This window comes from Zhongshania marina (genome assembly GCF_002915595.1).
Classification (GTDB): Bacteria; Pseudomonadota; Gammaproteobacteria; order Pseudomonadales; family Spongiibacteraceae; genus Spongiibacter; species Spongiibacter marinus_B.
In genome coordinates, this window is record NZ_PQGG01000030.1 from 1 (window position 1) to 57,671 (window position 57,671).

The following is a 57,671-nucleotide window of genomic DNA, read 5'->3' on the forward strand; positions in this document are numbered from 1 at the left end:
ATCAGATGCCTGATTTTAGCAAAAAACACTGGTTTTTAAGAGAAAATCTACAGCCTCAACGCTCAAAGCAGCGACGCGGTTACACATCCGACTGCCTTTGCTTGTATGTCTAATGTCGAGACCTCCCTAAGTCATTTAGCAGAACAGCGCTCTTGCTCTACAAATACCCAACGAATCGCCCTCAATGCCTTGGTTTAATTATATAAGCGGTTCATGGGGCTAGATATTAGTGATCTTGTGTTTAAACCCGCGCTGGGTGCACCCCTGTGATCTATAGCGGTGAAAAAATCTCAGCGATTCTCTCCAATCTTCGATGTGCTCACCGTTTACAAGTTGAGCTGATATATGGCGTTAGCTAAAGAAGGCTCAGGCTTATAAGTTATCGCAGTAGCCATCCACATCAATAGAGTGCCGCACCGCAAACGGCGAACACCACAATAATAGCCATAATCGGCACACGTTTGCTGCGCAGCGCAATTAATCCCACCACCGCCAATAGAAGAGCAAACCAATCGTGGGGGGCACTACTCGCCACGGGGTTTATCCACGCCGCCGCCAACATACCAACGGCAACGGCATTAACACCGGCAATGGCCGCAACGATACGGGGCCGCGTTGATAATTGCTGCCAAATTCCCCGGAATCCTGAAAGAAGTAAAAAGCCCGGTGCGAATACCGCAGCCGTTGCGATTAAGGCATACGACAAAGCCGCGTTTGGATTTATGGCGGCACCAAGGTAGGCGCTGAGGGAAAACATGGGGCCAGGCACGGCCTGCGCGGCGGCGTAGCCTAATAGAAACTGATCTTTGCTCAAAGCCTCACCAACTAAAGGCTCTAACAGCGGCAAGACCACGTGGCCGCCACCAAATACCAAGCTGCCCGCTTGATAAAATATTGCGAAGATACCAGTAGGAAAGAAAAGGCACACGGCAAATAGCAGCACGAAAGCCGTAAGACAAGTCAGTAAGGTACGGTCTGTTTTAATACCAACAAGATTCTGCGCTGGTTCGGCTCGCCACGCCATAACAGCTGCTGCTAGCGCCATTAATGAGAACTGCCATAGCGGTGTCATTGCCCACGTGAGTACGGCGGTACTTAACACGGCCAATATAATCGTAAGCGCTTGCCGACAAAATTGATTCGCCATGCCCCAAACTGCATCTGCCACCACCGCTACTGCTAGCAATTTTAAACCGCTAACAATACCAAATTGGAGAGTGCCTTCAGCAATGTTTAATTGCCAAACCGCGAGGCCATACATAAGAAGAAATGAAGGTAAGGTAAATCCGAGGAATGCCGCGATGCCTGCAGGAATACCGCCGCGCCGACAGGCAATAGCGTAGCCTAGCTGACTAGAGGATGGACCAGGAAGAAATTGACATAGGGCTAAATCAGCGGCAAATTCTTGTTCATTTAGCCAAGATTTTTGCTCTACAAATACTTTTCGGAAATAGCCAATATGTGCTGCTGGGCCGCCAAAACTGACACAGCCCAAATACAGGAATTGCAGAAAAACACGCCAGACCACGTTTACACTCTCAGCTCAAATAAGCATGAAGAGTGTAAACGAAGCGTATTACGGATTATAGCTTGCCGCGTTTTTCTCGTGGTGCAGATGGCTTAGCCGATTTGGCTTTTACCTTGGTAACAGGCTTGCGGCCGCCTTTGTCGCCCGCCTTACTTATACGAGGTTTGCGCGGACGCTCACGCTCAATAGGCATATCCCCGCCTTCATGCACAGAGATATTCAAAGCCTGCCCAGCAACGCGGGTGGTTTTCAAACACTCGAATGCACCTTCTGGTAAATCCGCCGGCAAATCGACTGTGCTGAAATCTGGGTAGATTGAAATACGGCCAATGTTCGCGCTATCAATATTAGCTTCGTTGGCGATTGCGCCAACAATATTGCCCGCGCTCACACCGTGCTGACGCCCAACTTCTAAACGGTAGCGCTGCAAACTTGATTCTGGCACACGCTTGCCGCCGCTCACTTTGTCGCGGGCACGGGCTTCCGTCATCAGCTTGGGCGCGTCTTTTACCAATAAGGGTTTGTCACCCTGCAACTGGCTGGCCAAGGCCGCCGCCACATCGATTTCAGATACGTCGTGCTTAGTAACGTATTCCTGAAGCATTTTGCGGAAGAAACTCAAATCCGTACCGGCAAGTGTGTCGGTGATTTTTTGCATAAAACGATCGACGCGCAAAGCGTTGATATTTTCTGCCGTCGGCAAGCCCATTTCTTCAATTGACTGGCGAGTGGCGCGTTCGATCGCCTGCAACATACGCTTTTCACGCGGCGCCACAAACAGGATCGCGTCACCGGTGCGGCCAGCACGACCAGTACGGCCAATACGGTGAACATAGGCTTCTGTGTCGTGGGGAATATCGTAGTTAATTACGTGGCTAATACGCTCTACGTCTAAACCACGGGCGGCAACGTCCGTAGCAATAACGATATCAAGACGGCCATTTTTCAGTTGATCGACTGTGCGCTCGCGCTGGGCTTGGGCAATATCGCCATTGAGTGCCGCTGCGGCATAACCACGGGCCTGCAGTTTTTCGGCAAGCTCGGTGGTAACCAATTTGGTCCGCACGAAAATAATCATGCCGTCAAACGGTTCAGCCTCAAGAATGCGGGTGAGCGCATCCAGCTTATTCAAGCCACGCGCCATCCAATAACGCTGACGAATCGTCACCGCTGTTGAGGTTTTTGTTTGAATGGTGACTTGTTCAGGGTTATTTAAATACGTTGTCGCAATACGGCGAATCGCCGAAGGCATCGTCGCCGAGAAAAGCGCAATTTGACGTTTTTCTGGCATCTGCGACATGATCCACTCAACGTCGTCGATGAATCCCATACGCAGCATTTCGTCTGCTTCGTCTAAAACCAAATGGCTTAGATCATCTAACTTCAGGGTGCCGCGACGCATATGGTCCATCACTCGGCCAGGCGTACCAACAACAACCTGCACACCGCGTTTAAGTGCCGCTAACTGACCACGGTAATCTTGACCACCATAGATAGGCAACACATTAAAGCCTGGCATTTGCGCCGCATAGCTCTGCAGCGCCTCTGCAACCTGAATCGCTAATTCACGGGTTGGCGCCAAAATTAAGGCTTGGGTACGACGGCTATTTACGTCGAGACGTGACAATAGAGGCAAAGCAAATGCTGCGGTTTTACCCGTACCCGTTTGAGCCTGACCAACAAGGTCTCTGCCCGCTAGAATAAAAGGAATTGTCGCTGCTTGAATTGGTGAAGGTGTTTCGTAACCAACCGCTTTCACAGCGGCAAGAACCATGGGCGATAAGCCCAAATCATCAAAAGTCATAGTTTCCGCTGCCGCGGCCGTATCAGAGGGCATAATCGCTACCGTAAAAAATGCATGAGTCGCCGCAACATTAGACCTCACACTCGGCCGAACGCAGATATGGCGTTGAGGCCGCATTATACCGGCATGACGCAACAAATACCCTGAAACCTTTGGCCTTTTTTGGCATTCACCGCGCAAGAACGGCTTATAGGTCTTGATTAACTCAGTTTTTCTAAGCCAACACGCTGCTCAGCGGTAATTTCCAATTTACACTGCACCGCAAAATCAAAATAAATCATCACCGCCGTGCCTTTGGCCACTAGCTCACCTCGCTGCCAAGCCTCGTGATCACAAATAAATGAAGTGCTGCCAACGTGGGCAATACGCGTTGTAATATCTACCGAATGGCCGTGGTATATCTGAGCAATAAAATCAACATCCATTTTTCGCAGAATCACATTCCACTTCGTCAAATCCTGCCCAGGATTGAATATTTCGAATATCGGCCCCCTAGCGGTCTCAAACCACATGGGAACAACCGTATTGTTTATATGACCCAAAGCATCTGTTTCACAGAAGCGTGGTTCCATCGTACACCGCAACATATTATTTCTCTGACTCTGAAGGAAGTCTTTACTGTGTAAGCCAGCGCAGAGCCATACACAGCCACAGCACATAACTCATAATGGCTGCCGGAAACGCTTTGTGCCCCAAATCGCTTCCACGCATTTTTTCCTTGGCGGCATACACCATGGCTGCGCTCACCAAAGCATGAAAAATCATCAGTGATGGCGCCTGCACCCAGCCATAACTAAGCCCCTTAATTACCACGGGCGAGACCGCTGCAATAGCAAGAAACAGGCAATTTACCAGCCCAAAGCCCATTGCTACACGAGATATAATCAAGAATCTACGCCTCCGCTCGCCGGCATTTTTCAGGCGACATAGTAATAAATTGTAAAGAAATGGCAGACACTGCCCGCCAACACGAACAGATGCCAAATACCGTGAAAGTGGGGAATTTTCTTATCAAACACATAAAAAATAATCCCCGCCGTATAGGCAAGGCCGCCGGCCAGCAACAAGCTAAAGCCGCCCTCTGGCAACGCCGCGCTCAGGGGTTTTATTAAAAATATTGCCAACCAACCCATCAACAAATACACCGCGATAGCCCATGCCCGCCGCCCAGCTTTAGGCACCATCTCTAGCACCATGCCAATAGCGGCCAAAGACCAAATGGTCGCAAACATCCACCAGCCGCCATTTTCGCGCAAAGTCACCACCAAAAAAGGGGTATAGGTGCCCGCAATAAGCAGGTAAATCGCCAGATGATCTAGCTGCCGATACAGCGCTTTATGTGGCCCCTTGGTGCTGTGATACAGGGTAGAAAACACATACAAGGCTAACAGAGAGACGCAATACACCGAAAAACCGAGTAGCTTCCAACCCTCACCACTTTGTAGCACCGGCCAAACCAGCGCGACACTCCCCACTACAGCCGCTAAAACACCGGCTAAGTGAGAAAAACTGTTAAAACGCTCGCCTTTATACACCTTGCGACTACCGCCCTAAGACTATTGATACAAAAAGGAAAACACCCACCAAAACAGCAATTTTGAGGGTATATTTGCTAATTTGGCGCCAATTTAACAGAAATTAAGCTGTAGGGCCTGCTCGCAGCCCGCAAAAATTTTACTCAGGTTTTATTTAAGAAGGAGCAAGAGAAACACACGTGACTAAACGAAAGAAGTGAAAAAGAGGCCCAAAATAAGATTGCTGACGCCGCCATTACAGCAGAAAAACGAGAGAAGCCTTACTCGCCGTAATACAGCGCCATTATTGACCTAGAAACAAAGCAAAAAACTAATTAGGCTGCGCCCGCTTCGACATCCAAACGACCAAGGCCTTCAAACAGCAGCTCAACATGCAAAGAACCGTTGGTATTGACCACTTTGCGGATGCGAATCTCACCCAAGCGCCCGTCGCGCAAGCGGATACGATAATCGGTTCCGTGTAGACGTTCGCTAATCTGCTTATTCAAATGCAGGCAACCGCCCCACTTCACATAATCGCTGCTTGCAGAAATATACATGGGAACATCAGACAATAATTCCCGATCCCCTAGCAGCACACTGCCATGCGTCAAATCCATTGACCTACTCCGCGCTATATTCAAAATCAAATACGTACTTCAACCTATAGCATCCTTGCCAATGTTGCAGTTATAACACAATAACGTAGGGGATTCCCGCCTGCCGGCTAGATCAAAAAATATCAAAAATCAGTGATTTTCATAACCAAAAAGCATTAAAAGCCCCACTTTATGGCGTAATTCCCAGCAGGCTGGCCGCATTGCCACGCATCATTTGAAAAATTTCTCGCTCCGAAAAGCCACTCATTTCCTCTGTCATTTCGCAAGGCCACAGCAAGCCCTCTGGATGGGGGTAATCCGAACCATTGACGATTGCCTCGACACCGACGCTTTTAGCGATGTGACCAAAGTCATCTTCATGAAAGGGCACAATCTTAAAATGCCGTTTAAATACTTCGCTAGGTAGCTCCGGCTTACCATAGGCCCAGCGACTTTTGTGGTCGCCTAGGCGATAAATTTTGTCCATTGTTTTCAATAAATGCGGCAGCCACGCCGCACCAAATTCAACAATTAAAAACTGCAGGCGAGGAAACCGACCAAACAGGTTTTGAAAAATAGTCGCCGCAATTTGATCAACCACCGTGCGCTCTCCCATCCCCACATAGGTATTAAATGCGGTAAAACGATGGGATGGTGGATTGGCAGGCTCGCCCCAGGGCGCGGCATATAATTCGGTAAAGGGGCCGCTGCCGATATGGTATGCAACAATCAGCCCCGCCTCCTGCACCCGCGCCCAAAAGGGATCAAAATGCGGATCTGCCGGCGAACGCCCCTCGATAGGACCGGTATTAATATGCACCAAGCGGCAACCTTCCCTAATGATTCGCTCCAGCTCCACCAAGGCTTGCTCTACACCGACGAGACTCATCATAGCGGTGGCGTAAATCCGGCCATCGCCGCCCCACCCCCAATCCTCAGCTACCCAGCGATTAAAGGCGCGGATACTTGGATAGGCAATATCGCGATGCTTTGGCTTACGGAGCTGGTATTCAACACCACATCCCAGAGTAGGAATCATCACGCAGGCCTCTACACCCTGCTCATCCATCCGCGCTAAGCGCGCCGTTTTATTGATAAATTCAGGGCAATCAATGGCGCGAATGGCATTGGCATTTACCGCACCGCCGGTCTCGACATCGCCTTTAAAAAAAGCCTTCATCGCGCCAGGGGGGCCAACATAGTCGCCCACACCGACGCTAAAGAAATTAAGGCGTTCATCCCCTAACTTCATAATACCGAAGCCGTCGTCACGTTCGCGCTCAACCCACACGGTACGATCCCGAAAGCGAGACTCTATATGCCGACTAAAGCAATCGTCTGGCTCGTAGTAGTGGTTGTCGCAATCGATTAAGGAGTAAGGAAGTGAGTTCATAGCAGGTGGCCTTATTACTGATATGGCACCTACTCTACGCCGGCTTTTAGAGGAACACAGTAGCCACAACTATCACCCAGCGGTGACAAAAAAGCTCACCGCCAGTTGATTAATTTACGAGGGAAAGTAACGACTAATGGTATCGGCAACGCAGGCGGGTCTATCGTTGCCTTCAATTTCAACGGTAACCCTGACTATCGACTGCACGCCGCCTTTAATTTCTTCAATAGACAGCAATTCACCGACACCCCGCACCCGCGAGCCAACCGGCACCGGCGCGGGGAAACGAATACGATCACAGCCGACATTTACCCCCATAGCGATTCCCTGCACTTCGACAATCTGAGGCAAAAACAAATTAACCAACGACAAAGTCAAATAGCCGTGGGCGATACACGTGCCAAAGGGGCCATCTTTTGCGCGCTCTGGATCAACATGTATCCACTGATGATCGCCAGTTGCGTCAGCAAATAAATTAATACGCTGCTGATCTATCTCTAACCAGTCGCTGGCACCGAGTACGGTGCCAACGGCGGCGATAAGATCCTGTGGTTGTTTAAAGACCGTGGTCATAGCTACTCCGGTGTCTGGCCGACATCTTGTCTGCCCCTGTTTTTATAGGGCTTAATTATGGATGAGATGGGCACAAACTTTAGCATTCAGGCAGATTTGCCTGAAATAGTCTATCAGGACGACAAGGTTCTCATTCGGCTAGAAACTAGCGGCGAACTTATCCGCTACAATGGAGCTTACAACTTATCAGCTAAGATGTGTTCTAAGTTGCCACACAAGGAACACGCAACAATAAGATAAGGACTCGTATAAGGCATGGGCAACTACTCATCACCGGAACTATTGAATTGGTTAACGGACAACCTCGCCGGCATTGGAGCCTTATTAACCGCAATTTTCCTTGTGCTTGGCATAGTCTCAGCATTAGAGGCCATACTAAAAACCCGAACCGCCCAAGGCGCGGTAGCTTGGGCAATTGTGCTAATTGGCTTTCCCCCAGTATTTGTGCCTTTGTATTGGATATTCGGCCGTCGCAAATTTCGCGGCTATGCCTTAGCCAAACGCACCAACCATCTACAGATCGACGAAGTCGCCCAAGACCTTCTTAAACACTTTCCCGCCTTTGGGGCAGAACAAAGTAGTAGTGATCCGCGCCTAATCGCCTTAGAGCAGCTATCGACACTCCCCTTTTGCAGTGGAAATCAATGCGAATTACTGATCAACGGCAAGCGCGCTTATAGCGAAATTTTCAGCCGCATAGAGGCGGCGAAAAGCTATATTTTGCTAGAGTTTTACATCATCCGCGACGACCAAATCGGGCGCCAACTAGCCGAGCTACTCATTCAAAAAGCCCAGCAGGGTCTTAGCGTTTACTGTGTTTATGACGAAATCGGCTGCTTAAAACTATCTAATAATTATCTGCAAAAACTGCGCAGCAACGGCGTTAACATTCGCCCCTTTAACAGCACCAAGGGCTTGGGGAATCGCCTGCAGCTCAATTTTCGCAACCACCGCAAAATAGTAGTGTGCGACGGCGACTACGCCTTTATTGGCGGCATGAATATCGGCGATGAATATCGCGACATGCACCCCGTACTCACCCCTTGGCGCGACACCGGCATAGCCATACAAGGCCCCGCCGTGCAGGCAGTGCAATTAGCCTTTGCCGAAGACTGGTTTTGGGCAAACGAGTCCCTGCCAAAACTCAATTGGCAAACCAGCACCGCCGACGGGCCGCTCAACACCTTGGTTTTGGCGACCGGGCCCGCCGACAATACCGATAGCTGCGCGCTGTATTTTTTAAATATGATTCACCAAGCTCGTGAACGCTTATGGATCGTCAGCCCCTATTTTGTACCAGACGCACCGGTTATCTGCGCTTTGCAATTAGCAGCAATGCGCGGTGTAGACGTGCGAATCATGCTGCCCGCCAAACCTGACAAATTATTAATTCAACTTTCGTCCTATACCGCCATCAAAGAAACCCTCGCCAGAGGCGTACAGTTTTATTACTACCAAGACGGTTTCTTGCATCAGAAAGTGATGTTAGTGGATGATGATATTAGCGTGGTGGGAACGGCCAATATGGATAACCGCTCCTTCCGACTTAATTTTGAACTCTGCGTGATTAATCACAGCAAAGAATTTGCCCAGACAATGGAAAATATGCTCAAGAGCGATTTTCAAAAATGCACCCAACTGCTACCGCGGGAAGTGGCGAAATGGTCGTTTAGGCGCCGCCTGCTCAGCCGCTGCGCCTATCTTTTCGCCCCGCTGCAATAAGTGAGCTCATGGCAGAACCCAGTCATATCCCACATGAATTTACAGCCTGCCCAGATTGCGACTTGCTACTGCAAACCGCGCAGTCTGATCACACGCTAGAAGGCCGCTGCCCGCGCTGCAAGGCGGTGCTGTGGCACGCCGCCAAACACACCGACACCGTCAGCTTTGCCGCCGCCATTAGCGGCCTGATACTGTTTTATCCGGCAATGACATTGCCCATTCTCAAACTGAAAATGGTCGGCCAACACGGCAGCAACTCCCTGCTCGGTGGCATTTATCGCATGTGGGTGGAGCAGGAACAAATTCTCGCGGTATTAATTATGCTGTGCTCTTTGCTGGCGCCGCTTCTGCATTTATTACTCACCGCGGTCGTGTGTTTCAGCGTTAGATTCAATCATTATCCAAGCCACTTTCCGCTATGGATAAAATACAAATGCTGGATGCAAAGCTGGAATATGCTCGAAGTCTACGCCATGGGTATTATCGTCGCTTATGTAAAAATGATGCACGACGGTGAAGTCACCGTGTCCGCTGGCACCTACTGCCTGAGTGGGCTGCTACTTTGCGTCATATTGTGTAGCCAATATTTTCACGAAGAACAGGCATGGCAACACTGGGAGAAAAATAAACCCGCATGAGTATCAGCGCCCAACAACGCGGTATTGCTCGCTGCACCGAATGCGGCAAACTCAGTCACTTACCGGACCTCGGCCACAAGACCACAGCCGCTTGCCCACGCTGTAATACCGAGCTGAGTTTCCGCAAGCCGCAAAGTTTACAACGCAGCTGGGCCTACACCATTGCCGCTACTGCGCTGATGATTCCGGCCAATATTTTGCCCATTCTTACCGTCATCAGCTTTGGCCAAGGTGACCCAGACACCATCATGTCTGGGGTTGTGAAATTATGGGTAGCCGATTTGCAAGCCATTGCTGTCATCGTGTTCATCGCCAGCATTGCGGTGCCGGTTTTAAAACTGCTTATCTTGGTTATTTTAATGCTGGTCGTACAATGGCAACTGCCTTTAAGCCGGCAACAATGCACCATACTTTATCGCTTTATTCACTTTATCGGCCGCTGGTCGATGCTCGACTTATTCATGATTTCTATCTTGGTGACGCTGGTGCACCTCGGCAATATCGCCACCGTTGAAAGTGGCCCCGCGGCAACCGCCTTCGCTGCCGTGGTCGTGCTTACACTCTTTGCCGCAAATAGTTTTGACCCGCGCTTAATATGGGACTTAGACAATGACTGACCGCAATATTTCGTCCGCTGTACTCACACCCAAGCGCGGCCTTTCCGCCATCTGGTTGCTGCCTATTATCGCCCTCGGTATTGCGGTTTGGCTGATGTATAAAAGCCTTAGCGACACAGGGCTCAGCGTTACCGTTGCCTTCGACAATGGCAGCGGCATAAATATTGGAAAAACCCCCGTCATCTATCAGGGCATCAATGTCGGCCATGTGCAAAGTTTGCAACTCGACGATGATTTAGAGGGAGTCACCGCCACCCTTGAGCTCTCTCGTCAGATCGAGCCGCTGATCAAGAAAAACACCGAATTTTGGCTGGTAAAACCGCAAATCTCCCTGTCAGGCGTGTCTGGCTTAGACACATTGGTAGCGGGCAATTACATCAGTTTCAATCCTGGCGATGGCGAAGCCGCCCAACACTTCACGGCATTAAATACGCCGCCGCCACAAACCAATAATCTGCCGGGACTGCGTTTGGTATTAAATGCCGAGGAGCTTGGGTCACTCACCGTGGGCGCGCCGGTGCTCTATCAACAAATAGATGTTGGTGACATTGAGGGCTACCAACTCAAAGACGACAATATCGACGTCAATATTCGCATCGATCCCCAGTACAGCCATCTGGTCAATAGCAGTTCACGTTTTTGGGTACATAGCGGCGTAAAAATTAATGCCGGCCTGCAAGGTATCGACATCGAAACAGGCTCAATGGCAAGTATTTTGGCGGGGGGCGTTACCTTCGACACCCCAGCGAAAGGTGATCCTGAGGTTGAAAATAATGCGCATTTTAAATTATTTCAAAATCAGGATCGCGCCAAGGGCAGCAAAATTATCAGCGTGTATTTCCGCAATCCCGACGGTTTAAATGTCGGCAGCAATGTGCGCCTAATGGGCATGGACATTGGCAAGGTTGAGTCACTCAAATTTATTGACGACAACCCCAACCTCGGCGCCAATGTACGCGTTGCCATTCATTCACCTCACCACCGTTACTTAAACGAAAAAACCCAGTTTTGGCTGGTTAAGCCCGAGGTTTCCAGCAGCGGTGTGAGCGGCTTAGACGCTTTAATTGGTGGGCCATATATTAATCTACGCGTAGAGGGCAAAGGCAGCACCATCCCTGAACAATACACCGCCCTGCTAAGAGCGCCGGAAAGTCGCGTTCAACAACCGGGGCTGCGGCTTACGCTACGCAGCGACGAACTCAGCTCGGTCAGTATCGGCAGTAAAATTTACTACCGCAAAATTGCTGTCGGACAGGTTGAATCCGTTGAGCTTGATAAAAACGGCGTCAATATCGGCATTTTTATTCATGAGCAATACGCGAATTTAGTGCATCGTGAATCGCAATTTTGGAATGCCAGCGGCCTTAGCATTAGCGGTGGCTTAAGCGGACTAGACATTCACGCCGACTCGCTGGCAACCATAGTCGCCGGTGGTATTGCATTTCACACCCCCGAAGTCAGCAAGCCGCAGTTAGCCTGGGAAGGTTTGCGTTACACCCTATACCCAGACTTTCAAAGCACCTACGCAGAGAAAGGCCGCGATATTAGCCTGTACTTTGCAACCGGCAGCAACATTAACAAGGGCACCGAAATTAAATACCAAGGCATAAAAGTCGGGGAAGTGGTCGCCGTAGAATTAGACAGTAATATGGAGCGAGTAAAGGTAAGCGCACGGCTCGCCCCCTCTGCCAAAGCCCTAGCGCGCACCGGAAGCCAGTTCTGGGTAGTGCGCCCTCAGCTAGGCCTCATCGGCACACGCAACTTAGAAACGCTGGTAACCGGTAGTTATATCAGTGTTCGTCCCGGCTATGGCAGCAGCGCCACCCAGTTTGTGGCGTTAGACAAACCACCACCGCTGAGCAAACCCAGCTCGGGCTTAAACTTAATTGTGACCGCAGCTCAGCGCGGCTCAATCAAAGAAGGCGTAAAAGTCTTTTACCGCGATATTCCAGTTGGGGAGGTATTTGGCTACGAACTAGCCGAAGATGCGACTCAAACCCTGATCCATATCAATATCGAACCACGCTATGCCGGCCTCGTAAGAGAGAATAGTAAATTCTGGAACTCTAGCGGAATCGCCGTGAAATTCGGCTTGTTTAGCGGCGCAACGATTCGCAGCAAGTCGATAGAATCGCTATTAGAGGGCGGCATTGCCTTTGCCACTCCAGATGGCGAGCAACTCGCCGCCGCAGTAAGTGATGGCAAAACCTTCGCCCTTCATCAAACACTTGATCAGCAATGGCTGGAGTGGACACCGCAAATTCCGCTGCCGAAGGAAGCAGACACCGGAGAGAACTGGATACGGGCGGATTAACAAGTTTTCACAACATCGCCACACGGATAACGATACAATAGCCCCACTTTGACACCCTGTGCACGCATACTTTGCGTGCGCGTGTCGTTTCAAACTGCGACGAAAAAGCCATTGGGTGCCATCACGCAATTAGAGAACATCAGTGTGTTAAAACCTTCAAAACAAGTTCTGCAGTCCACCGTCGTCATTGTAGTCGCCATTGTTATCGCCGGCGTCTTTTTCGCTTTAAGGCCACCACCAGAAACCGTCACAATTGAACCGCCAACGCTGACCATCGACCTTGCCGTTGCGGAAAAACAAACCCTCTCCATCGCCGTTAGCTCACAAGGCACGGTGCAACCGCGAACCGAAACCATATTAATCACCGAAGTAAGCGGCAAAATAATCGAACTCTCACCGCAATTTCAAAGCGGTGGCCTAGTGGAAAAAGACGAGGTTTTACTCAGCATTGACCCACGCAATTACGAGGTTGAAGTTAAGCGCGCAGAAGCCAATGTCGCCACAGCATTCAGTAATTTAGTACAAGAAAAAGGCCGCGCCGCAGTCGCTAGACAAGACATTAAAAAGTATCCGCGAAAGTACGCGAGTAAAGAAGCCCATTACCTCGCCCTGCGATTACCACAGCTTAAAGAAGCCCAAGCCCGCTTAGATTCCGCCAAGGCCGACCTAGAACACGCCAACAATAATTTAGACCGTACAAAAATTCGCGCGCCTTACCGCGGCATCATAAAAGCCCGCAGTGTTGATCTGGGCCAGTTTGTCGGTTCGGGCACGCAGCTTGGCCAAGTATTTGCTGTCGATTTTGCTGAAGTGAGACTCCCCATCCCCGCTGACCGCCTAAATTACTTAGACCTACCTGACAGCCACAACAAAGAAAGCGCACCCAGCGTTATCGTCGAAAACGAGTTGGGCGCCAAATGGCAGGGTACTATTGTGCGTACCGAAGGGGTTCTCGATGAACGCAGCAGGGTACTATTTGCCGTCGCCAAGGTGGATGACCCTTATGGCGTTGAAAATGGTCGCGACGCCCTGTTGATGGGCAGCTTCATCAAAGCGCAAATAGGCGGCAAACGCATAGACAATTTAATCGCCATTCCCCGCTACATTTTACGTACGGGCAACAAGGTTTGGGTGCTGGACGAACAACAGCGCCTCCGCAATCGCGATGTAAAAATACTTCATACCGAAGGAAAGCTGGTCTATGTGTATGAAGGCTTAAATGATGGCGACCGCATCTGCCTCTCTACCATTCCCAATGCTGTCGCCGGCACCAAGGTAAATGTTAACGCAACAACCAGCACTAGTGCCTTGGTCAGCGCCAACGCAGACCATATCGCCGACGCCAGCACCGAGACAAATGCCCTATGAGTTCGCTGCCGGAGTTTGATACCAACAGGGGTATTATCCCGTGGTTTGCTCGCAATTCAGTCGCTGCCAATTTATTGATGATCGTTATTATCGCGGTTGGACTTGGCACCGCGTTTAACATTCAGCGCACCATACAACCCGATTTTGAAATAAATATTGTACAGATTACCGTCCCCTACCCTGGCGCCACGCCGGACGAAGTAGAGCGCGGCGTTGTCTTAAAAATTGAAGAAGCACTCAAAGATATCGAATCGATTGAGAGCTTGGAATCTACTGCCAGCGAATCCATAGCTATACTGACAGCGGAAGTCTACGAAGGCTACGACACCCTAGCAGTGATGGACGAAATTAAAAGCGCCGTCGACGGCATTGTTAGTTTTCCTGAGCAAGCAGAACGTCCCATCATCAAGCGGGTCGAATTTCAAAACCACGCTCTCAACGTACAACTTTACGGTGACATCGACGAACGCGGGCTGAAAGAACTCGCAGAACAAGTCAAGCTAGAACTTACCCTCGACGAAAATATCGCCTTTGTGCAAATCAATGGCGCGCGGGATTTTGAAATCAGCATCGAGGTGTCGGAAAACACCTTGCTTCAATACGGGCTAACACTCTCCGAAGTCGCAGACGCTATTCGCCGCTCCTCGCTAGATCTACCAGGTGGATCAATCAAAACCGCCAACGGCGACATATTGCTGCGCACCCGAGGCCAAGCCCGCAGCCAGCATGAGTTTGAGCGAGTTGTACTCATCACTTACCCAGACGGCACCCGTCTCACCCTTGGCGATATCGCAACGATTAACGACGGCTTTGTCGAGCAAGACGGCTTTTCATTTTTTGACAGCCAAAACAGCATCGGCCTGCAAGTGTTTGCGGTTGGCAATCAAGATCTAATCAAAGTTGCTACCGCAGCCAAGCAATATGTAGAGAAAAAACGTGGCAATCTTCCCGAGGGCGTAAACATCGCCACCTGGGCGGATATTACGTTTTATCTTGAAGGCCGCATGACGATGATGATGGAAAATCTCGGCATGGGTGCCCTGCTAGTATTTATTGTGCTGGGCATGTTCCTCAATATAAAACTCGCCTTCTGGGTAATGGTCGGCCTGCCCATTTGCTTTCTTGGCGCCTTAGTTATGATGCCTTTTGCCGGCATTAGTCTAAACATGCTGAGCCTTTTTGGATTTATTTTAGTCTTGGGTATTGTGGTTGATGACGCCATTATTATTGGTGAAAGCGCCTATGCCGAGGCAGAGAACAAAGGCCACTCCATTGATTCCGTAATCACTGGCGCACTGCGGGTCGCCACCCCCGCCACTTTTGGCGTGCTCACCACCATTATGGCTTTTTCGCCTACGCTATTTACCGAAGGTGCATTCTCCCCCTTCCCAGAAGCAGTCGGCTGGGTGGTTATTTTGTGCTTAAGCTTTTCGCTAATAGAATCCAAGTGGATACTACCTGCACACCTTGCCCACAGTACCCCGGGCACCACCGGCATCTGGCTAAAGATAGATAAAATTCCACAGTTTTTTAACGGCAAACTCAATCATTTTGTCACTGAGTATTATCGTCCTTTCATCCACAAGGCGATCGAAAATCGCTACCTAACCGGCTCAATCTTTAGTGCGATGTTAATCATCACAATTGGCTTAATCGCCGGCGGCATTGTTCGCTTTGTGATGATTCCCGAAGTACCGTCGGACTTCATTAAAGCCAATCTTGAAATGATTGAAGGTACCCCCGAGGCGCAAACGCGACAGGCTTTTGAGTACATGGATAAGGCGCTAACGAAGGTCGACCTCGACTATCAGCGCGAGCATCTAAATTCGTCTAACAAACGTTTAATTAGTCATGTGCAAGCCTTTGCCACATCGGGAAGAACCGTCAGCTTTATGGTAGAGCTAACCAAAAATGAACTGCGTGACATTGACGGCAACGAAATTGCGCGGCGCTGGCGTGAAGAAATAGGCGACATTCCTGGCTCTAAAATCTTGGCAATCAGCAGTGCTGACCAAACTTCTGGGCCAGCGATATCACTTAAACTTAGCAGTAGTTCAAACACCGAACTCGATGCCGCCGCCAAAGAAATTGAAGAAGCCTTGAGTCATTACAAAGGCGTATTCGATATCCGCAACGGCGCCAGCGCAATTCAGGATGAAATAGTATTAGACATAAAGCCCAGCGCTGAAGTGCTAGGTATTTCCTCCGCAACGCTAGGGCGCCAACTGAGAGATGCATTCTACGGCGCTGAAGCTCAACGTATTCAGCGGGGCAACGACGAAGTGAAAGTTATGGTGCGCTACCCAAGCGACGCTCGCACCACCATATCTGATTTGCAAAATATGTATATTCGCTCTGCAGACAGTGCTTATGTGCCTTTAAGCAGTGTTGCGAGCATGAGCATTGAACCGGGTTTTAGCGAACGCAAGCGAGTCGATGGCGAGCGCTCCGTCACGGTTACCGCCCAAGTAGACAAAACCTATACGGCCCCCGATAAAGTCACATCAACCATTATGAACACTTTGGTAAAAGACATTTTCCCTGAAAAGTATCCTTCGGTCATTGTACAGCTCAGCGGTGAAAGTGAGGAAAGCGGCGTACTCATGAAAAGCCTCGCCATTGGTTTTGTGCTCGCCCTATTCGGCATATATGCGCTGCTTGCTATTCCCCTGCGCTCCTACCTGCAACCCCTCATTATTATGGGTGTTATTCCCTTTGGCATCATCGGCGCGGTGGTAGGACACATTGTGCTTAATATGTCCTTCAGCATGATGTCTTTTTTTGGGGTCATCGCGCTATCTGGTGTGGTTGTCAACGACAGCCTCATCATGGTTGATTTTATAAACTCAGCCATTGCCCGTGGCGACCGCCTAATTGATGCTGTGGTAGATTCCGGCTGCCTGCGCTTCCGCGCTATTTTGCTCACCTCATTAACCACATTCTTCGGACTGCTGCCAATGCTGCTAGAAAGCAGCCTGCAAGCCCAGTTCGTCATTCCGATGGCGGTATCGCTGGGGTTCGGCATTATCTTCGCCACCGTCATTACTCTGATTCTTATTCCCTGCTTATACATCGTCTTAGATGACGTTAAAGCATTCTTCGGCTCATCTAAAGCGTTGGCAAACAGCAGCCACTAAAAAGGCCAAAACGCCCACAGCGCAACAATGACTGAAAACGCCGCCGCAATTAACACTGCGGCGGCGGCCACATCCTTAGCCTTTGCGACCAGCTCGTGGGTCTCGGGCACCGCCGCATCAGCCAATGACTCCAGCGCGGTATTCAAAGCCTCAGCCATCCACACCAGGCATATTGCCAGTATCACCATCATCCATTCTATCGATTCCAAACCGGTTAATAGACCGAGCGCTAGGACGGCAAGTGTGACTACCAAATGGATACGGGCGTTGTGCTGCTCGAATATCATGGTGATCAAACCGTCAAAGGCGTAACGAAAACTATCAAGACGCGCCCGCAGCGAAAACCGCTGATTGCGGCGACGGCGTTCTGTTTTATGCTTCATCGCGGTACCATAAGCCCTTTAGTCTGCACAGATAGGTATATCATGCCTGAGTTTAAACATATCTCACCACAAGACGCCCACGCAATGATCGAAGCGGGATGTCAGCTAGCGGATATTCGCGACGAGCAATCCTACGCGATGGCACATATCCCCAAGGCCAATCACTTAGACAATCACAGCTTGCAGCAATTTATTGAACAAGCCGATCCTGATCAAGCACTTATTATTTATTGTTATCACGGCAATAGCAGTCAAAGTGCTGCGCAATATTTTGTCGAGAAAGACTTTACCGAGGTCTACAGCATGGACGGCGGTTTTGAAATGTGGCGCCAGCTATACCCGCAAAATACGGTAGCTAGCTAAATTTTTCAGACCAGCAAAAGTGATTATTTTCATCCACCTATGGGAGGGTGAAAATAATCACTCTATGAATCATTCAGAACTCTATTTTCAAATAAATTGTTCGTCAATTACTTTTTCTCACATACAACACCAGAGTGTGATCAACTAACTCAACATTATGCTGCTGCGCTATTTCCTGTTGGCGGCGTTCGATTATATGGTCCCTAAATTCAATAATTTCACTCGAGTCTAAGCACACAATATGATCGTGATGATCATCGCTCGCCAGCTCGAACACAGACCGCCCCTTAAATAAATGCCGACGTACAACCAAACCCGCAGATTCAAATTGCGCTAATACTCTATACACCGTGGGCAAACCAATGCTTTCACCACGTTTTAGAAGATGATGATATACGTCCTCCGCGCTGACGTGCTCATTCTGCAAGCTCATGGTTTCTAAAAGCTTAAATATCTTTACTCTTGGCAAGGTAATCTTTAATCCGACCTTACGTAGCTCGAGATTTTCTGATGTCATATACAGGCCCTTGTCATAAAAATAATCACGCTTCGCGGTGAATAGTGGACATTACTCTGACGGGACTTACTTTAAAAAACAGGGGCAGAGACTGCCCCTTATCGCCAGCTAAGCTATTAATTAAAAGCTTACGTTTACACTCAGCCAAAAGTTTCGCGACTTATCTTTATTGTTATAGTCATCGCTAAATTCCACTTCGCCATCAGCGTCTGCATCATAAATACCATCGCCGTTCACGTCGTTAAATCGCGTGGTGTAGCTGGTGAAGTCCTGATCTAGCAAATTATTAATACGAGCATTTACAGTCACAGACTCATTAATTTTAAATGCAGCACCTAGGTGAAATACTTCGTAGTCATCGTAATATAAATGTTCACCCGACGTGCCCACGCCACGGTAGCGATCAGAGCGCGCTTCTAAGGTAAGAAAAACATTCATACGATCATTGTATTGCCAATCCAAGGTCGCATTCGCCATATTTTCAGCAGTATTTGTCAAGGGCTGACCTTTATTCGCACCACTGGTTTGCTCGCTATCCGTGTAGGTATAGTTAGCACGCAGTACCAATGCAGAGGAAATATAATAACGACCAGCAAGCTCCAAACCTTGGATTTCAGCCTTATCAATATTAATGTTTTGCGCGTAGCTGGTGTAATTCAATTGCTCATACGCACCTAGATTTGCACAAGGGCGCACACCACCAGTCTGAGAGCAGGACAAGTTTGTTTCACCACGGGTGATTTTGTCCTTAAACTCATTTTGAAAGAGGGTGATATTAAAATTATGACCTCCCGTTGGGGCTTCCCAATATGCAGCAAGCTCCGTGTTGATGCTGGTTTCTGGTTTCAAATCTGGGTTGCCCACAAAAGGACTCGTGCCCTGCCCACCAAATCCTGTAATACCATCGAATAAATCGGTGGTTTTAGGTGTTTTATAGCCCGTGCTTACGCCGCCTTTTAAGGTCCAACTGTCATTCAATAAATACACGCCATACAATCTTGGGCTGGTGTTACTACCAAACAGTTTGTGATCGTCGTAGCGAATACCTGCAGTGACGGTAAGCGGGTCTATGAACGTCCAGTTATCTTCAACAAACAAAGAATACATAGTGAAATCTGATACCACACCGGCACCGGTGCCGCCGTCTTCCATACCAAATACGCCGTCGTCCAGCTCGCCATCAATGTATTGGGTACCAACAACTAGTAAATGATCACCGGCCATGTCAGTAATGGGGATGTCTAATTTTGCGTCGAAGGTATATTGACGACTTTCCATCTCACGCTTAGGACGCGGCAAAAATTCCGCCTCCATAATGTCACGCCGCTCGCTTTCACTCAGCCCCGCGTACGCGCCGGTGCCCTCAAAAATCTCTTTCTGTAAAAGACGCTCGCTTGCCGTTAATGGCAGCGTCCGGCCTTTATTGGCCGTTTCAATATAAGCTAGGGATACCGCGCTGCTACCAAAGCTCCAATCACCATCGTGACTTATTGACCATTGGTCACGAGTAAACTCTTGATCCTTTGCGTAACCAGCGCGAGGGCGGCTAGAAAACAATTGATCGATACTGTCTACCGTTCCCAGCGGGAAGCTGCCATCTGCAGATGGCGTATTATCGTAAACCTGCTCAGATACGTCGTAATCAAACACCACCGACTGTTTCTCGTCTGGCGTCCAGCTCAATCTAAAGCCCAAGCTTTTATTGGTATTGTCTACCGTCTTGCCACCACCGCCAAAACCCAGCGAGCGAGTTTGCAGATTACCGGCGGGATCACGCACCGGCGCATACTCTGGATTAGACGCGTCGCGATCATACACGCTACCGCGAACCGCAAGACCAAGGGTATTTGGAATTAATGGCCCCTGCACATTAAAGTCTAGGGTTGAATCTTCGCCAAACTCATCGTCTTCCTGAAAGCTACGGCTAAAGCTAATCGCGCCGCCCCAAGTGTCGGTGATTTTTTTCGTGATCACGTTTATCACACCACCTAGCGCATCAGCGCCGTACAAGGTCGAGGCTGGACCGCGAATAACCTCTACTCGCTCAATCGCCGCCAAGGGTGGAATATGGTTAAACTGATTGCCGCCAAAATTATTGGGGTATATATCACCGTGGTTATTCTGGCGACGTCCATCAATAAGGATCAGGGTATAGTCTGCCCCCATACCCCGCATACTAATGGTGCCCTGCCCAGTTTTGTCACGTGTTTCGCCAATATCTACACCCTCCAGATCACGAACAACATCCAGCAATGTCGTGTAAGGGCGAGACTCAATTTCTTCGCGATTCACCACCGAGATACTGGCCGGCGCATCGGTAATTTTTTGTTCGAAGCCCGCAGCAGACACCACAACCTTCTTTAAGGTAATCAGTTCATTCTGAGGCACCGTCTCAGCCTGCGGCGCGGCCTTAATGAGGAAACTGCCATTGCTTTGGGCCTGTGCTTCTAAACCGGTGCCAGCCAACAAAATCATGAGCGCTTGAGAAACGGTAAAATCACCCTGCACCCCAAAACTACTTTTACCGCGGGTTAGACTCGCCGCAGCACTAAGGTGGATGCCCGCCTGCTGCGCGAACTCAGTCAGCGACTGCGACAAATCACCTTTTGGAACATTGTACTGAGCCATAGCTTGGCTCTGAGGGCTAGGGGATTGAGCCGCAGCAAGTGGCGAGGCAATCAGTGCTGAGGCAAAAGCCAGCGGTATTGCGCTGCGGGCAAGATCAAAGTTCATCAAACATGTGCTCCTATTTGGGTGGCTTATATGGGTCTACTTCCTATCTACCGAATAAGCCAATCAAAAAGGAAACCAATTAAGAAAAGTAATGATAATAATTTCTATTTATTTTTAGATCGAATATGAACCCACCAAGGAATAGGCTTATCGATGCGGATATCTAAGCTAGCAGCCAGCATTTCTAGCGCGACATCAGGCTCATCTAGTGGGAAAGAACCCATCACCCGCATTTGCGCCACCTCTGGCTCAACGTATATATAACCAAATCGATAGCGCTCTAACTGGCTGAGCAAATCAACTAGCGGAATATCGTTGGCCAAGAGCACATGATTTACCCATGCCTGCCGCGCCGGATCGGCCCTGCGTAAAACACCCCACGTCTCTTTTGAGAAACTAATCTGCTCACCCGTGTCGATTATGCGGTTCAGTCCCTGACCAATATCCACCTCGACTCGCCCCTCAAATACGGCTAGCACGGTGTGCCCCCCCTCCTCAGCCACCGAGAAACGGGTACCCAATGCGCGCAAGCGGCCATGCGAGGTTTCTACAATTAATGGACGATTCGAATCCGCCGCAGTATCGATGAATATATCGCCGCTCAATAAATGAATTAATCGCTGTTCGGTGGTGTAGTGCACATCCATATGGCTAGAGGTATTCAACCACGCCTTACTGCCGTCACTTAAGGCCAGTTCTTTTATTTCACCTTTGGCGCTAACGTAGTCAGCCATTTGCAAATAGGGTGACTCGGACAGCGACAGCCATGTGGCGCTGCCAATACCAGCAAGCACCAACATGGTTTTCAATGTGCGCCGCCGTGTTACGCGCCGCTCTTGCAAACTATGAAGTGTTTCACTGGCGGGAGCGCGAGTCCCTATGCCGTCATCGCGTAATTGATCAAAGCGCTTCGCGACCGATTCAATACGCGCCCAGGCTTCGCCGTGGGCAGAACTGGCTGAAATCCAGTGCTGCCATTGCGGCTTAATATCCGCAGCCAGAGTCTCGTCGGCAAGCGCAGCGTACCACTCGGCAGCTTCTTTTATATGCTGCTTGCTGACAGCAGCTTGATCCTGCGTTTTTTCTACATCAGTCATTTGATGATTTCGTCAGCCACGTCTAGCTCAAAGACCGCGCACTCATACATAGCTCTAGCCATATATTTTTTCACCATGCGCTCAGATACATCGAGGCGCACCGCGATCTCCCTATAGGGCAAACCATCGAGCTGAGAAAAAATAAATGCCTTCGCAACCTTTTGAGGTAAACCGCGCAGCATATGATTTAGGTCATACAGCGTTTCGAGAACAATCGCGGTGTGCTCGGGAGACGGCGCAAACACCTCTGGCTTGGCGGCAATTGCGTCTAACCAGGCCTTCTCGACATCGCGCCTACGCCACAGATCAACGCATAAGCCCTTGGCTACCGTCGTCAAATACGCCCTAGCCCCACCCGAGTTATCGAATTCTTGGGGACGAAGTAATAAACGTATAAATGCATCCTGCGCTAAATCGGCAGCATCTTCTGCGCAACCTAGGCGGCGCGCTTTAATAGATTAAACAGCCACCCATGATGATGACTATATAAGGTATGGAGTTGCTCGCCGTGGACGGAGCTAGGTGTGGTCATCGCTCCTCCCTGCCTGAGCACATTAAAATGGGCGAATTAAAATCCGCAAATAACAACGATTCTCATTATAGTTAGCAATCACATACATATACAAGCACTGAATAAAGCCGACGGCTCTCAGCAATATCAGTACAAGCAGGTAAACCAAAAAAAGAGGGCGTAATCGACGACCCTTAAGACACTTCGAGTATGTGCTTAAGCGTTTGTAAGTCCGCCTCAACGGCGGCTATATCTGCGGCGTATTCTTGATCGGACATCGTCTCGCGCCTAAACAGGGTAAAGACCAACTCGCTACCATCACCATTGCTCACGACCCGCATGGGGTTATTCACAACCATGCCCGACTCAAGCTCAACATCGTGATCCATCACCCCAAAGGAGTTATGCGCAGCGAAACGTATTTTCACTCGCCCGAAGGGCGCCTGAGCAATCCAAACGTCGCCATCTTGACTAAGTTCCGTGCTTGTTAGCCCAGCAGCCCAACGCGGTAAGTTCTCAGGATTAGATGCAAACCGGTAAACCTTGCTAGGGCTACACGCGATAAAAATACTGACATATTGCACATCAAGCATAGAACCGTTCCTAGCAAATTACCGTTACACCATCGCGGTGTCACTCTTCAGGCTGAGTACGCGAGATAGCGCAATCAAGCCCGATTAGTTTATTAAGGCGCCACGCACATCAGACAGTAGGCGTATACACCACGACTATCCTTGAGTGCCAAAACATCACGCCATGCCGGTAGCACGCTGTTTAACACCGACACCAATGGTGATGACGCACTCAGCGCGGATTTCACTAAGCCAGAGCCCAAGATCATACGCATCAATTCTTCTTCTGGGCTAAGGGGTAGCGACAATAAGCGGGTATCAGCGGGGTCCAAGCCTGCCAAGCTCGCTGCAGAGTTTATGGCTTGCTGCAGGCCACCTAACTTATCGACCAAGCCGAGCTGCTGAGCGTCGATACCACTCCATACCCGTCCTTCGGCAATGGGCTCGACCTGCTCCACTAATTTATTTCTGCCATCGGCAACGATATTAATAAAGCGACGGTAGCCATATTCAACACCGGACTGAATTGCGCTGGCCAAAATAGGATCTAGGGGTAAGTCTGGGCGAAGCTTGCCCGCCACCGCGGTTGTACCAACGCCGTCTGTGCTAACGCCCAAATCCTGCAACATATTATCTACAGTGGGAAAGGCACCAAAAATTCCGATTGAGCCGGTTAACGTCGCTGGGGTTGCCCAAACTTCATCAGCGCCCGCGGCTATCCAGTATCCGCCAGAGGCAGCCATGCTGCCCATCGACACCACCAAGGGTTTACCGGCCTCTTGAAGCTTTTGTAGCTCAGCGCGAATAACTTCCGACGCAAACGCGGAGCCGCCACCACTGTCGATACGCAACACCAGCGCTTTTATATTTTTGTCGAGACGAGCTTTGCGGATCAGTCGCGCCAAGCTATCACCACCGATGCTGCCCTCTGGCCGCTCACCGTCAACGATATTGCCGCTGGCAACAATAATCCCAACCGAATCTTTCACCTCTATTAGCAAGCTGCGATTCAAGGCGAGGTAATCTCGGAAATAGCTTTGCTGAAAGCTGCCCTCGTCGTTTTCGCCAACGCGCTCTATCAGCATATCTCGCAACATGGGACGACTAATAATGCCATCAACCAAGCCATAATCTAGGGCAGCCTGTGCAGCGTCGCCGCCCACCTCCGCCATAACGCGATCAATATGATTCACGTATTCGTCAAATTTGCTAACACTTATCCCGCGCCGTTCAACAACGGTATCGCGGTACAAATTCCACAGTTGATCCAGCCACGCCCTGTTTGCTTCTTTAGCAGCACTGGACATGTCGTTGCGCAATAATGGCTCAACCGCAGATTTAAAATTTCCGACTTTAAAAACGTGAAAACGAATATTTAATTTATCTATCGCCTCGCGAAAATAGTTTCGAATAACCGCAAAACCTTCTATGCCCACACCACCCATATTGTGAACAAAAATTTGATCGGCAAAACTCGCTAATAAATACTGATCTTGATTGTAGTGATTTGCCGTTGCGACAATTGTTTTGCCGTTTTCGCGAAAGCCCTGAATAGCCTCAGATAACTCCAAGGTTTTACTCATACCAATATGATCTAGGTCATCTAGCTTTAACAGCAGGATTTCAATGCGTGGATCTTCGCTTGCCAAATTCACAGTTTCAATTAAATCTGCCAGCAGCGTTTCCTGCGGCAAACCTTGAGCACTGAGCTGGCTAAAAGCGTCTACTGCAGATAACTGATCGACCACAACGCCCTCTGGCGCTAGTACCAATACGGCGCGATCCGGCACGGAGACTTCTTGCACCGAACTGAAGATTGCCATCGCTATGCCGCCGACAATCACCAAAAAAATAATATTTAATGTCCAACGTCTAGTTGCGTCGATGGCACCGCCAAGCTTAGAAAAAAATCCGCGCTTCTTATTTTCACTCATACTACTTCATTCCTCTGCGCAGTAATTTCACGCCATAATTTCGCCTGCCAGCGAATATACACAGTGGCACTGCAAAACAGGATAACGACCATCGCCAACTCAACATAATTGAACCAAATCGCCAGCGACGATAAAGCCTCGGTCACCGCCATAACAAAGTACAGCAAACTCGCAAAACACATCCACGCAATGCCGCGTAACTTTGCCTTAAACACCACGGGAGCAAAGATCAGCATAGGCAGCAGACGAATAATCCAGATTGTCACGCTGGGCTGACGCCCCTCTTGCATCCATACCCATGTACCTAAGGTTAGAGTGATTAAAAAGCCAATGTAGCTTAGCTTCATCACTGCGGCGGCAAATTCAGTGCGTTTTTCTAATGAGGTCATATGCTTCTCAGTTCTGCAATTTTTTGCTTAAAGTCGCGACGCGCTTACCCAGCGCCACGGCGAGATCAAGCTCCGTGTCATCGACAGCTCGATTACTTTGGCCTGCAACATGGGAGGCTCCATAGGGCGTACCGCCGGTTTGGGTAGTGCTCAGCGCCGCTTCGCTATAGGGAATGCCTGTTATTAACATCCCGTGGTGTAGCAATGGCATCATCATGGTCAGCAATGTGCTTTCCTGCCCGCCGTGCAAACTGGCGCTAGAGGTAAATACCGCTGCGGGTTTACCGATCAGAGCGCCGCTCATCCACAGACCTGAGGTGCCGTCCAGAAAGTATTTTAACGGCGCTGCCATATTGCCAAACCGCGTTGGGCTGCCCATCACTAAACCCGCGCAGTGGCGAAGATCGTCTTCACTTGCGTATAGCGGACCGCTTTCAGGGATATCGTCTGCTGTCGCCTCACAGTCTGCAGACACCGCAGGCACCGTGCGCAGGCGCGCTTCTAGACCTGCCTGCTCAACACCTCTGGCGATGTATTGGGCCAGTTTTTCCGTCGCGCCGTGGCGACTGTAGTACAAAACCAATACGTAAGCTTGGCTCACAGAATGCATCCTTCACAGAGTTATTTAGAAAGTAGGGCCAATACATTCTCGGGTGGACGACCTAATACTGCTTGTTCGCCTTTTACCACAATAGGGCGCTCTATCAACTTTGGCTCAGCAATCATTGCCGCAATAAGCTGTGCCTCGGTCAGCGCTGTATCGGCTAAACCACCCTCTTTATATGCCGCCTCACCTTTGCGCAGCAGTTCGCGGGCGCTAATCCCGAGTTTGCTCAAAAGTTGTTTAAGTTGTGCGGCGCTAGGCGGGGTGTCTAGGTACAAAACGATCTCTGGCTCAACGCCGTTGTCGGTCAAAAGTTGCAAGGTTTGTCTGGACTTTGAACAGCGCGGATTGTGATAAATGCTATACTCGGACATATTTTTCTCTGTCTAACTCGGTTATTACAAAATACTTTGCGAGCATTATACACGCCCGCTGCCGAGTCGGACCTGCAATTGAGTAATCGAATGAATAGATCAATCCAGCGTTTTATTTTATGCCTGTTTATAGCCAGCTTGGCGGCCTGCAGTAAGCCAGATTTCGGCACTGTATCAGGCGATGGCGGAAACTTTGCCCAAAACAAGTGGCTATTAGTTAATTACTGGGCGACCTGGTGCGGCCCCTGCCGCGAAGAGATTCCCGCACTCAACACTTTCGCAGCCAGTCGCAGCGATGTGGAAGTTTATGGCGTAAATTACGACAATTTAAACGGCCAAGCCCTGCATGAGGCCATCGCCGAGATGGGAATCGAATTCGATTCGATGCTCGCCGACCCAGCACCGCAATTAGGCGTTCCACGCCCAAAAGTACTGCCCACTACCCTGCTCATTGGCCCCGATGGCAACGTAAAAGCGACCCTCACCGGCCCGCAAACAGCGGAAACCTTAAGCGCCGCCATCACTCAAGTGTCAGCGCCATAAAAATCCGTTCACCTTTATACCCATCATCTCGTCATTGAACACCAGCTCCGCTGCGGAGCGGTGTTCTGCGGCGAGTCCGAAGCAAACCATTAAGGGAAGTTATACCGATATAGAATAAGGAATATTGTTTCCAAATTCAGAAATATACCTTTAAATTCAATTAGATGAAAAATAATGTAGCAACATTTCTCCAGCAACATTTCTCCAGCAACATTTTCCATATAATCACCAAACACACGATTTTGGCGTAAAAACGACCAATACTGCGCCCCTCACCTCATCAATCTTATTAATGCGAATACCTTAATAGATGTAAACATATGCTAACAAAACATAACCTACCGATGCTGGCAAAAGAAAAACGCCAATTTGAACGCCAGAATAACGCGTGCTACGGGTAAATAAACCAACACAGGCCACAATCGCCTACTAATGAATTATATAAAAAGGGGACATTTGGTAACTCGAAAAAAGAAATATTGCCAACTGTAGTATATAGGGGCTCTAACGATTAATATAAAGTTTCGGCGAGCACGACACTAGAATAAGATTAGCTTTCCAAGCTCTCACAACGAGTACACAACTAACTATAGCTCTTATCGGGGCACCTCATCAGTGTATATTTTCCATTAGGACTCTATAAATGCACTAGCTGGCCCTTACAATACGAGAGGTTACTCTCGGCTTTTAAGCTGACTCAATAAAACCCGCTTCTCACTTTCAGTTAATCTTTCAAGCTGACAAACAATTTCGGCTACTACATCACTCTCACAAAAAAAATATGTAACAGGCACACCTAGTTCTGCTGCAATTCGCTTCAACGTTGGATAATCTGGCGTATGGCGCCCTTTCTCATAATGATTCATACGGCCGCTCGCCGAACTAGGCTCCATCCCGAGGAGAATGCCCAACCTCTTTTGACTAATGCCTTTGAGCGTGCGCGCTTCGAGTAGACGCCTTGGTAAAGGACTGCAATCTGCCAACTTTGAACCATCTTTCAAGACCTGGAGAGCTTAGATTGTCTAAGTATATTAAGTTAAAGTATACTTAGGAATACTAAGCACCAAAGCTGGCTATTTATCGACCAAACTCTGTAAAATTTAGACGTACGACCCATATGCATAAATTGAAAATCAAACCCGAACTCTTGTCATTACTGAGCTCTACTGAATTTAGTACATTTAGCAGCGACGAACTTTCAGAAGCTTACTTGAAGCTGGATATCAACCCAGCCCTAAGCAAAAAGCGGGTTCAACAATTTATAAACCGGAATATCGAGCGATTAATGAGTGCTGGGCTCGTAATAGAAGAACAGACACGATCAGGGACTGCTAAACATTACCATATTACAAACAAATTTCACCCCGCAAACTACTCGGTTGGCTCACCACACGGAAATCGATTACCTAATGATCTAGTCAACACAAAAAGTAATACCAGCTGTTTCAGCAATCTCAAGAAACAATTGCAAATCCATAAGCTTGATTTACTAACAACTATCAGCGAAACAGAAGAATATGAAGTTCTTAGCAATAAATTACCCAATCAGCGCGAAGAACTTCAAGAACTTTATAACGATGCTCGTATCCGCTACTCGAAAACTCTTGGCCGCATCAAAGCAATAGAATTGCTCCTATCAAAATGCTTAGCCTAACAACAATGAAATTAAGACAATTAGCACTAAGGCTGCATCAAAAAAGTAATATCTCATTTTAAAAACTCACACTCTTATAGATTCAATTGATCAACGCTAGGCCAGTATTACAATGTGGCCTAACGGAGGATCACTAAAAAAGCGTATATTTATAATACAAGAAAAAGGAGTTCATTTTTGACTTATGGAAGCGAGGTATAGGGTTTAGTGATATCGCTGAAATAATGGCATCAAAGCCAGGAACTATATTCACCGTTTTGCGTGATTCCGGTGGGATAAGGACAAAACCCAGAAAACAACCACCACATCATTTAACGCTGCCAGAACGAGAAGAAATACTTGCAGGCCTTTCTGCGAAGAAAGCATCAGATACATCGCTCGATCGCTAAACCGATCGCCTTTAACTATCTCTCGTGAGATTCAATGAAATCAGGGGAAAAAGTATTACAAAGCCGTAGATGCAAACAATCGCTCTAAGTGCATGGCCAACCGGCCTAAACAATGTCTACTGGATAAAAACAGTGAATTGAAGTTGCTGGCATTACGGAAGCAATAGTTCACAACGGGGCCGCATACCTCGCATAAGTATGTTCGACAATAGTTTAATAATACGTGGTTTCAAATACTGCCACTTTTTACTTCACACCAGCTGCAATTTATTGATCAAATCTTCACTTAAAGAAACTGTAGAGTAGGATCATCGACGTATAAAGCAAATATCACAGTCTATGCTAAGTTTTAAAAGCGTTTACTGCACCCAAAGTGCCAGGGCTGGAATCGAGCTGGTTACAAAGATACGCTACTCGGTGGCTTTAATGTCATACAGCGCAAAAGACTATAAGTCGGTAATGAATCTAGAATAAGTGCGGGCTAGTAGTTTCGCAGTTAATCCGGGGAATACAATACTAGCTAACTTCAAAAGTGTAGCGTCTGCGCCGATCGTCATACTACGTGTATTTCGCTTAATTCCCCTTACTATTTTTTTGGCTGCAAACTCTGCTGAAACGCCAAAGCGTTGTGCCAGCATCATATTCTTATGCGCCTGCTCCAGATCATCTGACTCATTTAGCGTAGCCATAATCATATTGGTTTGAATAGCCCCCGGATGAATGCAGCTAACACTTATACCATCGCGACTAAGCTCAGCGCGCAGTGATTCGCTGTAGGCCTGCAAGGCAGCCTTACTACTACTATAAGAACCTTGGCTTGGTAATCCATGAAACGCAGCCATGCTCGACAGATTAACGATATGCGCACTATTTTGTTGCCGAAGAAATGGAAGCAAAGTTTGACACATAGATACCGCAGCCCAAAAATTCAGATCGAAAACCCGCTGCCAATCTTCCGCATTGTGATTTTCAATGCTCTTTTGCAATGTCATTCCAGCATTGTTAACAATCACATTGATTGACTGATGGGCGGCCAGCAACTCTGCCGGCAACTTATATATATCTGTTTTCTCACATAAATTCGCAACGTGATAGCTAACCCTTAGCTTCGATGATTGCAAATCTTTAACTAAACTCAACAATTCACGCTGATTAATATCAATAAGGGCAAGATGACAGCCTTCACTTGCCAACGCCTTTGCTAATGCACTACCCAATCCACCAGCCGCGCCGGTAATAACAACGGTTTTTCCACGCAAGTGCTTCATAATACTACTCAGGAGAAAGAAAGTAGCCGGATAAATTTTCGTGGCCGGCTACCTAAAAATCATAAAAATTGCTTAGAACGTTTTACGAACTTCAATACCGTAGGTCCGCGGATCACCTAGCACACTTGTAAAAGTACCAATACTATCCCCAGCGGATACTGCACCTATATCGTAACGCTCATCGGTCAGGTTCTTCACATAGGCTGCGAGACTTAAGCTTTCGTCATCGCCAGTCCAGCTCACCCGTGCATCATACAAAATATACGCATCTGCATAAGCGAGAGACTTATCCTGTTTAGAAGCAGTCCACGCTCCGCGATCAAGACCGAGATAAATATCACTTTTATAACTAGCATCTAAACGCGGTACGAAACGGCCAAACTGCGTATCTAATGTGTGCTGAATACCTAGTGCCGCCGTCACCTCCGGTGAGACAGCAAATTCCTCATCAGACCGATCAATAGGAACAAACTCACCACGCAGAGCAAGTGATTTCAGGTCGTTATCCATAAACTCATCATAACGATAATTATTATTACTATAAGTAAAGTTAATCATGGTATTCATAGATGGGAACCACATCACTTCTAGCTCGGCGCCTTCTATTGATGAAGCACCAGCGTTTTGCGAGCCGACAACTAAGGCGTTATTTGAATCTACATTTACTGTAATTAAGTGCATATTTGTAAAGCTCATTGAGTACGCCGCAACATTCACTCGAAGAGAACGATCAAGAGCATCAATTTTTATACCAATTTCTCGGTTTTCAAGTTCTTCTGGTTCCACCACGGTGAGTCCATCAAGACCAAACGGCTCTTGAAAGCCAGACTTAAAGCCATTGCTCCATGTTGCATAAATCATTGCCGAGTCTATTAGGCTGCCATACAGCAGATCTTCAGGAATAATATATGCGGCCGATGCCATTGGAGTAAACTGACGAAATGTGTCGCTACGTCGGTCAATTCTAGCTTCACCAAGCGGCGCGTGAATCTCACCGGGAAAGCGCTCCTTTAAAATATTATTGGCAATAGTTAAAGGATCCTGAGACCATCGCCCCAAGAAAGCCAACGCTGCCATATCTGGAAGAATGGGCACAAAGCGAGGGTCTGCACTGCTGATAATCGAGGTTACTTCAGCAAGGTCGGCACCACGTGTTTCCAAGTATGATGTGCGCGTCTCTTCGGTATAGCGCCCCCCCAAAGTCAACTCAAAATTATCAGTAATATGCCAAGTCGCCTGTGAAAATGCTGCAAAGGTTTTACCGTCGATTTCAAAATCTTGAACCGTGGCCAAAGGCGCTGCAGCTGCAACAAGCGGCACCGTTCCACCGGGAACTAAACCAGTAACACTACCAAGTAAATCGGTGATTTCAGCAAGATCAAATCCAGCTTGACCGGAAGCTAACCCTAAAAAGGCTATTGGCTCTGCACCAACGATAGGATTACTTGTATTAAAACGCTCCGACTTGTACTCGTCCTGCCAGAATATTCCAGCGGCATAATCTATATCGTCAAATAATTCACCGCTAAATTGGAGCTCAAACGTAAATGACTCCTGAATGCTATTGCCTAAAAGATCTGCCCGTAAATATTCCGCAGGACCACCATCATCAGCTGTTGTTTGTGGATTGTATTTTGTGGCATCACGATAGCCAATAATCGATTTAACGCTGTGATTCTCGTTGAATTGATAATCAAAAGTTAAGCCAAGCATGAGCTCGTCTTGGTCTTTATTTTGACGCTGACTATCCCCCTGATTGGTGTGGAGGTCACCTTGTGATTCACGCGAATTAGCTTCGCAATTATCGCGGTATGCACTCGGATTATTAGGATCGGTATCGCCTGGCCAAAGTATGCCCAAACCATTGACGAATAACGCATCGTCACTAACGATACGGCAATGGTATGAAGGAAAATTTTCGCGGGTGCGACCTAAAAATGCAAAACCATCTAAGACTATATCGTCGCTAGCCAGCCAGCGAGTTTGAAATATTGCCGATAAGCGATCAATAGACTGATTTTCCCGACCTGTCGCATCTTTTAAAAAGCCATCGCGACGACGAGTATTAACAGAAACTCGCGTAAATAGCTCATCATTCACCGGTAAATCTAAGGCTGCTTGCAAACGTTGTTCATTATAGTTACCAAGACTGGTTTCTATGTATCCACCGGACTCTTCACCGGGCTTAGTGAGGGTAAAAACCAAGGCCCCGCCGGTATTATTCTTACCAAATAAAGTCCCTTGGGGACCGCGCAATACCTGTACGCTATCCACATCGATTGTATCTAATAGCTGGCCATCAGGGCGCGGAATAAAAATCCCGTCCAAATAAACACTTACCGAGGGGTCAAATCGCGCAAAAGGTGCACGTTGGCCAATTCCTCTAATAAATATTTGCGGCGAAGTGCTATTGTTAATTTGCAAACTAGGCACGGACTTACTCAGCTCTTGAGCACTTAGAATACCTTGCTCGCGCAGCGAGTCACCCGTAATCGCGGTTACCGCTACCGGCGTTTCTTGAATATTTTCTGAACGTTTACGAGCGGTGACAATCACCTCCTCTATCAAACCCTGTACTTTTTTATTTGTAGTATCGCTACCGCCCTGCCCATAGCCTGGCATTGCGATTGTGGTAAGTAATAATGGGAGTAGCGTTCTTTTATTAATATTCATTGTGCACCAGTCTCTTTTACAATTTATTATATTTTTGCTAATGCATAGGGCATTAAGCGATTTAAAATTGGGCGTAGCGGCCAGATCCCAATTCGAATGAAACGCAATTTTTTCGCCATTTCCTGCTCGTAGTCTTCAAAAGAATAATTCTGAAACTCAAGCAGCTCCTGCGCTTCTGCAGAATCCATCCAATGTGTGTAGTAGCTTTCGCGATTCGTATTGTTATAAGGCAGTCTTAAAGAAAGAGCGGTAAACGCTGCTTTTAAAAAACGATAGTGATTAACTTGGCAACTCTTCCCGCCGCCAATCAATAGTATTTTTCTATTTACTGACTTAGACGACACTGCATTGCACATTGCCACCGCAACGTCTTTAGGATGTACAAACTCCAATGGAGACTCTGGATGTATTTTTAGCAGTTGGCGCAATGTAGCTCTATCAGTTTTCAGAGTCCGCGAATCTACCGAAACTCCCACTCGCAAAATTACCCATTGCAAACTTGAGCGCTGTAAAATTTGCTCAATTGTTAGCTTGTGACGGGTGTAGTTATCGCTAGGTGAAACGCTATCTGTGATTGTTTTAACGCCTTCACCCGGACACGATTTGCCAAATACGGTTACTGACGAAGGAAATATTAGCCGAGGTAATCTCTTACAGGCCTCCATACTGCGGATTAGCGCGTGAGTCGCGCCTACATTAACTTCTTCTGCCAGCGCTGCTTGAGTTTCAGATAAGGGCGGTAACAGCGAAGCGTTGTGAATTACTACATCAATTCCGTCCAGTAAGTCTGGATGTAAATAAGTATTGCGGATATCACCCAAAATCACTTCACAACGACGCTCATAATGGCGCTTTATTTTTTGATTATGGCTGCTATCTAGATCAAAACAGCGTACTCGATAGCCTTGTTCTAGCGCTTTGTGAACACACATCTGGCCAAGATTTCCAAACGCGCCCGTAATCAAAACGTTCACAATTGCGCACCGTTAAAAAATACTGGACAGTGGATGCCTTGGGGACTTTCAATGGTGCCGACGCATTGATTACAGTGTGTGCAACGGCTCTTATAATTTGGATTTTTCGCGAGCATCTGTGGCAGGTCAGGATCTGCTAAAAGAACCCTACCTAGCTGAATAAAATCAAATCCAGCGTCTAATATTTGCGTAAAGCTACTAGCACTCGCGGCCCCGCCAATATAAACCATCTTGCACTTCACGACGTCGCGAATACGTTTAGCTTGCTCGAGTAAATACATTTCATAAAATGGTAGTGAGGGGAACATCTTCCGCCCCATGAGTCTTAATATTATTCGCATTAGGCGATTTTTTTCATGCCTAAGTAAGGCTGGTAATATGCTTGCACCGCGAAACATGAGCATTGGACTCATTGTGCTAGTGCCGTTACTGGGGATAAGGGCATCAATGCCAGCATCATCAAGTGCTTTACAAATTTTGATGGAATCATCGTAACGGATCCCATTGCGAGGCCCCTCCGACATACTAACTTTGCCGAGAATCGGGAAGTCACTACCGACCGCTTTTCGCACAGCGGCAAGCACACGAAGCGGGAGGCGGAGCCGATTCTCTAAACTACCTCCATAAATATCCTTACGTTTATTGGTCAGCGGACTCAGAAATTGGCACAAGCCGTAGCCATGTCCAAAATGAATTTCTAATGCGTCGAAGCCCACGGATTTCATAAATATCGCAGCATCTCTATAAGCATCAACTAAATTGTCGATATCGCTTAGGGTCATCGCATCGCAAAACCACATCCCCTCGGCAAAACCCAAGATATTCAAACCACCAGTAGCGCCCTTAGGGCGCCCTTTCAATGTGTGGTTTTTAGAAAAAGCGCCGCAATGCCCCATTTGGCCAGACACCTTGCAGCCATGATCTTGAATTCCCCTCACGAGGTCTCGCAGACCTTCTCGGTAATCCTCGTGCATCGTGAGCATATGCGCATTCAAACGACCTGCATTTTCTACTGCGCAATAACCGATTGTTGTCATGGCTATACCACCACAAGCAAATTTCTTGTGGAAATTGAGTAAATCTACGCTTGGAATACCATTCGGGCTCAAGTTTTCAAAAGTACCTGCCTTGATAAATCTATTTTTCAGCGTGAGTCCGTTCAAATTACCCGTGGTCAGTGCGGGATTACTAATACTCTGCATAAGCCCTCTGTCATTATTATTAATATGGGTCTATTGGTTTTATATGACCGCACAATATTGCAGGCACCCAACAACATAAGAATCGATGTTATATATTTAAGTTATATAAGTCAATTACATGGATTGCCGCAACACCGAACGGTATACTTCTGAATTGGTAACGATGAAGCGAGAATGACCTTGGCAAACGAAAACTCAAGCGCAAGAAAGATAAACATCCGCTCGGCCAGCCCTAAGCCAAAACGGCAAACTCAGGCCGAACGCCGAGAGCTCACGCAAACAAAGGTACTAGAAAGTGCCTGCCGAATTTTTGGCTCAAAAGGCTATGCCGATACGTCTCTAAAGGACATTGCCGAAGATCTAGGGCTCACAATCACCCCGATCTACCATTATTTTGGAAATAAGCAGTCGCTGTTTCTAGCAGTCACCGAAGCAATGGAGCTGGAGTTTAGCAAGCAGATTGAGGGGATTAGCTTCAAAGCAGGAAAAGTAAATCTCATAGAAATATGGGATATTTTGATCGAAATGACTCAGCAACCTAATTTTGCTCGAATAGTCTTAAGCGATGCACCGATCATATTAGGACGTGAACGCTGGGAAGATACCAGTGTTGTTCAAGCGGTTTCGAAAATATTTCGCGACCAACTATCCTTGTTTTTCGAGAATGACAGCGTAGATTCACTCCTCTCAGAAAATGATATCGTGCTATTACAAAGAATGTTGATGGGGTGTTTTACTGAGGCCGCGTTAATGTTGGCAGCTAATCCACACTACGATAGCCGACCATTAATATTGAAAATACTTACAATTCCTATCCCCGACCAATAGCACCGATTGTGTCGCAAAAATTGTAATTGATGGCTTCAGGAAAGCCCTTCAGGCCATCGACACAGGCGATCTATATGTTTTTAACCCCTCGGTTCTGCAATTCAGCCAGGACGTTGAGGCAGAGCTTCGCACCTTCGTTTTCAGACAGCCACATCCCCAGTAAATCCTTATGCTCTTCCATCGTGACGCCGAGGGCCAGATAAATAGCCTTATTAACGATCTCCTTGTCCTACCGAATATTGACCACGATACAGTCGAGGTAAACAATGGGGTAAACCGTATTCAGGGGACGGGATTGCCAGTCGTTTACTCGCTCAATAACGCTGTCGGTGACCTTGGAAATGAGCGTTGAGACATTGGCATCATACATTTCTTTGAATGTTGCGACGATCTCGCGTGTTGTCATGCCTTTGACTTAAAGGCTGAGAACCTTGTTATCCATTGAGGTAAAACGAGTTTGTTGCTTCTTGACCAGCTGAGGCTCAAAGCTACCGGCCCGGCCCATTGGGGTGTCGAGTTCAAATTGGCCATCTTCGGTTTTGAGTGTCTTCCTGGAATAGCCGTTACGGCTATTGCTCGACTCGGACTGCTGGTGCCGCCCGTAGCCAAGATGATCGCCCAGCTCCGCATTCAATGCCGTTTCAACCGTCCTTAGTGAGCATTTGACGAACGTCGTTGAGATCACTCTCTGACTTGATCGACTTAGCTGCCTCCCGAGCAAAGACTTCCAGTTCTTTCATGTTTATAACTGCCTATCCTTAGCCATTACTGGCTTTCAATGATAAGCAGTTACACAGTTTTATCTACAGTCCCAACCGAGACCTATGAATCATACATCTAAAACTGCCTAAAATTCGGCTTACGTTTATCGTTAAACGCATTTACCCCTTCTTTCGACTCATCAGTATCATAAAATAATTTAACCGCGTTAAGTCCCATCATGCTGATTCCCCGAATAGACTCTGAATCACAATTAAAGGAGCGCTTAGCGAGCGCAATTGATGTCGGACTGTGTCCCATAATTGTATTGCACCAACTAGTCACCTCAGCTTCTAAGTCTGCGGCAGGAACCACCCTATTCACCAAGCCCATATCCATCATTTCTTGTGATGTATAGCGTTTACACAGATACCAAATTTCACGCGCTTTCTTTTCACCAACGATGCGAGATAAATATGCAGTGCCCCATCCAGCGTCAACCGAGCCAACTTTAGGCCCAGCTTGCCCCATTTTTGCCGTATCCGCAGCAATTGTTATATCACAGATTGTTGCTAATACATGGCCACCGCCTATAGCAAAACCATTAACAGCTGCTATGACAGGCTTAGGAATATCTCGAATCGCAGATTGCAATTCATCGATTGGCAAGCCCACTACTCCGCGGCCATCATAATCACTATCATGATTCGATTGATCTCCTCCTGTACAAAATGCTTTATCACCAGCTCCTGTCAACACTACAACACCAATGCTCTTGTCATTAGCAGCAATTAAAAATGCATGGATAAGCTCTTCTATTGTTTTACCGCGAAAAGCATTGTATACCGCTGGACGATTAATGGTGATCCATGCAGCCCCATTTCGATTTTCATAGACAATATCTTCGTATGGCACAGCCGAAAACATAGAAACCTACCTTTTTAATGGAGAATTTATCTGAATAAATCATTAAATTAAAATTTACGATTTAAATTTTTAAACTGAGCACTAACTTAGGTGACAAAAGATCCCAATCTTTTGGGCAATCTATAGTTATATTATAATAATCTAAAGTTTAAATTTGGTAATGAAAAATATCGTTAATTTATAGCATTATTATTGATACTAACAATAACCTTGCACACTACGTGAGCTAAATCACTCGCCCACTCGGATAATTCTGCAGTCCCAAAACTCAAATTTCTGATATCTACCCAAATAAGACAAGTCCAAACCGCAAGCACTCTGAATCCTCGGCTATTGCTAGTATTATATTAACCATATTATCAATACCGTAGACTCTTCCCGATGATAGTACCGAATAGATTATGATGCAGGACAAAAACCCTCTACATTAAAATAGAGAATTTTACGGAAATGCTCGCGAATTTTTATTAAAATTCGACAATACTCTTGCCTGCTAATACCATGAAATACGACAAGTACTCATCTTCGGCTTCTGACTCACGCTGACCAATAAAAATTTGTTTTTTAACCCCATTTTCGCCCATTTTCACTCCTCTTAAAGGCATTTTCTTAGCGTACTCTGCGACCAGCCAATCGGGTAACGCGGTAAAACCCCGCTCTGCCGCCACCATTTGCAACAAAATATCCGTTGTCTCAATAGTTTTATGCCTACGAGGTGCGCGGCCAGCAGGAAGAAAAAATTGGTTAAAAATATCTAAACGTTCAACTTCTACGGGATAGCTTAATAGCACTTCATCAATAAGCTGTGACGGAGCAAGCCACTCTTGATCGGCCAATAGGTGGTTCTCAGGTAATACGATCACCTGCTCGTAATCAAATACGGGCGTGAATTTTAATCCCGGTTTGTATAAAGGATCGGGCGTGACCAAGAGATCGATATCGTAGTTAAACAAGGCCGCAATACCGCCAAACTGGAAAGCCTGCTTTACATCCACATCCACATCCGGCCAATCTCGCAAGAAGGGAGCAACGATCGTCAGCAACCATTGGTAACAAGGATGACACTCCATGCCTATGCGCAGGGATCCACGATGCCCTTTCGCGATTTGTGCAATCTGCATTTCGGTATGTTCGATTTGAGGTATTAATCGATTCGCTAATGCAAGCAACTGCTGACCAGCTTGGCTTAGACGTAAACTTCTCCCCTCTCTAAGCCAGACTACCGTACCTAGCTGCAGCTCTAGTTTTTTGATGGCATGGCTTAAGGCCGACTGGGTCAGGCACAAACTGTCTGCAGCACCAGTCAGCGTACCGATACGGTCAACCTCACGAATTATAGCTAGATGAGAACGCTCAATCATGAACAAACCTCATGTACTTATGCAGAAATACCATTATTATTCATAGTTAAGACATTCTACCATATCTCCATCAAATAATTTTCGCCCCTAGCCTACCAGCTATGGGTCTACGTAATTGGAGAGACACGATGGCCATAACCCACAATTTGGGTTTCCCGCGCATTGGCGCCAACCGAGAACTTAAATTTTCGCTTGAAAGTTACTGGAAGGGACAGCAAAGCAGCAATGATCTGCTCAAGGTTGCAGCCGAACTGCGGCGCGTGCACTGGCAGCAACAACAGAAATTAGATTGGCTGCCGATAGGTGATTTCTCACTTTACGACCAAGTGCTGGATATGAGCCTTACTCTTGGGAACATTCCCACTCGAGCCGTGCATAACGGCAATGAATTGGAAAGCTATTTTCGCGCTGCCCGAGGACGTTCTACTAGTGACGTAGGTGAACAACACTGTGTACACGCAGCGGAGATGACTAAATGGTTTGATACGAATTACCATTATCTCGTGCCTGAGGTAAGTGCAGACAGCCAATTTACGCTTAACCCCTCTCGTTTACTGACCCAATTAGGTGAGGCCAAGGCGCAGGGTATTAACGCAAAGCCGGTTATTATTGGGCCAATAACCTACCTCTCGCTGTGTAAGCCCAAAGATAATAGCCAAGCACTAACACTATTAGATCGATTGCTACCGGTATATCGAGAACTTCTCACAGCGCTCCAAAGTATGGGAGTGCAATGGCTACAAATAGATGAACCTCTACTGGTGACCGACCTAGATAAAAACTGGCGAGACGCATTTGAAAAAGCCTATACGTACTTAAATGTCAGCGGGGTTAAAATATTATTAGCGAGCTACTTCGGAACACTAGAGGAAAATCTTACCTTGGCAGCAGCTCTGCCAGTAGACGGGCTGCACCTTGATTGCGTTAGCAATAATGCTCAGGGTCGACGCGATGCTCGGACTTTATTAGCAGCATTGCCAAAAGATCGAATTTTGTCCTTAGGGATAATTAATGGTCGAAATATCTGGAAAGCCGATTTAAACGAAACCTTGGATTGGTTGGAACCACTGTCAAAGCAACTCGGCGATCGCCTGTGGCTAGCCCCATCCTGCTCATTACTGCACGTACCTTACTCCCTAAACCGTGAGGAAGAACTTGATGCGGAAGTAAGGTCTTGGCTTGCATTTGCAGATGAAAAACTTGAAGAACTTTATATTGTAGGTCGTGCACTTAACGAAGGACGAAATTCCGTCGCATCAAAATTAACCGACAACGCCCAAGCTCTTAGCAGTCGTCGTCAGTCTGTACGAGTGATCAATCCAGCCGTGCGAAAAAATGTCGCATCTATTACGACCAGCATGGGCCAGCGTCAAAGCCCTTATTCCCAGCGCGCTGTCATTCAATCCGAAAGGCTCAAACTTCCTCTCTTTCCCACCACCACTATTGGATCCTTTCCGCAAACGGCAGAAATACGACAGCTTCGTCAGCGTCACAAGCGCGGCGAACTTAGCCTAGAGCAATACCAACAGTATATTAAGGAGGAGATCGCCTTCTGTATCGCCGAACAAGAACAGCTTGGATTAGATGTGCTGGTACATGGCGAGGCCGAACGCAATGACATGGTGGAATATTTTGGCCAGCAGCTGAATGGGTACGCATTCAGCCAATATGGCTGGGTACAATCCTATGGATCCCGTTGTGTAAAGCCACCGATACTTTACGGTGATATCAGTCGCCCGAGAGGCATGACGCTCGAGTGGATTTGCTACGCCCAATCGCTCACTAAAAGACATGTGAAAGGCATGCTTACGGGACCAGTAACTATTCTTAACTGGTCGTTTGTGAGAGACGACCAACCTCGGAAAGACAGCTGCTACCAACTTGCGCTGGCTATTCGAGAAGAAGTGCTAGACTTAGAAGCTGCTGGCGTTAGTATTATTCAAATTGACGAAGCAGCACTCCGTGAAGGCTTGCCCCTACGTCATGGAGAATGGCAGCACTACCTAGGCTGGGCGGTTGAGTCGTTTAGGATTACCGCTAATGGCGTTGCAGACAAGACCCAGATTCATACCCATATGTGCTATTCGGAGTTTAATGACATTATTGAAAGCATCGCCCATATGGATGCCGATGTCATCACCATAGAAACCTCTCGCTCAGACATGGAGCTACTGAATGCCTTCGATCATTTCAACTACCCCAATGATATTGGACCTGGGGTTTACGACATTCACTCACCAAACATTCCGTCAGTGGAGTCAATTGTCGCACTAATGAACAAAGCGGCGAAACAACTCCCTAGCGAAAAATTATGGATAAACCCAGATTGTGGGTTGAAGACACGAAACTGGGAAGAAGTTTTACCAGCGCTGAAAAATATGGTGGCAGCGGCAAAACAATTACGGGAACTTAATAATGGTATTTTAGTAGACGAAACGGTATTACTAGATAAATTAACAACATCTTAAAAAATACTATGTTTGACAACGGTTCGCGCTCGAATTGGTAAAAACCACAAATGCGCAGATCGTTGCAAGCCGTATTACTGGGGACAGTTAATAAAAAGCTTCTTCGCCCATAATTATTCTGCCGAATTAGGCAGCCGCTATAAAGCGGTATTTTCTAATTAATATTAACATCTAAAGAAATTACGGATAGCCAATACAATTCAGAATATCGAACAAGTATCTCACTCAGATTTACGTCATCGAGAGATCGAGAGCTATCAGACCTAACGTAGCCACGGAAAACGCATAAACGGGTACAACCTGTAACCGATCACAAACCATCGAGTAATCAACCAGAATAAAAAGCGTAGCGTAAAACCCCATGAACCGCTGTAAAAACTCTACCCTAATAACCGTGACTCACGCGAATTCCCTAGACATGCTAAACCATCACCTACCTTTTCAAATAACTTAGCACTCGCACTCGAACATCGAAAAGATAAGCAGTGCTACCCTCTTCAATTCCATGACATTACAAAAAAGTATAGTTCTAGCCACCACCACACAAACTCACTTTTGCTATAACTAAGGCCGTCGACAACCGTCGCAAAGACAATACGATGACAACTCGTAAGGAGAATATTATGAAAATTCGCAAAAAACACGCTATTGTATCCACTGCTTTTACTGGACTGCTGTTCAGCGGAATTGTTCTAGCAGACAAAGAGGACATCCATCTTCTTGAGCAAACCAAAATAAGCCTAACAGAAGCCATCACTATTGCTGAAAACAAGCAGAAAGGGCGAGCTTATGAGGCATCACTAGACGATGACAGCTTCTCACCACGCTATGAGATTGGTGTGATAGCAGCAGACAAAATTTACGAACTTGAGGTAGATGGAGTGTCCGGTGAAGTACTCGGCGTTCGCGAAGATATGGATTAACATCTATATCGGCAAATACGTTCACGTTGAGTAGCTCTTGATGGCAGCCATATGAAATTATTACTAATTGAAGACGACCAGGCAACTGCGGATTTCATTGTGCGCGGGCTGAAGGAGCACGGTCATATCACAGACCATGCAAACAATGGTTTGGACGGCCTAGTGCTGGCTCAAAATGAGCACTACGACGTGTTCATTCTTGATCGCATGCTGCCAAAACTCGATGGCCTAACGTTACTACGAACCATTAGGAACGCCGGCAATCTTACCCCAGTCTTAATGCTTACTGCGATGGGAAGCATAGAAGACCGGGTTACAGGACTGACAGCAGGCGCCGAAGACTATCTTATGAAACCATTTGCATTCACCGAGCTTCACGCGCGTGTTTGTGCACTAGCTAGACGACCGCCTCTCAGCCAAGCTGTCATCAGCCTGAGTATTGCCGATCTTGAAATGGACCTAATCAAACGTCGGGTAACACGTGCAAATCAGATTATCGAACTGCAGCCTACCGAATTTAAACTACTCGAATTCTTGCTACGTCACGCTGGTCAGGTCATCACACGCGCTATGCTGCTCGAGGGCGTCTGGGATTTCCACTTTGACCCGAAAACCAACATGGTGGAAACCCACATCAGTCGCCTTCGCACAAAAGTCGACAAGAATTTTGATTTCCCCCTGATACACACTGTCCGCGGCTCAGGTTATAGAATTGATGCGCCTACCTAAACCCTTTGACTCCGCCACCTTCCGCCTCACTGGCTTATACCTAATCCTGTTCGTGATCTCAGTTTCAGTCTTTGTAGCGCTTCTATTTATTCAGGTACAAAAAGTACTAGAACACGAAACACGCAGCCAAATCACAATAGAAACCAATCTGCTCTTGTTTGAATACCGTGAAGACGGAATGGACGAGCTGCTGGAAGAGACAGAAGAGAGGATCGAAAAAAGCCGTACTCGCGACCGATTCATCTACATGGTGCAAAACCCCTCCGGCCGAGTCATTTTCGACAAAGTCGAGCCAGTAAATGCCCCATACGGCTGGCGCCAAACTAAAGGTGAGCAGCCTACTCTATTTTTTTATACACAATTGGAGAGTGGCTTCATCCTCGGGGTCGGTAAAGACATGGGCGTGCTGGCGACCCTAGAGCGCGCGTTCGAGCAAACTCTATTCTGGTCACTTACCTTAGCGCTTGTACTTGGCACCTCAGGAGGGCTCATTTTAAGCCGACGTACGCTGTCGAGACTGGAGTCCATCAATCGCACGGCCAAGGCCATTGGAGCCGGGCAATTGGCCCTAAGAATTCCGTGCCGTAACAACGGTGACGAGCTGGATGCTCATTGCAATACCCTCAATCAAATGTTCGACCGCATAGAACAACTTGTGAATAACGTGCGTCAGGTGTCCACCGGCGTCGCCCACGACCTGAGAACTCCCCTCGCGCGCCTCCGCGGTCGTCTAGAAACCCTCCAGAACAGCAGCTTGCCAATCCCCCCCGAGTCACTCGAGGAAGCAATTGGTGAAGTCGATAAAATACTCGACATTTTTGCTGCGCTCCTACGTCTTGCAGAGCTGGAGGCAGGTAGCCTTAGATCCGGCTTTTGCCCCGTAAAATTACATACTTTAATTCAAAATATTACGGAGGCTTATCAACCCATCGCAGAAGATGATGGCAACACGCTAAAACTGGCCACAGTCGATGATGTCAGCATTGCTGGCGACGTAAATCTATTGCAACAGTTACTCGCCAATCTAATTGAAAATGCCCTTGAGCATGGCGGCAAGCCGAGTGAAGTAACCATCGGGCTGCAAAAGTCCAGAAAAAAAATCGTATTATCGGTTGCCGACAGAGGGCCGGGGGTAATTAATGAGGAGCACTCATATATTGTCAAACCATTTCATCGACTTGAAAACAGCAACGGTACCGGAATGGGATTGGCTATGGTCTCGGCTATCACGCGATTACATGACGGCACTTTGATATTTGTTGACAACGAACCAGGGCTGCGCTGCGAAATCCATTTTCCAGCGACGTCCAGATAATTGAGCATAAAGGGCACTCATAGTGTACCTCTTGATTCAACAACGACAATATAGACACAAAATATTTTTCAGATAAAAATGGGCGCCCTACCAGGCGCCCACCCACTACAATTATAAAAATTTACCTTTACTTTGCTTTTTTTCTTTCTTCTCCCTACGCTTCTCTTTAATAGTTTTTAATGCTACTTTTTTCTCATCCACCTTACCTTTACTCATTTCATCACCTTTAAAATTATTTAGTTAAAAAACAATTCAACGATGCTGCCATTCGTCGCCAACATGGACAATATTACTACACTAGCAGCAAGCAATTGCCTTCAAAATACACCCCTCCTTCATATTTATGGATTCTGATCAACGGAAATAATACAAAACATATTTTCAGAATTGCCTAGACACAGCTTTATAAGCTCCCCTCTATTACGTCCAATTAATGTCGAACCCAATGGTGATAAAACACTGATTTTACCCTCCGCAGGATTACTCTCACTCGGAAGCGAAATAACTATCGAAGCCTCAGTAAAATCACTCATATTCATTAAGCCCACTTTCGTCCCTATTAACACGGTAACGCTAGAAGCACTCTTTACAGGAACATCATATATCCCCTCCAGCTTATCCAATAAGCTAGCCAGCTCGATGGGACGCAATGTAATAGGGCGAAATTCAACCATTCTAGAATAATCGTCTTTCAGCCAGGAAATAAACCGACGAACATCTACAAAAATATCAGTATTCACAAGACTTAACCCATAGAATCTCTTCGACTCTAAAATTAAAATTAACTTATAATATATCTATGAATAATTTTCCGGATGTAATAGAAAGTTACATCCGGCTAAACGAGGAAGGTGAGAGGAGGCGTTAATACGCGATTGAAATATATAGTCATTTTATTTAAGTGTTTACATTAAATATTCAACATACAAGTATAACCATCTAATTATTTTAAACAAGCCCATAGCTATTAATATACAAATATCGCCGATATCTTACTCTTTACCGCTATTGTGATTTCATTCACCATTACTATTAAAGAAAATCCCCCACATGATTGTCATAAAAAAAATCTACGCCACCAGTTTCCAGAGAGTACTCAGCACCAACAACCATAAGCCGGCCATTACCAATAAGTTCTTCAAGTATTGGGGAACCACTACTAATATGCTCAACAGAACTTCGAACATTGGCGCGCACACAATGCTTAACTAAATCCTTCTGATTATTGCGCAGCTCTGTAGACAACAATGTTTCAACTGATGGGCGTATGCGCTTAACAATCGAATGTAGATTGTGAGATGGAATTTCACTCCTACCACTCAGCACCTCAATAGTAGCCGTAATGGCGCCACAACCTGAATGACCGAGTACAATCACCAGAGGAGTACCAAAATTTAAAGCAGCGAATTCAATACTACCTATACCAGATGGGGCTACAATATTCCCCGCAACTCGGATCACGAACAAATCGCCAAGCCCCTGATCAAATATTAATTCAGCTGGAACACGAGCATCCGAACACCCCAACACAATGGCAAATGGTGCCTGAATTTCAACAAGCTCAGGACGCTTGCTATTAATATCTCCCGGATAATCGCTACTAACATTCGTGACAAAACGGGTATTACCTTCCTTTAACCTAATTAATGCCTCTTGAGCCGAAATCATGCGTTCCCTCTCTTCGTCTATTTTACAAAATCTTCCTGAATTAAACATCATCAACCAACTAACCAATAAAATTCACATGCCAACACTACTCCGCAACATATCTACACGCCTGAACCACTCTTAAAAAACCCTTCAAGGCCTGCAACCACTTAGCCATACCACACCAAATATAGACCATTATATATAGTTACACTCCATGAAAAATACCTGCATTTATTATCAAATTTTATAATGAGTAAACTGATACCAATTTTATAAATTTTAAGCATACAATGCATGACACATAATTATTTCCAATAATTACGCGGAGGTGTATTAATGAGCACACAGGACTCATTATCAAACAAGGAAATTTTCGACCTACTATTGCAGCTTCTACACGCCGAGCGCGCTGGAGCAAAAGTTTGCATGCAATCGATACAAGAAGCGCCATCCGATGAGTATCGACAAATCTTATTAGATATTCATCGCGATGAATCAAATTCTTGTGCAGGCCTGCTTAACAGCATCAAAATAATCGGTGCAACTGCAGACCATAGAGTTGGAGACTTTGCAAAGAAATGCCTGATCATTTCAAATTTTAATGATCGCCTACAATATCTCAATCGAGGTCAACAATGGGTCGTGCGAAAAATTGAAGATGCCATAACGAAAATTCATATCAATCAAGTGCAGAGTCAACTAAGAGAAATGCTCGACGTTCATCGTGACAACGTGACACGAATAGATCAATTTTTAGAGCAGCGTACACCTGACTAATTTGTAGTGGCACGCTGCTTACTCTATAAATTAAATTTCAGACTAAATATAGTAGCCCAGATCACACAACAACCTCATTTTTACCAAAATCACTATATAACGCCCATCGCAGTCATTGCTCTTGCTACCCGTATAAAACCAGCGACATTGGCACCCAAAACATAATTACCTTCTTCCCCAAACTCACCAGCAGTTTCATAACAAGACGTATGAATATCAATCATAATTTCTTGAAGGCGTTTTTGAGTATACTCTGACGACCATGAGTCACGACTTGCGTTTTGTTGCATTTCTAAGGCAGAAGTAGCAACGCCACCAGCATTTGCTGCTTTACCAGGACCAAAACAAATATCTGCATCTTGGAATATCTGAATCCCTTCCGATGTTGTTGGCATATTTGCCCCTTCGGCTACCGCCAAACAACCATTTTCAACCAATATTTTAGCATCTCGACCAGTCAGCTCATTCTGGGTTGCACAAGGCAACGCGACATCACACGGGACACTCCAAACTGAAGAACCCTCAATATAGCGTGATGACTTTTTTAATTCGACGTATGCACTAATCCTACGGCGCTCTACTTCTTTAATTTGCTGAACTAAAGGCAATTCAATCCCAGCCTCATCAATGATAAAACCGCCAGAATCCGAACACGCGATAACGTTCGCGCCAAGCTCATGGGCTTTCTCTATTGCATAGATAGCTACATTTCCAGAGCCAGAGACCACTACTTTTTTACCCTCCAATGAATCACCACGCGCTCGCAGCATCTCTTGAGTAAAGATTACCACACCATAACCTGTAGCCTCTTTACGCGCCCTACTCCCTCCCCACCCCAAACCCTTTCCCGTTAGCACCCCAGATTCATACCGATTTGTGATTCGCTTATACTGACCAAATAAGTAACCTAACTCCCTACATCCCACACCAATATCGCCAGCAGGAACATCAGTATATTCACCCAGATGACGATATAACTCCAACATCATACTTTGGCAAAAGCTCTCAATTTCACTATCTGTTTTGCCTTTCGGATCAAAATCGCTCCCCCCTTTCCCTCCACCAATAGGTAACCCAGTAAGTGCATTTTTAAAAACTTGTTCAAATCCAAGAAATTTAACAATCCCTAAATTCACCGACGGATGAAATCGCAAACCTCCTTTATAAGGTCCCAACGCACTATTAAACTCCACCCTAAAGGCGCGATTAATCTGTATTTCACCATTATCATCACGCCAAGGTACCCTGAAAATTATTTGTCGCTCAGGTTCGCAAATTCGTTGTATTATTTTCTTATCAGTAAATTCTGGATACTTTGCAAGTACTGGCCCCAAAGTTTCAAGAACTTCTCGAACCGCTTGATGAAATTCAATTTCTCCCGGGTTACGATGCAAAACTTCTTGAAAAATAGACTGCAACTTCTCATCAAATTTAAATCGCATGAATTCACCTTTGTTGGAATTTTATATAATCAAGACTAAAAATTTTATTGAAATTGTTAGTGCATCGAAATTCTTATAACAACCTGAGATGCAACGAAACATATTGCAAAGAAAATAGACATAGCCACTACTCCGGACAATATTACAGGAAATGGATTATCTTCCACTAAGCTCATCATTCTTCTACGGCCTTCCTTATTTTGTAACGCAAATAGCAGTGATATTGCTTGAAATATTGTTTCCACAATACCCAGGTATCGTCGAACCCGACTTTTATCCAATGCATTCATTTAAATAGTTATCCTAAATTTTTAATCATACTAAAAGAGTATTAAAATCCTTTATGACTAGCACAAACTGATAGCAACACGCCAGTGTGAAGCTCAGAAAGCCAATTCTCGTTAAGGGTGATGTCGTAATTGTTACGCAAAAAACTTATGGTGGTAGCAATTATACTCGTCAGGATGCCGACTGGATGCGAGCGTCCGCCAACTTAGCTACTCCCAAGAATTGAGCGATATCAGGAAAAGTAGGATTGGCGCTTGAAACAATACAAATCAAGCGCCAAAAACATGTCGAACGCAGATAACGAGTATCTTATTCGTAACAATAGAGAGGTATTTAAGGAAAGTTTGATTTTTCATTAGACGATTATGTCACTGGCTATATATTTGTCAAGGAGTCGCGACCACTGTTTTTCATCGCATATCCCCCTATGTAGCCTATTGCATCAAGCGTCCATTATTGCCTCCTCAAAACTTTTTTGGAAACATAAACATTCATTAATTAACACGGATAATTGGTGGAGCTGGTTACTATAAGTCATTCTAAGTTGAGCCTCGTCATCCAGAGAATCATTTATCACACATTGAATTCTCAACTTCTGATTACTTAAGTACTGATATACTGAAAACCCAACATTTCTTTTATATCCTGCCTGCAAGTAAACATATCCTCCTTTACAAACTAAACTATTAACTAATTTAGATATACGTTTTACAATACTATCAAGGCCTTCTTGGTCGGCAGCTACAACTAATTTAATATGCTCAACTATTTCTAACCAAATATCATTTAAAATAAGCCATTTATCAACGCTAGTATCGCAGTCAAAGCATCTAAAAAGCATATAGAATACGCTTTTCAGTTTTAGTGCTATTTCTTGCTCTGCAATGAGTCGCATTCTTTTATCGTGGTCAACAAATGCAATAATCCATTTAGACTCCCAATATAGATACGATGTTAAAATGTATTCTATTTCTATGTCAGGCAATGCAGGCAACTTGTTCTTAACGGTTTCACCTCGCTTATACTTCTTAATCATCTTAGATCCATATAGAGTGACAATTAGCATAAGAAGTATCATTTCCGCATCCACGGGAATACCTCTATATACCAGAATTTATCCACCTTAATACTTTTTTCATGATTAAAGTAAATGAAAAATTACTAAATTTAATATCATTATCGTTGATATTAAAATGTTGACACCTGAATCATTGACCGTATATATCGAAAATTCAATCGCACATCGACCCGAGCATCATCAGTTGACTTTGTCCGGGGCGCAAAGTATAACGATCGTTATATAGGTACATCTTGCTTTCCTATATAACGGCAATCCGACTACCAAGGCGCTGCCGCCTCAAAACCACCATAAAATATTGGAGAACATTTACTATGTCTAATTTATCACAATACGGTATTCCTCCTGGGCTCCCCCCCAACGTCAAGCCCCTGCCTGCAGGCTTTGAAGCAGGGGCTGCCAATGAATGGATATTTTTCTTTGTATGCGGGGCTGCAGTTGTAATTTTCGCGTTACCATGGGCATTGAAAGCCGCAGCGAAAAAAAACTACATCCCACTATTAGTGATGTTAAGCGGCTTAATTTGCTCGCTAGAAGAAGCGATGCTCGATATGCTGGGCCACCTGCACTGGGCGGACGACCTCATCCCTGTTTATACAAACTTTGGGATCACAGTCCCACTACTTATTCCTCTATGCTATGTCGCCTTTCTCGGCTTGCAATCTTACTTCTGCTATTTTGTTATTCGTAATGGCGCTACCTTTAAGCATTTTGTATTACTCTTAGCAATGGGCGGCATTTTAGACGCCATTATGGAGACTATAGGGATTAATCTTAACGTGTATGAATATTATGGTATTCAACCATTCACGCTATTTGGGTTCCCTTACTGGTGGGCATTTATCAATAGCGCCTCATTTGTAACGGTTGGATGCATTTTGGCTTATGCTGTGCCCCGCCTCACCGGCTGGAAACAACTGCTAATATTATTGGCAGCCCCTTATGGCATGGCCATGACCTATTTCACGGTAGGGTGGATACATATTCTTGCGCACAACTCAGGACTGCCTGAATGGGCTCGCTGGGGTGCGGCAGCAATCATGATGATTGAGTGCGTTTTCTACATGAAACTTCTACATTACTTATTCGGCGCAAAAGACAAAGAACCCACAGCCAACTGGACGCTCATGAGAATGCTCCAATACACTATGATTCCTAGCGCGGCGAGGAATCGGCTATGGCAAAAAATGGCCGAAGAAGGCGGGCTGCCAAAGGATCGTCACACAGCAGCTTACTAATAAACCATGGAATCAATATCAACTTAAAGTCGAAACTTATTGAACTCTAAGCCCTGCGGGAAGTGCACACTTTGATCAAATACAGCCCTCTTGAATCAAATTGTACACTTCCCACATTAAATATAGTCAGGGAAATTGCAGTCATAACCATCTATTTACCAGTCGTGTCATCATGTGAGAGGGCTCATTTACACTTATAAGAAATCCAACCTTCTACACCATATTGCAAACCCCATGCTCGATGTAGCGTATCTTTTCTTCTTTTATTATTAGAGGACAACTATTACTACCTAGAACTCTCCATGCCCCGCAACTTCTACAGCACAACTTAGTGCCTCTAATGCAATACCCATCAATTTAGATGCATTACCGCGAGAATATATAACATATATCGGATAGCTGAATTCCGGTACGCCATCCATGCGCTCAACAAGACCGCTATCAATATATGGCTTAACCACTCGGCTCCTAAAGTACCCGCTGCCGCCGTGACAAGCTAAATGTTCCAAAGCTAGAGGGCCATAATCTACATATAAATCGCTACGGCACAGCTCTGGAAGAGCGGCATCATGCTGGCGACAGAAATGCTCACCCCAATCTACATATATATACGGATCTGCACTCTTTACCGACTTCACTTTGATTAACTTTTCTTCTAATACTTGCTCTGCCTGGATACCTGGCCAGTAATCCGGTTGATGAACAAGCGCGGCATCTAACACGCCACGCTCGATTTTTTCATGAAGACTCGAGCGCTCCGCCACCTCTATTCGAACACCTACATCGCCTTTATTAATTCTCAATTCATGCAGCCATTCCAATAGCAGAGGATTCCAAAGGCTCGCCTCCCCACCCAAAGTTAAGATCGTATCTGCTCCCTTTGGGAGAGGAAGCTCTCTACGAGCCACTTCCCACACTTGAACCAATTGGCTCGCATGGGAAATAAATCGCTCACCATCATTAGTAACCTTTGCTCCCGCTCGATTACGAACAAACAATCTACAACCCAATTGCCCTTCAAGGTTTCTGATCCGGGCAGTAACAGTAGTTTGAGTAACATGCAGACGTTCACCTGCAGCAATGAAACTACCTGTTTTAACTATTTCAAGAAAAGTCCGTGCAAGTTCAATATCCATAAGTCTCTATCAATATTTTTCAATTAAACTGACATTATATTTCATTATTCATCAAAATATCTGCTTGTCATACTGTCAGAAATATAATCTGAAAGCAGTACTTTCAATGCAAGCACCTAACCATATATTTTCAAAACAGCAGTGGCGCGAACTACACAGCTTACTCAATGAACTAGATGGCAAACAATCATTGTGGCTAAGCGGCTACCTTGCAGCCACTGCAATAGAATCAACAGCGACTGAAAACAGTACCGATCTAAACATTCCGCTAATTGCATTTGGCACCGAGACTAATAATTGCAAGCAACTTGCCTACCTATTCGGCGACTTATGTCGCAAGTCTGGAGTCAATGTAGATGTTTCCGACCTTTCAGACATCAAACCCCGAGCATTAAACAAACGAGATCATTTTTTAGTCATCACTTCAACTCACGGTGATGGCGCCCCCCCTGAGCCGATAACACCTTTTTATGAAGCACTATTCAGCAACGAAGCACCTAAACTTAATAATATCAAATTTTCTGTACTAGCTTTAGGCGATAGCAGCTATGAGAAATTCTGCGCTACCGGTATACAAATTGATCAGCGCTTAGAGGAGCTAGGTGCTCACCGCTTTTTACCACGACAAGATTGTGATGTTGACTATGAAGAATCTGCAAAAAAATGGATGGCATCACTACTGACGTTACTTCCCAGAAGTTCAAAGAACTCTAGCGATAAACTACATTTAAGCATACCGATCGAGTCTACCGAATGCAGTATAAGTAATCCCTTCACTCTTGAAGTACTATCAAATTTGAATCTTAGCAGCAAAAGTAGAAACGAACCCATTCACCACCTTGAGCTAGCGATCGGCTCCAATACCATCTCTGTCGAACCAGGGGATGCAGTAGGCGTTTATGTTGCCAATCCACCCGAACTTGTAGCGGCATTATTAGATGCGACCGGTCTCTCCGGTGAGCACCCGGTGACACTAGATGGTCATGCTCTTCAACTAGTTGAAGCATTAAGGGAGCACCGCGATCTAACCATCCCGAGCTTAGCACTTTTAGAATATTGGTCTAATTTAACGAACGATGCGGAACTAACTACCATTGCAAACAGCGCAAAACCAGATCAACGCCGTTATTTACGCACAATACAAGTGTCAGATCTGATAATTAAGTGGCCCGCCCATCCAGACCCACAATCCCTAATTAATACATTGCGCCCATTACAGCCGCGGCTATATGACGTAGCTAATTCGCTTTCAGCAATCGATGATGAGATTCACCTTACTGTCAAAATGTATAGATATCCATTTGGAAAACGCAGAGAGGAAGGTATTGCGTCACGATTCCTGCTTGAATTACAGCCCGGTGATAGCATTACACTTTACCCCCACCAAAATGCTCGGTTCCACTTACCAAAGGACAAAACCACCCCTGTAATTTTCTTTGCCGAAGGCACAGGTATCGCACCCTACCGAGCCTTTATTCAAAAATTATCAACTCTGGAACAAGCACCTCAATGTTGGCTGCTATTTAAAGAACAACACTTTGAAGAAGACTTTCTTTATCAGATTGATATTCAACGAGCTCACATCAATAGCGTTATCACCCACATAGACACTGTATTTTACGACGATAGCTGCGAAGCCACACTGCATTCAATCGCTCTCAAAAATGAGCAACGACTCATGTCGTGGATCGACAAAGGAGCACACCTCTACTTTTGCGGAAATAGAGCCACTTTAGAGCACTGCGAGTCCCAATTAAAACGACATTACGATTTTTGTTTAGGCGAAGGAAAGTGGACGTCTCTTTCTAAAAGTAAGCGTATCCATCGCAACCTATACTAGGAATTAATTATGTATCTAAATACTAAATTACCCAGTCAACCAATAGATAATCTTCATGAAAATGAAAAATTAAAAGCGACTAGTCGACATCTACGTGGAAACATCTCAAATGGATTAGATAACCCCATTACCGGCGCAGTTCCTGGGGACGACCATCTTTTAATGAAATTCCATGGCGTCTATCAACAAGATGATCGAGATTTACGAAATGAACGCCGTCAAAGGTACTTAGAAAAACTTTATCAATTCATGGTTCGCCTTCGTATACCCGGGGGCGTACTTACCAAAGATCAATGGCATGGACTCGATATTTTATCAAGGCGATTTGCTGAACGAGGAATACGTATTACAACACGTCAAACAATACAGTTTCATGGCATTCGAAAGCGGAAATTGCGAGCACTCATGCAAGGAATTCATAATCTAGGCTTAGATACTATTGCTGCATGTGGCGATGATAATCGTGGCGTTGTTTGTGGAGCAAATCCGTGCCTATCCGCACTAAATAAGCAAGTTAGCGAACTTGCTAAAGAGACAAGCAACCGCCTCATTCCAAAAACCGGCGCATACTCTGAGATATGGTACCAAAAACCCACAGTTAAAACCGATAACGAAGAACCTATTTACGGTGATTTATATTTGCCCCGAAAATTTAAGGTAGGCTACGCTATACCTCCCATCAATGACATAGATGTATACGGCCAAGACGTTGGTTACATTGCCATAATAGAAAACGGTGCACTTACTGGTTTCAACGTTTGCGTAGGTGGCGGTATGGGACAATTAGATGCAAGGACCGACAGCTATCCTAGACTAGCCGATCTAATCGGGTTTATTGAGGCCGATAAAGCACCACGGCTTGCCGAGACGATAATGACCATACAGCGAGACTTTGGTGATCGGATAGACAGACACCGTGCGCGCTTCAAATACACCCTAGACCGACTGGGATTAGATTGGTTTAACAATGAGCTAACTGCGCGTTTTGGCGAGACCTTGGGCTTACCACGCCCATTCAAATTTGAACAAAATGGAGACAAATTAGGCTGGCATCAGGCTGATGATGGTCTTTGGCATACGACTATATATATCGAAAATGGCCGAATTGATGGCGCACTTCGTGATCAGTTATCTGGATTTTTTCAGTTTTACGGCGGACGCATTAGGCTTACCACCAATCAAAATTTGCAACTTACCCACATTGCCGATTACGAAAAGAGTCAAATACAATCACGCCTAGACGACCTCGATCTACTATGGCGATTAACACCACATCATCAAGCTAATCATCTTATAAGCTGTGTAGCATTACCCACCTGCGGCTTAGCCATGGCCGAAGCGGAGCGCTACATGCCAAGATTATTAGATCTATTCGAGCGTTTAAAGGCACGTCACGGTGTAAACGACATTCCTATCACAATACGACTTACTGGTTGCCCCAATGGCTGCGCCCGCCCCTATTTAGGTGAAATCGCCCTTACTGGCCGAGCACCTGGATTATACAATCTCTATTTAGGTGGCAGTTTTCATGGCGATCGTTTAGCGACTCTTTACGCTAGTAATATTGATGAGGAAACCTTCTCCATCTTACTTAGCCCATTACTCGAACACTACAGTAATGAACGTTTGACCAACGAGCACTTTGGCGATTTTTTAGTTCGCCAAAACTTGCTAGATTCTCAATGCACATCCGTCAACCTAGGAACTCCCAATGTCTAATTACCTATTCATCCAAAGCCAAGATCCTTTCACGGAAACAAGCACAAGCAATCAGTATCGACTTGCTCAAGATCTACTGCTCGCCGGTAACACCGTCACCGTACTACTTGTTCAAAACGGTGTAATGCCTGCTAGACAGAAGGCTATCTCAAAAGAATTTGATGCCCTTTTGAATTCAACTGTCGTCGTCATCGCTGACAAATTTTCTTTACAACAAAGAGAAATATCTAATAACGAACTTAAAAATAATATTTATGTTGGAACATTAGAGCATGCCATCGACGCTCTACTTGCTGGTCACAAAGTTATTTGGAACTAGGAGAAACTATGAAAAGTACTAATGAACAAACATTAACATTTGCGTTCATGGATCCACCCTTTGAAAGTGAGAGAACGGTAACATTCTTCCGCCTTCTGGATGCTGCACTTGATAAAGGTGCGAATATAAGAGTGTTTGCATACGAAGGTGCTGTATCTTTGTCACTTTCCTTACAAAAGGCCCATGGTAATTCGATTCATGGCAGAAACGCCGAAGAAGAAGACCACCCTTTGAGCAAAGATTGGATATCTAGCCTACAACATAAAGCAGCTAGCAATAATTTGAAGTTTGAGTGGATTAACTGCGGACTTTGCGTCGACGAAAGAGGCGTCACCGATGTTATTGAAGGGTGCAACCGAGGAGGTCCTCCAGACCTTTGGCGATATGCTAGTGAATCACTAAACACCCTAACAATAGGAACGAGGTAGGCCGAATGAAAGTACTACAAGTTATTGACCAAGCCTTTCGCACAACAACAGAAGAACAGGACGACACAATACTTTGGCTTACTCGATCCATGCGTAGTGTAGGTGGCGAACTCACAGTATTACTGGCTGGGCACGGCACAAATTACGCGGTTCTAAAAACTGCTCAGCCTTCTCTCACTCTAGGGAAATGGCATCAAAGCCAACCCGCTGATTTACCAAAGGACATCAATCAATTAATCGATAGTGGTGTGCCCGTATTTATTATTGAGGAAGACTTTATCGAACGCGGCTTACAACGACAATCTATTATCCAAGGCGTACAAACGATAGCACGACATAATTTACCAGTACTTTACGAACACGCCGACCAGGTGTGGCAATGGTAAAAACTACCTCGCCTCTACATACCCCACTTTGTGACTTACTAGGCTGTCAATTTCCTATTATGCTTGCGGGAATGGGAGGCGTAGCTAGGCACCGCCTCGCAAGCGCCGTTGCTAACGCCGGCGGATTTCCAGTACTTGGCATGGTACGCGAACCTTGCGAGCGCATGCGCTTCGAAATAGCCGCACTCAAACAGCAATGTATTACTCCCTTTGCAGTCAATCTCATTCCTGCGGCAACAGATGCCAGCCTGCTTAAAGCACAAGTAAGTTTATGCATAGAACTAAATGTTCCATTTATAGCATTATTCTGGGATATCGATAAAAAACTGATTCACCAATTAAAGTTTGAAGGATGTAAAATTATCCATCAAGTCGGTAATCTCGAGGACGCTGAAGCCGCATTAGATGCAGGAGTTGACGTCCTCATAGCACAAGGGCAAGAAGCCGGAGGACATGTACGCGGCAAAGTCAGCAGTCTCCCCCTCTTAGCAGAATTACTTCCAATAAGTCCTATACCGGTTGTAGCCGCTGGTGGCATAGGCAATGGTAAATCAATCGCCGCAGCACTAACTCTTGGCGCCCAAGGTGTAAGTTTAGGTACTGCTTTTTTAGCGACTACTGAGGCTAATGCCCATGAGCATCACAAGCAGCGGATCATCAAAGCAAATGCCAACGATACCGTTTACACCACTCAGTTTCACCGCAATTGGCATGAACCTGCTCCAGTAAGAGT

Annotated in this window: 52 protein-coding genes and 2 pseudogenes (1 of these 54 running past the window's edge); 23 read left to right on the forward strand and 31 right to left on the reverse strand. The window is 46.3% G+C overall.

Annotated elements, in window-relative coordinates:
* Window positions 1-400: 400 nt before the first annotated feature.
* The 8 genes from chrA to C0068_RS12710 all read right to left on the reverse strand — a co-directional run bounded on the left by chrA (window position 401) and on the right by C0068_RS12710 (window position 7,411).
* Window positions 401-1,528, reverse strand: coding sequence for a chromate efflux transporter (gene chrA, locus C0068_RS12675; RefSeq protein ID WP_103684848.1), 1,128 nt, complete (start codon window positions 1,526-1,528; stop codon window positions 401-403).
* A gap of 55 nt (window positions 1,529-1,583) precedes the next feature.
* Entirely contained in the window at window positions 1,584-3,365 is a 1,782-nt protein-coding gene (locus C0068_RS12680) for a DEAD/DEAH box helicase (protein WP_233208811.1), read from the reverse strand.
* Between the two features lie 167 nt (window positions 3,366-3,532).
* A complete protein-coding gene (locus C0068_RS12685) occupies window positions 3,533-3,919 on the reverse strand; it encodes an acyl-CoA thioesterase (protein WP_103684850.1) in 387 nt (128 codons plus the stop codon).
* A 28-nt stretch (window positions 3,920-3,947) separates the two neighbouring features.
* Window positions 3,948-4,220: a hypothetical protein gene (locus C0068_RS12690; RefSeq protein ID WP_146047897.1), complete on the reverse strand. Its 273-nt coding sequence runs from the start codon at window positions 4,218-4,220 to the stop codon at window positions 3,948-3,950.
* 29 nt (window positions 4,221-4,249) lie between these two features.
* Window positions 4,250-4,867, reverse strand: a complete 618-nt coding sequence (gene trhA, locus C0068_RS12695) for a PAQR family membrane homeostasis protein TrhA (protein ID WP_103684852.1) — start codon at window positions 4,865-4,867, stop codon at window positions 4,250-4,252.
* 314 nt (window positions 4,868-5,181) lie between these two features.
* Complete coding sequence (locus C0068_RS12700; protein ID WP_103684853.1) at window positions 5,182-5,466, reverse strand: hypothetical protein; 285 nt, start codon at window positions 5,464-5,466, stop codon at window positions 5,182-5,184.
* Between the two features lie 169 nt (window positions 5,467-5,635).
* A complete protein-coding gene (locus tag C0068_RS12705; protein WP_103684854.1) occupies window positions 5,636-6,838 on the reverse strand; it encodes an amidohydrolase family protein in 1,203 nt (400 codons plus the stop codon).
* Window positions 6,839-6,952: 114 nt separating this feature from the next.
* Window positions 6,953-7,411 (reverse strand): MaoC family dehydratase, encoded by a 459-nt coding sequence (locus C0068_RS12710; RefSeq protein WP_103684855.1) that lies wholly within the window; start codon window positions 7,409-7,411, stop codon window positions 6,953-6,955.
* 255 nt (window positions 7,412-7,666) lie between these two features.
* On the opposite strand from C0068_RS12710, the gene cls reads away from it, so the two are divergent.
* The 6 genes from cls to C0068_RS12745 all read left to right on the forward strand — a co-directional run bounded on the left by cls (window position 7,667) and on the right by C0068_RS12745 (window position 17,207).
* Window positions 7,667-9,133 carry a cardiolipin synthase gene (gene cls, locus C0068_RS12720; protein WP_103684857.1) on the forward strand — a complete coding sequence of 489 codons (1,467 nt, stop codon included), beginning with the start codon at window positions 7,667-7,669 and terminating at the stop codon, window positions 9,131-9,133.
* Window positions 9,134-9,141: 8 nt separating this feature from the next.
* Entirely contained in the window at window positions 9,142-9,771 is a 630-nt protein-coding gene (locus tag C0068_RS12725; RefSeq protein ID WP_103684858.1) for a paraquat-inducible protein A, read from the forward strand.
* Window positions 9,768-10,388 carry a paraquat-inducible protein A gene (locus C0068_RS12730; protein ID WP_103684859.1) on the forward strand — a complete coding sequence of 207 codons (621 nt, stop codon included), beginning with the start codon at window positions 9,768-9,770 and terminating at the stop codon, window positions 10,386-10,388. The genes C0068_RS12725 and C0068_RS12730 overlap by 4 nt, the downstream gene beginning before the upstream one ends.
* The gene (locus C0068_RS12735) at window positions 10,381-12,702 is read left to right on the forward strand and encodes a PqiB family protein (RefSeq protein ID WP_103684860.1); all 2,322 of its coding nucleotides are present in this window, start codon (window positions 10,381-10,383) and stop codon (window positions 12,700-12,702) included. The genes C0068_RS12730 and C0068_RS12735 overlap by 8 nt, the downstream gene beginning before the upstream one ends.
* 81 nt (window positions 12,703-12,783) lie before the next feature.
* Window positions 12,784-14,070 carry an efflux RND transporter periplasmic adaptor subunit gene (locus tag C0068_RS12740; RefSeq protein WP_158249995.1) on the forward strand — a complete coding sequence of 429 codons (1,287 nt, stop codon included), beginning with the start codon at window positions 12,784-12,786 and terminating at the stop codon, window positions 14,068-14,070.
* Window positions 14,067-17,207: an efflux RND transporter permease subunit gene (locus C0068_RS12745; RefSeq protein WP_103684862.1), complete on the forward strand. Its 3,141-nt coding sequence runs from the start codon at window positions 14,067-14,069 to the stop codon at window positions 17,205-17,207. Before C0068_RS12740 ends, C0068_RS12745 begins: the two co-directional genes overlap by 4 nt.
* Here the strand turns inward: C0068_RS12745 and C0068_RS12750 are convergent.
* On the reverse strand, window positions 17,204-17,590 hold the full coding sequence (locus C0068_RS12750; protein WP_103684863.1) for a diacylglycerol kinase family protein: 387 nt from the start codon (window positions 17,588-17,590) through the stop codon (window positions 17,204-17,206). The genes C0068_RS12745 and C0068_RS12750 overlap by 4 nt on opposite strands.
* Before the next feature lie 42 nt (window positions 17,591-17,632).
* On the opposite strand from C0068_RS12750, the gene glpE reads away from it, so the two are divergent.
* Window positions 17,633-17,953, forward strand: coding sequence for a thiosulfate sulfurtransferase GlpE (glpE, locus tag C0068_RS12755; RefSeq protein WP_103684864.1), 321 nt, complete (start codon window positions 17,633-17,635; stop codon window positions 17,951-17,953).
* A gap of 103 nt (window positions 17,954-18,056) precedes the next feature.
* Here glpE and fur read toward each other — a convergent pair whose 3' ends face one another.
* The 9 genes from fur to arsC all read right to left on the reverse strand — a co-directional run bounded on the left by fur (window position 18,057) and on the right by arsC (window position 26,684).
* Window positions 18,057-18,470 (reverse strand): ferric iron uptake transcriptional regulator, encoded by a 414-nt coding sequence (gene fur / locus C0068_RS12760; protein WP_103684865.1) that lies wholly within the window; start codon window positions 18,468-18,470, stop codon window positions 18,057-18,059.
* 120 nt (window positions 18,471-18,590) lie between these two features.
* Entirely contained in the window at window positions 18,591-21,203 is a 2,613-nt protein-coding gene (locus C0068_RS12765; protein ID WP_233208814.1) for a TonB-dependent receptor, read from the reverse strand.
* Between the two features lie 104 nt (window positions 21,204-21,307).
* Window positions 21,308-22,300 carry a FecR domain-containing protein gene (locus tag C0068_RS12770; protein WP_103684866.1) on the reverse strand — a complete coding sequence of 331 codons (993 nt, stop codon included), beginning with the start codon at window positions 22,298-22,300 and terminating at the stop codon, window positions 21,308-21,310.
* Window positions 22,297-22,755: a sigma-70 family RNA polymerase sigma factor gene (locus C0068_RS12775; RefSeq protein ID WP_199176174.1), complete on the reverse strand. Its 459-nt coding sequence runs from the start codon at window positions 22,753-22,755 to the stop codon at window positions 22,297-22,299. Before C0068_RS12775 ends, C0068_RS12770 begins: the two co-directional genes overlap by 4 nt.
* A gap of 250 nt (window positions 22,756-23,005) precedes the next feature.
* Window positions 23,006-23,404: an SRPBCC family protein gene (locus C0068_RS12780; RefSeq protein ID WP_103684867.1), complete on the reverse strand. Its 399-nt coding sequence runs from the start codon at window positions 23,402-23,404 to the stop codon at window positions 23,006-23,008.
* 92 nt (window positions 23,405-23,496) lie between these two features.
* Window positions 23,497-25,317, reverse strand: a complete 1,821-nt coding sequence (gene sppA / locus C0068_RS12785) for a signal peptide peptidase SppA (RefSeq protein ID WP_103684868.1) — start codon at window positions 25,315-25,317, stop codon at window positions 23,497-23,499.
* Entirely contained in the window at window positions 25,314-25,706 is a 393-nt protein-coding gene (locus tag C0068_RS12790) for a DUF2069 domain-containing protein (RefSeq protein ID WP_103684869.1), read from the reverse strand. Before C0068_RS12790 ends, sppA begins: the two co-directional genes overlap by 4 nt.
* 7 nt (window positions 25,707-25,713) lie before the next feature.
* Window positions 25,714-26,316: an NAD(P)H:quinone oxidoreductase gene (wrbA, locus tag C0068_RS12795; RefSeq protein ID WP_199176169.1), complete on the reverse strand. Its 603-nt coding sequence runs from the start codon at window positions 26,314-26,316 to the stop codon at window positions 25,714-25,716.
* Between the two features lie 11 nt (window positions 26,317-26,327).
* Window positions 26,328-26,684: an arsenate reductase (glutaredoxin) gene (arsC, locus tag C0068_RS12800; protein ID WP_103684871.1), complete on the reverse strand. Its 357-nt coding sequence runs from the start codon at window positions 26,682-26,684 to the stop codon at window positions 26,328-26,330.
* Window positions 26,685-26,774: 90 nt separating this feature from the next.
* Here arsC and C0068_RS12805 point away from each other — a divergent pair, with 90 nt between their 5' ends.
* Window positions 26,775-27,227 (forward strand): TlpA family protein disulfide reductase, encoded by a 453-nt coding sequence (locus C0068_RS12805; RefSeq protein ID WP_103684872.1) that lies wholly within the window; start codon window positions 26,775-26,777, stop codon window positions 27,225-27,227.
* Between the two features lie 674 nt (window positions 27,228-27,901).
* On the opposite strand, the gene C0068_RS12810 is transcribed toward C0068_RS12805, so the two are convergent.
* On the reverse strand, window positions 27,902-28,228 hold the full coding sequence (locus C0068_RS12810; protein WP_332908292.1) for a helix-turn-helix domain-containing protein: 327 nt from the start codon (window positions 28,226-28,228) through the stop codon (window positions 27,902-27,904).
* 116 nt (window positions 28,229-28,344) lie between these two features.
* Here C0068_RS12810 and C0068_RS12815 point away from each other — a divergent pair, with 116 nt between their 5' ends.
* Entirely contained in the window at window positions 28,345-28,881 is a 537-nt protein-coding gene (locus C0068_RS12815; RefSeq protein WP_103684873.1) for a VspR family transcription factor, read from the forward strand.
* A gap of 173 nt (window positions 28,882-29,054) precedes the next feature.
* Window positions 29,055-29,431: pseudogene (locus C0068_RS19660) on the forward strand (helix-turn-helix domain-containing protein); the annotation flags it as partial.
* A 285-nt stretch (window positions 29,432-29,716) separates the two neighbouring features.
* Here C0068_RS19660 and C0068_RS12820 read toward each other — a convergent pair.
* The 4 genes from C0068_RS12820 to C0068_RS12835 form a co-directional block, all read right to left on the reverse strand.
* Window positions 29,717-30,538, reverse strand: coding sequence for an SDR family NAD(P)-dependent oxidoreductase (locus C0068_RS12820; RefSeq protein WP_103684874.1), 822 nt, complete (start codon window positions 30,536-30,538; stop codon window positions 29,717-29,719).
* 72 nt (window positions 30,539-30,610) lie between these two features.
* The gene (locus C0068_RS12825; RefSeq protein ID WP_103684875.1) at window positions 30,611-33,211 is read right to left on the reverse strand and encodes a TonB-dependent receptor; all 2,601 of its coding nucleotides are present in this window, start codon (window positions 33,209-33,211) and stop codon (window positions 30,611-30,613) included.
* A gap of 26 nt (window positions 33,212-33,237) precedes the next feature.
* The gene (locus tag C0068_RS12830) at window positions 33,238-34,185 is read right to left on the reverse strand and encodes an NAD-dependent epimerase/dehydratase family protein (RefSeq protein ID WP_103684876.1); all 948 of its coding nucleotides are present in this window, start codon (window positions 34,183-34,185) and stop codon (window positions 33,238-33,240) included.
* Window positions 34,182-35,387 carry an NADH:flavin oxidoreductase gene (locus tag C0068_RS12835; RefSeq protein WP_103684877.1) on the reverse strand — a complete coding sequence of 402 codons (1,206 nt, stop codon included), beginning with the start codon at window positions 35,385-35,387 and terminating at the stop codon, window positions 34,182-34,184. Before C0068_RS12835 ends, C0068_RS12830 begins: the two co-directional genes overlap by 4 nt.
* A 174-nt stretch (window positions 35,388-35,561) precedes the next feature.
* Between C0068_RS12835 and C0068_RS12840 the strand changes: the two genes are divergently transcribed.
* Entirely contained in the window at window positions 35,562-36,215 is a 654-nt protein-coding gene (locus tag C0068_RS12840) for a TetR/AcrR family transcriptional regulator (RefSeq protein ID WP_103684878.1), read from the forward strand.
* Between the two features lie 73 nt (window positions 36,216-36,288).
* Here the strand turns inward: C0068_RS12840 and C0068_RS12845 are convergent.
* From C0068_RS12845 to C0068_RS12855, 3 genes and pseudogenes are all read right to left on the reverse strand, one after another.
* A pseudogene (locus C0068_RS12845) lies at window positions 36,289-36,961 on the reverse strand (IS256 family transposase); the annotation flags it as partial.
* Window positions 36,962-37,052: 91 nt separating this feature from the next.
* The gene (locus C0068_RS12850; protein WP_199176170.1) at window positions 37,053-37,841 is read right to left on the reverse strand and encodes an enoyl-CoA hydratase-related protein; all 789 of its coding nucleotides are present in this window, start codon (window positions 37,839-37,841) and stop codon (window positions 37,053-37,055) included.
* A gap of 467 nt (window positions 37,842-38,308) precedes the next feature.
* Window positions 38,309-39,202 carry a LysR family transcriptional regulator gene (locus C0068_RS12855; RefSeq protein ID WP_103684879.1) on the reverse strand — a complete coding sequence of 298 codons (894 nt, stop codon included), beginning with the start codon at window positions 39,200-39,202 and terminating at the stop codon, window positions 38,309-38,311.
* 128 nt (window positions 39,203-39,330) lie between these two features.
* On the opposite strand from C0068_RS12855, the gene metE reads away from it, so the two are divergent.
* From metE to C0068_RS12875, 4 genes are all read left to right on the forward strand, one after another.
* A complete protein-coding gene (metE, locus tag C0068_RS12860; protein ID WP_103684880.1) occupies window positions 39,331-41,670 on the forward strand; it encodes a 5-methyltetrahydropteroyltriglutamate--homocysteine S-methyltransferase in 2,340 nt (779 codons plus the stop codon).
* A gap of 623 nt (window positions 41,671-42,293) precedes the next feature.
* Window positions 42,294-42,593 (forward strand): PepSY domain-containing protein, encoded by a 300-nt coding sequence (locus C0068_RS12865; RefSeq protein ID WP_158249996.1) that lies wholly within the window; start codon window positions 42,294-42,296, stop codon window positions 42,591-42,593.
* Between the two features lie 51 nt (window positions 42,594-42,644).
* Window positions 42,645-43,322: a response regulator gene (locus C0068_RS12870; RefSeq protein ID WP_103684882.1), complete on the forward strand. Its 678-nt coding sequence runs from the start codon at window positions 42,645-42,647 to the stop codon at window positions 43,320-43,322.
* Complete coding sequence (locus C0068_RS12875; RefSeq protein WP_103684883.1) at window positions 43,309-44,637, forward strand: sensor histidine kinase; 1,329 nt, start codon at window positions 43,309-43,311, stop codon at window positions 44,635-44,637. Before C0068_RS12870 ends, C0068_RS12875 begins: the two co-directional genes overlap by 14 nt.
* 341 nt (window positions 44,638-44,978) lie before the next feature.
* On the opposite strand, the gene C0068_RS12880 is transcribed toward C0068_RS12875, so the two are convergent.
* Window positions 44,979-45,377: a GreA/GreB family elongation factor gene (locus tag C0068_RS12880; protein ID WP_103684884.1), complete on the reverse strand. Its 399-nt coding sequence runs from the start codon at window positions 45,375-45,377 to the stop codon at window positions 44,979-44,981.
* 292 nt (window positions 45,378-45,669) lie between these two features.
* Entirely contained in the window at window positions 45,670-46,356 is a 687-nt protein-coding gene (locus C0068_RS12885) for a carbonic anhydrase (RefSeq protein WP_233208812.1), read from the reverse strand.
* 267 nt (window positions 46,357-46,623) lie between these two features.
* On the opposite strand from C0068_RS12885, the gene C0068_RS12890 reads away from it, so the two are divergent.
* Entirely contained in the window at window positions 46,624-47,064 is a 441-nt protein-coding gene (locus C0068_RS12890) for a DUF6306 domain-containing protein (protein ID WP_103684886.1), read from the forward strand.
* 92 nt (window positions 47,065-47,156) lie between these two features.
* On the opposite strand, the gene gdhA is transcribed toward C0068_RS12890, so the two are convergent.
* Both gdhA and C0068_RS12900 read right to left on the reverse strand, forming a co-directional pair.
* The gene (gene gdhA, locus C0068_RS12895) at window positions 47,157-48,506 is read right to left on the reverse strand and encodes an NADP-specific glutamate dehydrogenase (protein WP_103684887.1); all 1,350 of its coding nucleotides are present in this window, start codon (window positions 48,504-48,506) and stop codon (window positions 47,157-47,159) included.
* Between the two features lie 730 nt (window positions 48,507-49,236).
* Entirely contained in the window at window positions 49,237-49,830 is a 594-nt protein-coding gene (locus C0068_RS12900) for a hypothetical protein (protein ID WP_233208813.1), read from the reverse strand.
* Between the two features lie 356 nt (window positions 49,831-50,186).
* On the opposite strand from C0068_RS12900, the gene C0068_RS12905 reads away from it, so the two are divergent.
* Complete coding sequence (locus tag C0068_RS12905; RefSeq protein ID WP_103684889.1) at window positions 50,187-51,110, forward strand: hypothetical protein; 924 nt, start codon at window positions 50,187-50,189, stop codon at window positions 51,108-51,110.
* 290 nt (window positions 51,111-51,400) lie between these two features.
* Here the strand turns inward: C0068_RS12905 and C0068_RS12910 are convergent, their stop codons facing one another.
* Window positions 51,401-52,246: a LysR family transcriptional regulator gene (locus tag C0068_RS12910; protein ID WP_103684890.1), complete on the reverse strand. Its 846-nt coding sequence runs from the start codon at window positions 52,244-52,246 to the stop codon at window positions 51,401-51,403.
* Window positions 52,247-52,352: 106 nt separating this feature from the next.
* Between C0068_RS12910 and C0068_RS12915 the strand changes: the two genes are divergently transcribed.
* The 6 genes in view from C0068_RS12915 to C0068_RS12940 are tightly spaced (at most 9 nt apart) and all read left to right on the forward strand, a layout consistent with a single transcriptional unit that may run on beyond the window.
* Window positions 52,353-54,086: a diflavin oxidoreductase gene (locus C0068_RS12915; protein WP_103684891.1), complete on the forward strand. Its 1,734-nt coding sequence runs from the start codon at window positions 52,353-52,355 to the stop codon at window positions 54,084-54,086.
* A gap of 9 nt (window positions 54,087-54,095) precedes the next feature.
* On the forward strand, window positions 54,096-55,805 hold the full coding sequence (locus C0068_RS12920; RefSeq protein ID WP_103684892.1) for an NADPH-dependent assimilatory sulfite reductase hemoprotein subunit: 1,710 nt from the start codon (window positions 54,096-54,098) through the stop codon (window positions 55,803-55,805).
* Entirely contained in the window at window positions 55,798-56,124 is a 327-nt protein-coding gene (locus C0068_RS12925; protein ID WP_103684893.1) for a DsrE family protein, read from the forward strand. The genes C0068_RS12920 and C0068_RS12925 overlap by 8 nt, the downstream gene beginning before the upstream one ends.
* Window positions 56,125-56,132: 8 nt before the next feature.
* Complete coding sequence (locus C0068_RS12930) at window positions 56,133-56,552, forward strand: DsrE/DsrF/TusD sulfur relay family protein (RefSeq protein ID WP_103684894.1); 420 nt, start codon at window positions 56,133-56,135, stop codon at window positions 56,550-56,552.
* A gap of 5 nt (window positions 56,553-56,557) precedes the next feature.
* Window positions 56,558-56,938, forward strand: coding sequence for a hypothetical protein (locus C0068_RS12935; protein ID WP_103684895.1), 381 nt, complete (start codon window positions 56,558-56,560; stop codon window positions 56,936-56,938).
* On the forward strand, window positions 56,932-57,671 hold the 5' portion of the coding sequence (locus C0068_RS12940; RefSeq protein ID WP_103684896.1) for an NAD(P)H-dependent flavin oxidoreductase. Its footprint extends 250 nt past the window's final position; 740 of the gene's 990 nt are visible here — the first part of the coding sequence; its start codon is at window positions 56,932-56,934; its stop codon lies beyond the right edge, outside the window. The genes C0068_RS12935 and C0068_RS12940 overlap by 7 nt, the downstream gene beginning before the upstream one ends.

Excerpts from the sequence above, each read along its gene's own strand:
- C0068_RS12680 (WP_233208811.1), bottom strand. The coding sequence starts at position 3,365 with ATGCCCTCTGATACGGCCGCGGCAGCGGAAACTATGACTTTTGATGAT.
- C0068_RS12685 (WP_103684850.1), bottom strand. The coding sequence starts at position 3,919 with ATGTTGCGGTGTACGATGGAACCACGCTTCTGTGAAACAGATGCTTTG.
- C0068_RS12700 (WP_103684853.1), bottom strand. The coding sequence starts at position 5,466 with ATGGATTTGACGCATGGCAGTGTGCTGCTAGGGGATCGGGAATTATTG.
- C0068_RS12705 (WP_103684854.1), bottom strand. The coding sequence starts at position 6,838 with ATGAACTCACTTCCTTACTCCTTAATCGATTGCGACAACCACTACTAC.
- C0068_RS12710 (WP_103684855.1), bottom strand. The coding sequence starts at position 7,411 with ATGACCACGGTCTTTAAACAACCACAGGATCTTATCGCCGCCGTTGGC.
- cls (WP_103684857.1), top strand. The coding sequence starts at position 7,667 with ATGGGCAACTACTCATCACCGGAACTATTGAATTGGTTAACGGACAAC.
- C0068_RS12725 (WP_103684858.1), top strand. The coding sequence starts at position 9,142 with ATGGCAGAACCCAGTCATATCCCACATGAATTTACAGCCTGCCCAGAT.
- C0068_RS12730 (WP_103684859.1), top strand. The coding sequence starts at position 9,768 with ATGAGTATCAGCGCCCAACAACGCGGTATTGCTCGCTGCACCGAATGC.
- C0068_RS12735 (WP_103684860.1), top strand. The coding sequence starts at position 10,381 with ATGACTGACCGCAATATTTCGTCCGCTGTACTCACACCCAAGCGCGGC.
- C0068_RS12745 (WP_103684862.1), top strand. The coding sequence starts at position 14,067 with ATGAGTTCGCTGCCGGAGTTTGATACCAACAGGGGTATTATCCCGTGG.
- C0068_RS12750 (WP_103684863.1), bottom strand. The coding sequence starts at position 17,590 with ATGAAGCATAAAACAGAACGCCGTCGCCGCAATCAGCGGTTTTCGCTG.
- glpE (WP_103684864.1), top strand. The coding sequence starts at position 17,633 with ATGCCTGAGTTTAAACATATCTCACCACAAGACGCCCACGCAATGATC.
- fur (WP_103684865.1), bottom strand. The coding sequence starts at position 18,470 with ATGACATCAGAAAATCTCGAGCTACGTAAGGTCGGATTAAAGATTACC.
- C0068_RS12765 (WP_233208814.1), bottom strand. The coding sequence starts at position 21,203 with ATGAACTTTGATCTTGCCCGCAGCGCAATACCGCTGGCTTTTGCCTCA.
- C0068_RS12770 (WP_103684866.1), bottom strand. The coding sequence starts at position 22,300 with ATGACTGATGTAGAAAAAACGCAGGATCAAGCTGCTGTCAGCAAGCAG.
- C0068_RS12780 (WP_103684867.1), bottom strand. The coding sequence starts at position 23,404 with ATGCTTGATGTGCAATATGTCAGTATTTTTATCGCGTGTAGCCCTAGC.
- sppA (WP_103684868.1), bottom strand. The coding sequence starts at position 25,317 with ATGAGTGAAAATAAGAAGCGCGGATTTTTTTCTAAGCTTGGCGGTGCC.
- C0068_RS12790 (WP_103684869.1), bottom strand. The coding sequence starts at position 25,706 with ATGACCTCATTAGAAAAACGCACTGAATTTGCCGCCGCAGTGATGAAG.
- wrbA (WP_199176169.1), bottom strand. The coding sequence starts at position 26,316 with ATGCATTCTGTGAGCCAAGCTTACGTATTGGTTTTGTACTACAGTCGC.
- arsC (WP_103684871.1), bottom strand. The coding sequence starts at position 26,684 with ATGTCCGAGTATAGCATTTATCACAATCCGCGCTGTTCAAAGTCCAGA.
- C0068_RS12805 (WP_103684872.1), top strand. The coding sequence starts at position 26,775 with ATGAATAGATCAATCCAGCGTTTTATTTTATGCCTGTTTATAGCCAGC.
- C0068_RS12815 (WP_103684873.1), top strand. The coding sequence starts at position 28,345 with ATGCATAAATTGAAAATCAAACCCGAACTCTTGTCATTACTGAGCTCT.
- C0068_RS12820 (WP_103684874.1), bottom strand. The coding sequence starts at position 30,538 with ATGAAGCACTTGCGTGGAAAAACCGTTGTTATTACCGGCGCGGCTGGT.
- C0068_RS12825 (WP_103684875.1), bottom strand. The coding sequence starts at position 33,211 with ATGAATATTAATAAAAGAACGCTACTCCCATTATTACTTACCACAATC.
- C0068_RS12835 (WP_103684877.1), bottom strand. The coding sequence starts at position 35,387 with ATGCAGAGTATTAGTAATCCCGCACTGACCACGGGTAATTTGAACGGA.
- C0068_RS12840 (WP_103684878.1), top strand. The coding sequence starts at position 35,562 with ATGACCTTGGCAAACGAAAACTCAAGCGCAAGAAAGATAAACATCCGC.
- C0068_RS12850 (WP_199176170.1), bottom strand. The coding sequence starts at position 37,841 with ATGTTTTCGGCTGTGCCATACGAAGATATTGTCTATGAAAATCGAAAT.
- C0068_RS12855 (WP_103684879.1), bottom strand. The coding sequence starts at position 39,202 with ATGATTGAGCGTTCTCATCTAGCTATAATTCGTGAGGTTGACCGTATC.
- metE (WP_103684880.1), top strand. The coding sequence starts at position 39,331 with ATGGCCATAACCCACAATTTGGGTTTCCCGCGCATTGGCGCCAACCGA.
- C0068_RS12865 (WP_158249996.1), top strand. The coding sequence starts at position 42,294 with ATGAAAATTCGCAAAAAACACGCTATTGTATCCACTGCTTTTACTGGA.
- C0068_RS12870 (WP_103684882.1), top strand. The coding sequence starts at position 42,645 with ATGAAATTATTACTAATTGAAGACGACCAGGCAACTGCGGATTTCATT.
- C0068_RS12875 (WP_103684883.1), top strand. The coding sequence starts at position 43,309 with ATGCGCCTACCTAAACCCTTTGACTCCGCCACCTTCCGCCTCACTGGC.
- C0068_RS12885 (WP_233208812.1), bottom strand. The coding sequence starts at position 46,356 with ATGATGTTTAATTCAGGAAGATTTTGTAAAATAGACGAAGAGAGGGAA.
- C0068_RS12890 (WP_103684886.1), top strand. The coding sequence starts at position 46,624 with ATGAGCACACAGGACTCATTATCAAACAAGGAAATTTTCGACCTACTA.
- gdhA (WP_103684887.1), bottom strand. The coding sequence starts at position 48,506 with ATGCGATTTAAATTTGATGAGAAGTTGCAGTCTATTTTTCAAGAAGTT.
- C0068_RS12900 (WP_233208813.1), bottom strand. The coding sequence starts at position 49,830 with ATGATTAAGAAGTATAAGCGAGGTGAAACCGTTAAGAACAAGTTGCCT.
- C0068_RS12905 (WP_103684889.1), top strand. The coding sequence starts at position 50,187 with ATGTCTAATTTATCACAATACGGTATTCCTCCTGGGCTCCCCCCCAAC.
- C0068_RS12910 (WP_103684890.1), bottom strand. The coding sequence starts at position 52,246 with ATGGATATTGAACTTGCACGGACTTTTCTTGAAATAGTTAAAACAGGT.
- C0068_RS12915 (WP_103684891.1), top strand. The coding sequence starts at position 52,353 with ATGCAAGCACCTAACCATATATTTTCAAAACAGCAGTGGCGCGAACTA.
- C0068_RS12920 (WP_103684892.1), top strand. The coding sequence starts at position 54,096 with ATGTATCTAAATACTAAATTACCCAGTCAACCAATAGATAATCTTCAT.
- C0068_RS12925 (WP_103684893.1), top strand. The coding sequence starts at position 55,798 with ATGTCTAATTACCTATTCATCCAAAGCCAAGATCCTTTCACGGAAACA.
- C0068_RS12930 (WP_103684894.1), top strand. The coding sequence starts at position 56,133 with ATGAAAAGTACTAATGAACAAACATTAACATTTGCGTTCATGGATCCA.
- C0068_RS12935 (WP_103684895.1), top strand. The coding sequence starts at position 56,558 with ATGAAAGTACTACAAGTTATTGACCAAGCCTTTCGCACAACAACAGAA.